Below are 47140 nucleotides of genomic sequence, written 5' to 3' on the forward strand. Positions count from 1 at the left end.
GTAATTAATCGGTAAAAAATTATCTCTTAATCAGATTAAAAATGAATATTATGATGATAAGTGTTACTTTATTGTAAACAGGAAGATAGTACTAAGAAATAAGTGGTAAAACGCTTTAGTTATCTACCTCTAAGTCTAATTTTTAAATAAGATTGACTTGTTATCAATTAGTAACCCGATATTATATTTGGTTATGGTATGAGTTTGAGGAAGGTTATTTCAATAATTTTTATAAAAGTGCTCTTTGCAAAAATACCAACATTGGGAGTTTACCTCATTATTTTGAGTCTCCCTATAAAAACAAAAAACCCCAAAAACATCTCCAATAGATATTTCCAGGGTTTTTAAAACTTAAATTTTCTCTGCGTCTCAGCGTGCAAAAAACTTCCTCGCACTTTGCACCTCAGCCTTACTTCGCGAGAGCCAGACTTATATCATCCCAACAGACCGCTTCACAAACTCAGTCAAGTCCTTACCTGTCAGCAAGCCTTGCGCAAGGAGTGCCAAGTCGAAAGATTGCTTTGCAAGCTTGGTTTGTTCTTCTTCGCTTTCTGCTTTGAGGATTTTGTCGATGACGCTGTGGTTTCCATTGATGGCTACTTTGTAGTTGTCAGGAAGTGAACCGTAGAAGCCCATTCCGCCGCCTGTTGCAGCCATGTCTTTCATTCTGCGCATAAACTCATCCATCGTTACAGTTACTGGAAGTTCCTCAGGATTCAGGCCTTCGATTTCCACACTGTAGGATTTATTGTCAATCGCTTTTTCGAATATTTCCTTCACTTTAGTCGATTGCTCTTCTGAAAGCAAGTTTGCAAAAGCATCGTCTTTTTGAATCAACTTTTCTGCTACATCAGCATCTACACGCTTCAGTTGTGTTTTCTCTTCCTTGCCTTCCAAATGTTGGATAAAATGGCTATCAATCGGAGAATCCATCACCAAGACATCATAATCTTTTTTGTTGGCGGATTGGATAAAAGCATCCTGCTTGTTGAGGTCTGTGGCGTAGAGGTAGATCGTCTGCTCGTTTTTGTCAGTTTGGATGCTCTTCACTTTCTCCTTGTATTCAGGGAGCGTGTAGAATTCACCTTTTGTATTTTTCAGCAGGACGAAATCTTTTCCTTTTTCAGCAAATTTCTCTTCCGAGATCATTCCGTATTTCACAAAAAGACCTATGTCATTCCATTTGTCTTCGTAGACTTTTCTATCCTTTTTGTAAAGCTCAGCCAACTTATCAGCCACTTTTTTGGTGATGTAGTTGTTGATCTTTTTCACATTCCCATCAGCCTGCAAGAAACTTCTTGAGACATTCAATGGGATATCCGGAGAATCGATCACACCGTGTAGGAGCATCAAGAATTCAGGGACAATGTCTTTCACTTCGTCTGTGATAAACACCTGTCTGCTATAAAGCTTGATCTTGTTTTTTTGGAAATCGAAGTCATTTTTCACTTTCGGGAAATACAAGACTCCAGTCAAGTTGAATGGATAATCTACATTCAAGTGGATCCAGAAAAGTGGATCTTCACTCATTGGATAGAGTTCCTTGTAGAAAGCAAGGTAATCCTCGTCAGTCAAATCACCTGGCGACTTGGTCCAGATTGGCGAAGTCGTATTGATGATGTTGTCAACTTCGATAGATTTCCACTTTTTCTTTCCTTCTTCATCTTCACCATCTTCTACACTTTCGGTTTTTGTTCCGAACTTGATCGTGACAGGGAGGAATTTGCAGTATTTGTCTAGAATACCTTGAAGCTTCCATTTGTCTAGGAATTCTTCGGATTCTTCATTGATATGAAGGATGATTTCTGTTCCTCTTTCGGTTCTGCTTCCTTCGGAAATCTCAAATGAAGTACTGCCATCACAAGTCCATTTTGCAGCCTCAGCACCTTCTTGATAAGAAAGGGAATTGATTTCCACAGTGTGCGCCACCATAAATGCCGAGTAAAAACCCAAACCAAATTTACCGATGATTTCATTGGCATCTTTGGCGTCTTTGAATTTCTCTACGAACTCAGTAGCACCGGAAAAAGCGATTTGATTGATGTACTTCTTGATTTCTTCGGCAGTCATTCCAAGACCTCTATCGGAGATGGTGATGGTCTTTTTGTCTTTGTCGAAAGCCACTTCCACAGTGGTATCTCCTAGATCACCTGTATATTGACCCAATGTGGCCAATCTTTTGATTTTTTGGGTGGCATCTACCGCATTGGATACCAATTCACGGAGAAAAATCTCATTGTCTGAGTATAAGAACTTTTTGATGATCGGGAAAATATTCTCGGTATGTATCGAGATGGTTCCTTTTTCCTGCATAGCTATATAGATTTTTATTTATTGATAAACATTTTTGACAATACAGCCTTATCAATGCTTGTTCCAAAGGATGAAAAGTGTCATTTTGGCAGAATTTTAAAACTGAGTAAAAGAAATGACTCTTTAAATAAAATATTAATCCAAAGGGACCAAGGTTTATTCATGATACAATCCATATAGTTTTAAATTAAGTTTTATTTTTCCCAATTTTCAATAATAGCAGCAACTATTCCCAATGGGGACATAAGTGCATTAAGATCAAATTAATTAATAAATGATTAATGCAGTATAATTGATGATTAATCGAATCATACGCATCTTTGGTCATTTTTGAATAACCCACTGAAAAAGAATAAGGTAAATATAATTCCGCAAAACAAATCGTGGTTGAATTATTGCAATACGTTATTTAAGCATCTTCAAAAATGGTAGTTTTTTACCTGTAAAAAACTACTTAAAATCAAAGTGTTAGGGCTAGTTGCTTGCATTTTTTCATCTGTCTTTTTGGGCAGGTCCATTTTAAATTTTGTATAACTTAAATACTTGATATTATGATTCAGAAAACCCAGCAAACTGAAACTAGTCCATTTATTATTGCAATCGGTGCTTCAGCAGGCGGTATGGAAGCCATTCATTTATTATTTGATCATACCCCAGAAGATGGTGTAGCGTATATTATCATACAGCATCTTTCTCCCGATCATAAGAGTTTTATGGCTGAACTCCTTGCGCATCACAGCAAGTTGGAAATTTTTGTGGTGGAGGATGGAATGCCTGTTAAACCAAACCGTGTCTATTTGATGCCGAAAGGAAAGAATATGACCATCAGAAATCGTACCTTATATCTTTCAGAAGTGCAGACAAGGCAGCCCAATACGGCTATTGATATATTTTTCGATTCTTTAGCTAAGGATGTTGGGGAGAAAAGCATCGCTATAATCTTGTCAGGAACAGGAACGGACGGAACAAAAGGAATCACTTCGATCAAGAAAAATGGTGGGTTTGTGATCGTGCAAGATCCAGAAAGTGCCAAATTCAATGGAATGCCCAATAGCGCCATTGAATCCGGAAATGTTGATCTAGTTCGACCACCTGAATTGATACCTGAAGAAATCATCGCTCATTTGAGTCAAGGTCTGTTGGAAAATAATTTCAATACCCAAATCACAGAAAAAGATGATGCTGAATTGTTGAGAATTTTACAAATGATTCAAGAGCATACACCATTTGATTTTTCGGAATACAAGCGGCCCACGATTATCAGAAGGATTGTGAAGCGGATGACCAAAAGTAACATCACCACCCTCAAAGAGTATGGACAATTTTTGGAAGCAAATCCTGAAGAAATTAATATTTTAGCAAAAGAATTTTTGATTAGCGTCACCAAATTTTTCAGGGATAAAGAAGCTTTTGATCTTATTAAAGGAACCGCACTTAAAGAAATCATTGACAATAAGCTTCAAGTGGATACACTCAAAGCTTGGGTAGTGGGTTGCGCCACAGGTGAAGAAGCGTACTCCCTTGCCATTCTTATATTGGAAGAACTTACTGAGCTTAAGAAAAACTTAGAAGTGAAGATTTTTGCCAGTGATATAGATAAAGCTGCTTTGCAACATGCTTCTAAAGGCATTTACTCCGAATTTATCGAAAGAGAAGTGTCACAAGAGCGATTGGAAAAATATTTCATCAAAGAAGGTAATAATTATAAAATCAGGGATAATGTCAGGAAAATGATCATTTTCGCTGAGCACGATATCGTGAAGCAGCCTCCCTACGGTAAAATTGATTTAATAAGTTGTAGGAATCTTTTGATCTATATCAACCCTATTTTACAGCGCAAAATCCTCGCTTCCCTACATTTTTGTCTCAACCTGGGTGGGTATTTGTTCTTGGGTCCAAGTGAAAGCTTGGGCGATTTGAAAAAATCCTTTGTTGAGGTAGATAAGAAATGGAAATTGTACAAAAGTATCGAGGTGGTGAGGAATCTCCGAAACACAACATACAGCACGCCGGGCTTGGGTAGGCAGATGATCAATCTAAATTTGAGTTCAACTCCTCCCAAAAGCCTTATAAAAAGCAACTTGACAGAACTTATAAACAGCACCTTACTCGAAGAGTCTGGGTATCAGGCGGGAATTTGGGTGGATACAAATTTTGAAATTATCCAAACATCAGGAGACTTTGAGAAATTTCTTCTGCCAAAGATATTTAATTTCAATCTACTTGAAATGCTCCCAAGAGAGCTTGCAATTGCGACATCCACTACGTTGAAAAAAGCCGTCAGCTCCAATCAAAAAATAATTATCGAACAGGTCAAGTTCAAGAAAGAGGATGTCATACGGTCAGTAAACGTATTGATCAAACCTTTTCTCTCAGAAAAAAAGACGATCGAAGATGTCGTCTTGGTTTTGTTTAGTGAAAACGAAAAAAAGGAAATAAGTGAGGACGGTGTTGAAGTATTTGAGGTAGCGAAGCATACAGAGCGTTATTTTGAAGATATGAAAGCGGAGTTGGTAGAAACCAAAAGCAAGCTAAAAGATGCTTTTGACGCCTTGGAAGTTTCTAATGATAATATTTCCTCTTACAACGAAGAGTTGATCTCTGGTAATGAGGAGATGCAGAGTACCAACGAAGAACTGCAGTCTGTCAATGAAGAATTGCAAACGGTAAATATTGAGTACCAGACCAAAATCAAAGAACTCGCAGAGTTAAATGATGATTTGAACAATTATTTTAAATCTACGATCAACGCGCAGCTTTATGTAGACAAGAATCTAATACTTCGAAAATTTACCCCTTCAGCGATTTTACAAATCAATCTTAAAGAGAGTGACTTGGGAAGATTAATCAGTGATATTTCAACCAATATAAGATTTTCGACTTTGATGGATGACATTGCGAAAGTAGTGTCAACCTCAGAAACTATCGAAAAAGAAGTTCAAACTCTTGATGGTAAATGGTATCAGATGGCTGGGATACCATATATCAAACAGCAAGACAATCAAAAAGATGGGGCGATCATTACTTTTAATGATATCACAGAATTGAAAAAGGTCCAAGAAAAACTATCCAGAATCAATCAAGATCATGATACTTTCATTTATTCTGTTTCCCATGACTTGAAAGGCCCTCTCAATAATCTACGGTCCTTGATTACCATTCTTGAAGATTCTATTGAAATTACTTGTGAAGAAGATCAAGAAGTAATGGATATGATTATGCTTTCTACGACTAATCTTGCTTCTATTATCAATGAATTGACAGACATCGTCAAGATCGAAAATGAAATAGATATCCTTGAAAACATCAACGTCGAGGATATGCTTAACGAGATTGAAGCCAGCATGAAAGACAAGCTTGTGCTTTCTAATGCAAAAATTAATTTAGATCTAAAGATTTCAGAAATACCATTTTCTAAGAAAAATATGAGAAGTATTCTGACAAATATTCTGAGTAATGCAATAAAGTATTGCTCGCCAGATCGGGCGCCGGAGGTCAGTTTCAGCACAGATAAAGTAGGAAACCAAATAATTCTGTCTGTTAAGGATAATGGACTAGGTATTCCGGAAAATAAAAAGCAAGAAATTTTCGCAAGATTCAAAAGAGCTCACAACCATGTTGAGGGGAGCGGAGTAGGTCTATTTTTGATTAAGAAAATAATCAACTTGGCCGGTGGCGATATTGAAGTAGAAAGCGAATTGGGTAAAGGATCGACGTTTAAGGTTTATTTCAAATGCGATGATGCCGCCTAAACTTTTTGCAAAAACACATTAAAGGTATCTTTTAATAATCCTGATCATTGAATTGATCAGGATTATTTTTTTGAAAGTACTTTTATTCTGCGTGTTCAGGCTCCTCTTCATCAGGTAAAATTCTTATTAGGATAAATGGTATTACAATACAGATGATGCCTATGATTGATTTTATTTCGAAATCGGGAAGAAAGTTCATGATAATCACGTAAACTCCACAACTAAGAAAGGTGAGTTTCAGCGCAGGTTTGTCAAAAGCCCAAGCAAAAGTCAAATAGTCGACCCCAATCAAGCAAAACATGATGGTTCTGATCAATGCATCTATTTGATCTCCAAAATCAATGAAATAGCCAATAACAATTGTTGTTAAAACTAAAAATGCGGCTATTCCATAACCAAATTTGGCATGTTTTTTAAAGAAATCCATAAATATATTTTTAATCTCAAAACTAAATTATCCCTGAAATATAATTTATTTTAGATAAAAAAGTTACGATTAGTATTCTCACAATATTCCAAGGGTGTTTCCACCTTATTTCAACTATATCTCCCCTTATTTCAATTGTATTTCTACAATATTTCCCTCTTATTTCTATCAGTTTTCTTTTCAAAAAAAACATCAATCAAAATCATCTAAGTATCTTTTCCATCTTTTTGCCTTTGGCAAGTTCGTCGACCAATTTATCCAAGTAGCGGGTTTGTTTTGTAAGTGGGTTTTCCAATTCCTCAATCCGATAACCACAAATCACTCCTTTGATCAAATGCGCATTTGAGTTGAGATCAGCTTGCTCAAAAAAAGCTTCAAAAGTCACTTTTTTTTCAATCAGTTCCTGAATTTTCGTATCATCAAAGCCGGTCAACCAAGTGATGACTTGGTGCAGCTCCGCTTTCGTTCTGCCTTTCTTTTCGACTTTAGTGATGTAATGTGGATATACAGATGCAAAAGTCATTTTTGCAATTCGTTCGTTATGTTCTGGGGTGGGGATCATTAGGTTATACTAGATTTACAATTCTTAGTTTTTGATTTGGTGCGAATTTCATTAAGAATTAGAATGCAAACCAATGGTATTACCCTCCGTATCCATGATAATGCTGCAAAAACCATGTTCTCCAATTGGCATTTTTTCTTGCAAAACCTGACCTCCAGCTTGCTGAACCCTTGATTCTTCCACTGAGCAATCCTCACAAGTGAAGTACACGAGTGTTCCGCCTGTACCAGGCTTGAAGTCTTCAGTCTTACAAAGTGCTCCGCTGATATTAGCCCCTCCGTCTTCCCAAGGAAAACTCCACATTTCCAGATCCCCAAAATCTCCCGGAGTCTGCATGGGTACCATTTTAAACTGAAATACGCTTTCATAAAATTCTCTAGCGCGGTCCATGTCTTCAACATAGATTTCTAACCAGGTAAAGGGGTTTTTTGATGAAGAGTTCATAGTTTTAGTGCTTGGTTTATGGTGAAATGGTTGATATAAGAAGTGTTTTTGATTTATGATATCCCGACAAATTATTAAAGAAATATAAAAGAATTTTATTCAAGTTCAAAAATTGATTGACTTGCAAACAAAACTTGGTGCGTGTTAATTGAAATAACTTCTCCTATTATCTCTTATCTTTGAATTTAAATTATCTGTCATGCTCCAACAAATCCGTACACTTATCCTCAAAGAACTCACGCTAGAGTGGAGGCAAAAGTATGCCCTCAATGGGATTTTGTTGTATGTGGTCTCGGCGGTATTTATTACTTACCTCAGTGTAGGTGCAAAGCAAGGTAATATTGGGGTGCCCACTTGGAATGCTTTGTACTGGATTATTATTCTTTTTTCGGCTGTCAATGCAGTGGCCAAGAGTTTTGTGCAAGAGCATCAAGGAAGACAGTTGTATTATTATATGATTGCTTCTCCTGAGTCTATTATCGTTTCGAAGATTGTTTATAACGCTGTTTTGACTTTGGTCTTGGCGTTATTGGGTTATTTGGTTTTTAGTGTGATTCTTGGGAATCCTGTGCAAGATCAAGGGTTATTCTTGTTAAATCTAGTCTTGGGAAGTTTAGGTTTTTCGGCTTGCCTGACGATGGTATCAGGTATCGCTTCCAAAGCAAGTAACAATGCTACTTTGATGGCTATCTTGAGTTTTCCTGTGATAATTCCAATTTTGCTAATGACCATCCGAGTTTCCAAAAATGCGATTGATGGCTTAGATTGGAGTGTAAGTGTAGATAAGTTACTGACACTTTTGGCGATCAATGCAATCATTTCTGCCACAGCTTATATCTTATTTCCTTATTTGTGGAGGAGTTGATATCGGAAATATATCAATTCATCGACATTCCTTTGGAACTGCTCAAATAAGTAACAAAAAGCACAGGAATCAGGAACTTATGCCTTATTTTTGCGCTTGAAAAAGCAATAAACGATTAGATGAAAAAAAGCTGGTGGAAAATTCTGACAATAGCATTACTCACTTATACTATTGTGGCAGGACTCTTACTCGATGTTCCCCGACTTCCTATTCTCAACGAAACTATCAGAGCCTTATATTTCCATGTTACCATGTGGTTTGGAATGATCATCATGCTGGTAGTGGCTGTGATTTATAGCATCAAATTCCTCAGGACAAACGACCTGAGAAATGATGATATCGCCATAGAATTCACCAATGCAGCGATTTTATTCGGTGTGTTAGGAATCATAACAGGTATGCTTTGGGCCAAATTCACTTGGGGGGATTACTGGAGTGGAGATCCAAAGCAGAATGCATCTGCGATTGGTTTACTGATGTATTTTGCCTATTTGGTGTTAAGAAATTCTCTTACTGATGTCAATCAGAGAGGTAGGATTGGAGCTGTGTATAATATTTTCGCTTTTGCTGCCTTTATCCCTCTTATTTTCGTACTACCTAGACTGACGGACAGTCTTCATCCTGGGAATGGTGGTAATCCTGGCTTCAATGCTTATGATATGGATAGCAACCTGCGTTTGGTGTTTTATCCAGCCGTTATTGGATGGACATTATTAGGCACATGGCTTAGTGTAATCAGAGTAAGGCTCAAGAGAGCTGAAAGAAAAATAGAAGACAAACTGATCAATCAATTATAATGAAGAACTGGTTTATAATATTATTTCTCCTAATCAGCCTCCAAGGTATGGCGCAGGAGAAAATTGCTATTACAGAAGAAGATTACAACAATTCAAAAATCGAAATGGCTGACGTCATGAGATCTGAAGGAAAAATCTACGTTTTAGTGGGTGTGATCGGGATTGTTTTTGCAGGAATCTTGGTTTATATCATCAATACTGACAGAAAAGTTAGCAGCTTAGAAAAGTTACTCAAAGAGGAAAATTAAAGCAACGCTTTTTATCTAAAATTGAAGAGATAAAGAGTTCAATATATAAATTCACTGAATTATGAAAAAGGGCCACATTTTAGGACTGGGAATTATTGCTATTGCTATAGTGATAATCGTTTCGATGTTAGGAGATGCAAGTACTTATGAGAGTTTTGCAACTGCCAAAGAGATGAAAATAAAGGGAGAGGAGAAGGCAATCCACGTAGTGGGCCAACTGAAGAAGAGTGAAATGGGTGAAGTAGAAGGAATTGAAGTGAATGAAAATAAAACCTCCTTCTATTTTATGATGGTGGACAATGATGGCACAGAGCAGCGTGTATTTTACAACGAACCGATTCCAGCGGATTTTCACAGATCTGAGCAGGTCGTCGTGATCGGAGCTTACAAATCCGACGAGATTTTTTTGGCAGACAAGATTTTGATGAAATGCCCATCCAAATACCAAGAAACGGAAGTGAGTACTGCCGGAATGTAAATTTGATTAAGATTAGATATGATAAATACCTTTGTGGGTAATTTAGGCCATTTTGCTACTATTCTTGCTTTTGTCAGCGCAGTAGTGACGGCCTTTTCCTATTATAAATATAGTGTAGCCTCTGAGCTTGAAAAGGCAAATTGGAGAAATTTCAGTAGAATACTTTTCTACATACATTCAGCAGCAAGTGTGGTAATTGCAATCTCGCTTTTCGAGATTATTTACAGCCATCGATTTGAGTATTTCTATGCATACTCGCATTCATCTATGGCTTTGCCTGTGCATTATATGATTTCGAGTTTCTGGGAAGGTCAAGAGGGTGCCTTTATCCTTTGGATTTTCTGGAATGTTGTCTTGGGCTTGGTGATTATCCATACCAACAAAACTTGGGAAGCACCTGTTATGGTTGTATTTGCTTTGGTACAGGCATTCTTGGTTTCGATGATTATGGGAGTGGTGATAGGTGATTTGAAGATCGGTAGTTCACCGTTTATTCTACTCCGCGATGCGCTTTCATCTCCTATTTTCCAGATGAATCCAGATTTCATTCCAGCAGATGGTACAGGCTTGAATCCTTTACTTCAAAACATCTGGATGGTGATCCATCCCCCAACATTATTCTTGGGATACGCGAGTACATTGGTGCCTTTTGCATTCTTGATGGCTGGTCTAGCCACCAAAAAATATTCAGAATGGATTCGTCCAGCCTTACCTTGGGCAATATTCTCAGCAATGATTTTGGGAATGGGGATAATCATGGGCGCTTACTGGGCTTATGTAACTTTGAATTTTGGTGGTTATTGGAATTGGGATCCAGTAGAAAATGCGGTTTATGTGCCTTGGCTAATCATGGTAGCTGGTATCCACACCATGATCACCTTTAAGAAAAGCAGCACGGCCTTAAAAACATCTATTGTTTTGGTGATTGCTTCTTTTATCTTGGTTCTTTATGCGACTTTCCTTGTCCGCAGTGGTGTTTTGGGAGACTCTTCTGTTCACTCCTTTACTGATTTGGGACTTTCAGGTCAGCTGTTGATATATATGTTATTTTTCTTGGCAGCTGCTATCTTTTTATCATTCAGAGCATGGAAGCATATTCCAACTTCAGAGAAAGAAGCTTCAGTTTATTCAAGAGAATTTTGGATTTTCATTGGCGCGACTACTTTGGGTCTGATGGCATTTCAAGTAATATTGCCAACATCGATTCCTGTATGGAATGCCTTGGTAGAAAGCTTCGGTGGGATTTCAAATATGGCACCACCTGCAGATCAAGTTGGTTTTTATACAAAATTTCAATTGTGGTTTGCAGTTGTTTTGGCCCTACTAACAGCCGTTGGGCAGTTTTTCTGGTGGAATAAGATAGATGGCAAAACGCTCAAAGAAACCTTGGTGACGCCTTACATTATCTCTGTTTTGATCTCCGCTGTAATAATTGTCTGGGGGAAAGTGTATGATGTCAGTTATATTATTGTTGTTCTTGCTGGTTCCTTTACCATAGTAGCAAACGCGACGATTTTAGCCAAACTACTTAAGAAGTCCACTTTCAAACTTGCTGGTGGTTCCTTGGCACATATCGGCTTAGGGATGATTCTGATTGGTGTGATGTTTTCATCCGGTTATTCTGAAGTGATTTCTTACAACCTATCTGGATTGACTTACAGCAATAGCTTTGAGGATGAAATCAATAAAGAGCATGTCTTACTTTGGATCAATAAACCAACACAAATCAAAGATTATACAGCCATCTACCGAGGAAGACAGAAAAAAGTAGTCGGTGTGCCAGGTCTAGTGGATGCGAAGTTGTTGAAAAAAGCCGAGGGTGTCAATCAGGCTATAGTTTTGGAGGATATTGTTATTGATGGGAAAACTTACCATAGAGAAGGTGAATTTGTACAAATCGTCTTAGAAGAAAATGATTATTACAAAATTGATTACTATAAAGAGGATCAATTTGCATTTTCCTTGAGTCCGATGGCGCAGTATAATACCACTATGGGCTTGATTTCCTCACCAGATTCTAGAAGATTCCTGAATAAGGATTTATATACATTTGTTTCTGTAGTGAATGATTTTGATGATCCAGAATGGAGAGAAGATGAGGTGTTTGAAGTAGCGCCAGGTGAAACCTTCTACGTCTCTGATATGGTAACTAAATTCGAAAGTGCGGATGTTGTCAAAGAACTTGATGGCATGCAACTTATGGATGGAGATGTAGCAGTGAAAGCGAAGCTTATTGTGCAGGATTATGATGTAGAAAAAGTTCTTGAGCCAATCTTTATCATCAGAAATAATCAGGTAGGTAGAGTGCCTGTAATCGAAAATGAGTTGGGTGTAAAAGTTGAATTGACCAATATTGTCCCAGAAGAGAATAAATTTATCTTCACGGTCAATAGAAATCAAAAAGACTATGTGGTCTTGAAGGCGATCGTGAAACCGCAGATCAATATTTTGTGGGCAGGAACAATCATCATGTTGATTGGATTCTGTGTAGCCATCTACAGGAGATACGATGAATTTTCGAAAATGAGAGATAAAGGTCTGGAGTAATCTGGTAAATAGAATATTTCTACAGTACTTCAATTATCAAACATGAAAAAAACCTTCCAGTGTATTGACGCCCATACTTGTGGTAATCCAGTCAGAGTCGTAGCTGGCGGAGTTCCTTTTCTAAAAGGGAATAATATGCTTGAAAAGCGTCAATATTTTTTAGATCACTTGGACTGGATAAGAACTGGGCTAATGTTTGAACCAAGGGGTCATGATATGATGTCTGGTTCTATGCTTTTTCCTCCCCATGACCCTGAAAATGATTTTGCGGTACTTTTTATAGAAACCTCAGGTTGTCTTCCTATGTGTGGGCACGGAACTATCGGGACGATTACTATAGCGATTGAGGAAGGATTGATTCAGCCTAAAAACCCTGGTTTTCTAAGAATGGAAGCTCCAGCAGGGTTGGTTTTGGTGGAGTACAAGCAAGAAGGAAAGAAAGTCACTTCTGTCAAGTTGACGAATGTCAAGAGTTTTTTGGCAGCTGAAGGCTTGGAGATTGAAAGTGATGATCTGGGAAAACTTATCGTGGATGTAGCTTATGGAGGCAATTTTTATTGTATTGTAGATCCACAGGAAAACTTCCTAGGTTTGGAACATTACAAAGCCGAGCAGTTGATCTCTATGGCTCGAAATCTTCGCCAAAAGATGAATGAAAAATATAAATTCATCCACCCTGAGCATCCACAGATAAAAGGACTCTCTCATGTGCTTTGGACTGGAAAAACCTTAGAAGAATCTAGTACAGCTAGAAATGCTGTTTTTTATGGAGAAAAAGCCATCGATAGATCACCTTGTGGCACCGGAACCTCCGCACGAATGGCTCAATGGTATGCAAAAGGATGGCTGAAGCCTGGTGATGAATTTATCCACGAGAGTTTTATTGGGTCAAAGTTTACGGGAAGGATAGAAGAAGTCACGGAGATCGCAGGAAAGCCGGCGATCATTCCAAGCATCGAAGGCTGGGCAAAAGTCTATGGCTACAACACGATTATTCTTGATGACGATGATCCTTATGTGCATGGATTTCAAGTGATATAGAGAATGGAACGCGGAAGACGCTGATTTGGCGGATGAACACGGATTTTTGATCTGCGACTATCTGCTCAATCCGTGTCATCAGTGTTCCATCTTAAGAAAGGATTATTTTTCTAACAGGTAAATTATCCGATATTTTTACCATTAGTAAGAATACCCACCTGAAAATCATCAAGAGTTTATGATCAATTCTTAAACTTTATCAAACCAAATATCACCCTTCAATAATTTTTACCGACTCTATTTTTCCAAAAAGCATTATCTTTCTTGATGAAAAGAATTTTAGAACAAAGAGCCAAAATCCTTAACTTTCTTTAAATGAAATCCATGTCTTGGTACATGGTACATTATACATTGTACAAAAAATATGAAACCAACCATCATCATCGGCGGAGGCATTATTGGGCTTTTTACAGCTTACTTTTTGGTAGAAGAAGGAGTGGAGGTAGTCATTGTGGACAAAGGTGACATGCAGGTAACTACTTCTACGGGAAATGCCGGGATGATCGTGCCGAGTCATATTATTCCTTTGGCTGCTCCAGGCATGATTTCTAAGGGAATCAGCTGGATGTTTTCTTCCAAAAGTCCTTTTTACATTCATCCACGATTGGATAGAAAACTGTTGGAGTGGTCTTGGTTGTTCTATCGTGCTGCCAATCCGCAACATGTGGAGAAAAGTATTCCTTTTTTGAAAAATATCAGCTTGCTGAGCAAATCACTTTATCAAGAATTCAAAACAAAACATACCGATGCAGAGCTGGGTTTAGTCGAAAAGGGATTGATGATGCTTTATCAAACTCCTGAAGTGGAAAAAGAGGAAATTGAATTTGCGCACTTGGCTAGAAAGCATGGCTTGGAAGCTGAAATTCTTACCCCAAATGACATTGCAAACCTAGAACCCAATCTGGAAGTAAAAGCGCGTGGAGCAGTATTGTTTCCGGGTGATGCGCATTTGTCTCCTTCTGCTTTGTACAATTATCTAAAGACTTATCTCAAATCGAAGGGTGTTACTTTCAAATCTAGCTTGTCGGTTTTGGGTTTTGAGAAAAAAGGAGCAAAAGTAAACACAGTCATTACTCATGAAGGGGCAATAGAGGGTGATCAATTTATCCTTTGTGGAGGAGCTTGGTCAGGTGAGTTGGCCAAAATGTTGGGATTCAAACTGCCCATGATGGGAGGAAAAGGTTATAGTTTTGTTCAGGAAAATCAACCTGAAATCCATCAAGCTTCTATCTTAACTGAGATGAAAGTTGCTGTAAGTCCATATGGAAATCAAGTCCGCTTCGGTGGAACGATGGAAATCGCCGGTACGAATGAAAATATCAATATCAACAGAGTAAAAGGAATCTTTGAATCGATCAACCGATTTTATCCTGATTTTCAAGCCAAATTCCCAAGTCAAGAAGAGATCTGGAAAGGTTTGAGACCTTGTTCCCCTGATGGCTTACCTTATATCGGACAGGCTCCTGGATTGGAAAATGTATTAGTAGGTTCAGGTCATGGAATGATGGGAATCAGCATGGCTCCCGGTACTGGCAAGCTCCTATGCCAAATCCACCAAAAAGAAGTCACAGGGATTCTGATTGATGGATTTGGAGTGGGGAGGTATTAGTCAGATAATTAAATAAATCTTGCCCAATTCCTCAAAGATGCTTCTCTGAGCTTGATGCTTTCCTTTTTTTGCTTGTTTGACGAGTTCGAAGTGGATCAAAATTTACAATCTTATTTGCTTAGAATAGAATAAATGTAATGAAACAGAGAATGGTTGTCTGAAGAAAACTAAAAATTGTATAAAAGAGTAAAAATTAACTATAAAATAGTGAGCAATTCAAAAAAAGCCTCAAGGAATCTCCCTGAGGCTTTTATCAATCAACATTCTAATCAATCTGGATTATTTAAGATTTCAATCTTTATCTAATCCATTAAACCACCACACTATCTATATTTTTGAAATACACTTGTTTTTCAGCATCCAAGTCAACTAAGACTGCTGAGTCATTTTTGATATATCCCGATAAAATCTGTTTGGAAAGCTCGTTTAGAATCAAGCGCTGCATGGTTCGCTTCAACGGTCTTGCACCAAATTGAGGATCGAAACCGACTTCTCCCAAATAATCCAAAACCTCTGGCGTGGCATCGATTTCAATATTTGCCTCTTCTAGTCTTTTTTGGATTTCTCTCCATTGAATATCGACAATTTTTCTAATGACACCTCGATTCAGTGGTTCAAACATAATCGTTTCATCAATTCTATTCAGGAATTCCGGTCTTACAGATTTCTTCAAAAGGTCATAAACTTCATCCTTGGTTTTCTCTAAAATTTCTTCCTTGTTCCATTCTTCTATTTCAGCAAATCTTTCTTGAATTAGCGTAGAGCCAATATTCGTTGTCAAGATTATAATCGTATTCTTGAAATTAGCGATTCTACCTTTGTTATCTGTCAAGCGACCATCATCCAATACTTGAAGTAAGATGTTGAAAACATCTGGATGAGCTTTTTCAATCTCGTCAAGTAAGACAACAGAATATGGTTTTCTTCTCACTGCTTCTGTGAGTTGTCCGCCTTCATCATATCCAACGTATCCTGGAGGTGCTCCTACCAGTCTGGAAACTGCATGTCTCTCCTGATATTCTGACATGTCAATTCTTACCATGGCATTGTCGTCATTGAAGAGATATTCAGCGAGAGCTTTTGCCAATTCTGTTTTTCCAACCCCTGTTGTTCCCATGAAAATAAAGGAGCCAATAGGCCGCTTTGGATCTTGAAGACCAGCTCGACTTCTCCTCACAGCATCTGAAAGTGCTACGATTGCTTCTCGCTGTCCTGCTACTCTCCTTCCTAATTCATCTTCGAGATGAAGGAGTTTTTCTCTTTCACTTTGAATCATTTTGCTCAGAGGAATTCCAGTCCATTTGGAAACAACTGCGGCAATATCTTCATGATCGACTTCTTCCTTGAGTAGTGGAGAACCTTGTTGCATTTCTTCCAATTGATCTTTGAAAGATTCCAGTTTCTTTTCCGAATCTACGATCTTGCCGTACCTGATTTCTGCCACTTTCCCAAAATCTCCTGCCCGTTCGGCTTGTTCAGCTTCTAGTTTGAGCTTATCGATATTTTCTTTCTCTCTTCTGATACCGGTGATGACAGCTTTTTCGCTTTCCCATTTGGCTTTGACACTTTGTCTTTTTTCAGAAAGATCAGCTATTTCCTTGCTAAGGACTGTTTCTTTGTCTTTGTTATTTTCTCTTCTGATCGCTTCTCGCTCGATCTCTAGCTGCATGATTCTCCTGTTGAGTTCATCCAACTCCTGCGGAAGCGAATCGATTTCCATTCTCAATTTCGCTGCTGCTTCATCCATCAAATCAATGGCTTTGTCAGGTAGAAATCGATCCGAAATATATCTTTGAGAAAGTTCTACGGCTGAAATTACCGCATCATCTTTGATGCGCACACCATGGTGAAGCTCGTATTTGTCTTTGATTCCTCTTAGAATGGAAATCGCATCAGCTGCATCGGGTTCGTCTACGATTACGGATTGGAATCGTCTTTCGAGCGCTTTGTCTTTTTCGATGTATTTCTGATACTCTTTCAGCGTAGTCGCTCCGATAGCATGCAGTTCACCACGAGCCAAAGCCGGCTTGAGTAAATTGGCTGCATCCATGGCACCTTCTCCACCTCCTCCAGCACCAATTAGCGTGTGGATTTCATCGATGAAAAGAATGATTTGTCCATCTGAATCAGTAACCTCTTTGATGACTGCTTTGAGTCTTTCTTCAAATTCCCCTTTGTATTTGGCTCCAGCTACGAGTAAACCCATATCCAAAGAAATCAAAGTTTTGGTTTTGAGATTTTCTGGAACATCTCCGCTGACGATTCGCTGAGCAAGTCCTTCCACGATAGCTGTTTTTCCCACACCAGGCTCTCCGAGTAAGATCGGGTTGTTCTTGGTCCTTCTTGCCAAAATCTGCAATACCCTTCTGATCTCTTCATCACGGCCAATGACAGGGTCTATTTTTCCCTTTTTGGCCAGTTCGTTCAAGTTTTTGGAGTATTTCTCCAATGCCCTGTATTTAGATTCTGCGTTTTGATCTGTCACTTTGTTTCCTTGTCTAAGTTCTTTGATTGCTTCGATCAGGGTTTTTTCAGTCAGACCTTGATCTTTTAATAGTTGTGCTGTTTTATCATTTCCATTTAAGATAGCGAGTAGCAAATGCTCAATTGCTACAAATTCGTCACCGAAGGTTTTCAGATAGTCTTTTGCTTTGGTAAGCACTTGATTGGCTGAATTGGATAGATAAGGCTGTTGACCGCTTACTTTAGCGAAGCTTTTGATGATTTCCTCTATTTTTTGGGCGATCAAGGCTTTATTGACTGACAATTTTTTGAAGATAAAGTCAGTCACATTTTCATCTTCTGAAAAGATCCCCTTCAAAATATGTGCAGGCTCGATGACTTGCTGTTGCTCAGCCATTGTCAATTCCGCTGCCTTTTGAATAGCTTCTTGAGATTTGATAGTGAATTGTTTGAAATCCATTTTATTGATAGTTTTTCTGTTGCTATGGTTATTTGAAATCATCTCATCAAATGATCAACCAGAGCAATTTTTCGGAAAAAATGTCCGAAAACCACCTTTAATAAGCTATAAATCAAGACGTTTTGACAGAAAACGAAATATTGTCTATGACTTAACTACTTGAAAAAAACTAAATCACTGACCTTATGTACAGTTCAAATAAAAAGATTAAAATCAGACTTTTTAAAAATAAAAAAGCCCACTTTCGTGAGCTTTTGAAAATTTAATTTTCCTTTGCTTTATACCTTTCTAAATCCCTTTCAAATCTTGAAATTTCAGAATTGGCCTTTTCTACATTGATTTCAAGTTGTTTTAGCTTGAGCTCCATTTTGGCAATTTTTTCATTTGTTGTTCCCTTTTGGATAGCTTTTTCAATTTTGAGGTTTTGCTCTGCAAATTTGATTTCAGCTTTCTGTCTTTTTGTTAAGGCTTTATCGTAGCTTTTCTGTGCTTTTTCTAAGCTTTTAATTCTTTTTGCCTCTGCTTTTTCAGCAGCCTGAATTCTTTTCAGTTCTGCTTGTTGGGCTTTCATCTCTCTTTTTTCATCTTTTTCAGCCTGTTTAGCTTCTTTCATTTCTTGCTTGGCTTGTTGCTTTTCAGCTTTTTCGCTTTGTGCTAAGCCTTGAAAATTGATTAGAATGCCGAATAAAAATATTCCGATTATTATTTTTAAGTTTTTCATATTGTTAAGATTTATTTGAATAAGATCGATTTTGCAAAATTGATGCCTCAAAGTAATGAAAAGTAAACAATTTGGGTGAATTATATTACTAATTTGAGACTATTTTTTACTTCTAAGTTAGAATTTTTGTATTTTACCGCAAGATTTTTAAAATAAGGAAATGTTAGATCAGCTTCAATTTAATTTTATTTCAATTCCAGTTTTTATAACAAGCATTTTGTTTTTGTTTCTTGTCCTTTTAAGTATAAAGAGAGGAAATCAATCTGGTGAAAAATACTTTACTATTCTTTTAATCAGTTGTTTTGTTTATGCTATTTTATATAGTTTCGAGATAATTTCTACGACCGAGAAATACATTGTCACTTTTTATAAGCTAGAGTTTATTGGTGGTGTTTTTATTACTCCCATGCTTTTGGCTTTTATGATAAAATTTACGGGGAATGATCGGTTCTTGACAAAACGAAATTTAATTTTATTGTTTGGGTCAGCTTTCTTTTTTCTTACTCTTTTGTTTACCAATACATATCATCATCTTTTTTATAAGTCATTTGATATTATTGAGAATAGTTACTTTACGGCAATTCAATTCGAAGCAGGACCGTTCCACTGGATATATGGAGGTTACAATATTACGCTTGTGATTTTTACCAATATACTCTTATTGCGTATGCTTCTTTTTATACCAAAGACTTATTCCAAACAAGTTTTTGTTTTTCTTTTAGCAACGCTTATTCCTTGGCTAACGCACATTATTGATTTAATTGGATTTCATACTTATCAATTAGATTTAGTCCCATTTTCTTTAGCTGTAAGTGCACTGATTATGTATTGGGGTCTGTTTAAATTGAATATGCTCAAATCTATGCCAATAGCATTTGAAAAGATTTTTAATGAGTTAAATGATGGCGTGATTATTTTAGATCCGGTTGGACATGTTGTCGCCCAAAATAAAACAGCCATAAAACAGCTAAAGCTCCAAGCTCCGTTGGACAAATATACGATCATCGAAAAATGGCCAAGTCTAAAAGCTTATTTTGACCTTCTTCAAGATCCAAAACCAAGCGAGTTCCAGGTAAATCCTACCCAGACAATTTTGGTAAAAAGAGACTCTATGCTAGATCAGAGTAATCAAGATGAAGCAATTCATTATATTATTCTTCGTGATATTACAATTGAAAAGCTATCTGAAGAAAGGATAAGGCAAAATGAAAATATGCTGCAGTTAGCTAATGAAAATTTGGTAAAAAACGAGAAGATGTTGAAGTCTATAGCGATGGCGACAAAGGAACTCCTCTCAAACCCAAATTTTGCGCTAGCAACCCAAAGAGCGATTACAATACTTGGGGAGGGTGCGTCGGTGGATCGAGCTTATCTCTTTGAAAATAGTAGGAATGAAAAAGGAGACCTTTTCAGTTCTCAGCGCTTCGAGTGGAGCGCGATGGGCGTACCTCCTGAAATCGACAATCCAGATCTACAAGGTATTCCGATGGCTATGTATGGTGAGGCGGTAGACTTTTTAATGGAAAATAAAGTTTACCAAACCATTGTTTCGGAATTAGCTGACGTTGAATTGAAAGGACTTCTTGAAGGTCAAGAGATCAAGTCTATTTTGTTGATTCCTATTTTTGTTGGAAAGGAGTTTTGGGGCTATGTAGGATTTGATGACTGTACGCATGAAAAAGTTTGGAGTGAAGCAGAGACAGCTTTGTTACTTAGTTTTGCGGATAGTATTTCCAATGCATTGGAAAGGAAAAATTTGGAGCATAGTCTATTTGAATCTATGCAGCAAGCTAAAGATGCAAATATTGCTAAATCCGAATTTTTGGCTAATATGAGTCATGAAATCCGAACGCCGTTGAATGGAGTAATTGGGTTTTCGGATTTATTGAAGAGAACGAGCTTGGATGAAACCCAGCGAAATTACCTTAAATCTATTACGCAGTCAGGTAATTTACTTTTGGAATTGATCAATGATATTTTAGATTTCTCTAAAATAGAAGCGGGAAAGTTAGAATTGAGTCCTGTTAAGCTAAGTTTAAAGGAAATAGCTGAGGAATCCTTATCTATTTTTAAACCAAAGGCTGAAGAAAAAAATATCAAATTGATTCTTTCTTTAGATCTGAATCTACCCGAAGTGGTCTTGATGGACATCACAAGACTGAAACAGATTATCATTAATTTGTTAAGCAATGCGGTGAAGTTCACAAAGGAAGGAGAGATTGAACTCGCTGTGCAAGTCAATGAGATTGATCATAAGAAGCATATAGCTGGAATTACTTTTAGCGTCAGAGATACGGGTGTCGGTATATCGAAAGAGAAAGAAAAAGTCATATTCGAAGCTTTTGCGCAAGAAGATAATTCTACAACAAGGAAATACGGGGGGACAGGTTTAGGACTCTCCATCAGCAACAAATTACTTGAGCTAATGCAAAGTAAATTGGAACTGGAAACAGAGCTTGGAAAGGGAAGTAAATTTAGCTTTACTTTAGATGTACTGTTTGAAGAAGGGGCTTATGTAGTGGAAATAGAAGAAGAATCCCTACGGAAAAAAGCTATCAATAGAACTGCATTTGTTACAAAATCACAGCGAATTTTATTAGTTGATGATAATCCTGTGAATATGCTTTTAGCAAAAACAATAGTAAGAAGCTTAATTCCTGAGGCGGAAATCTTTGAAGCACAAAATGGGTTGAAAGCGCTCGAATCATTCAAAATGCATAGGCAAGATATAATTTTTATGGATATTCAAATGCCAGAAATGAGTGGTTATGAAGCAACAAAAGAGATTAGGAAAGTAGAGCAAGGGAGCGGTCAAAGAGTACCAATCATTGCTCTTACTGCGGGGACAGTAAAGGGTGAACACGATAGGTGTATCGAAGCAGGGATGGATGATTATCTGAGTAAGCCAATTTTGGTCTCCGATATTTCAGAAATGCTTTATAAATACCTCAAAGAAGATAGAAAAGAGATAAAAAGTCAATATGAATCTAAATTTGAGGAGTACAAGCATACCGATCCTGAGTTTTTTCTTGAATTGATTGATGTGAGTAGAACAAACATCTCAAAACTTCGCAAAACATTAAAATCATATATTCAAGATGAAAATCTCAATAAAGTAAAGCAGACCGGTCACGCTTTGAAAGGAATAGCCTTGAACCTTGAATTGGGTAACCTTATTGAGCTATCCGCAGAATTAGAAAGATTGAAAGAATTTCCAACTGCGGCTGAGTATGATATATTTGACAAAGTAGACAGTGAAATTCAAATCATCCTCGATAAATTGGATGTAGAAATAGCGATGTCAAAAAAGAAATAAAAAGAGGAGTCAATCGACTCCTCTTTTTACTTTTTCAATTTCAGAAAGATGGATCATTAAACTTTCTTATTTAGCTACTGATTCCACAGCTTTCCACACTCTAAAGAAATTTTTGTAGCACACCTTTTCTATATCTTCCTTAGAGTAGCCTAGTTTCATTAACTCTGCAATCAAATTCGGATACATGGAAGCATCTTTTAGACCTTCGGGCAAACTGTCTCCGACGCCGTCAAAATCAGACCCTAATCCAACATGATCTATTCCTACAAGTTTCACCACGTGGTCGATATGCTCAGCTACTTTTGACACATGAACAGTTGGTTTATTTGCTGTGGTATAAGAAGAGATGTATTCTTGGGCTGCCGAATCTCGTCTATTCAAGTTATTTTCCTCTAGCCACTCTTGAATATGGGTTCTATTTGCAGTATTTTTTTCGGAATAAGCTTGATCTAAAAAGCTGCCACCGAAAGTAATCATGACCATACCGTCTTTTTCTGCAATTTTTTGAATGATCTCATCTGATACATTTCTTTCAAATCCAGGTGTGAAGTTTCTTACCGAACTGTGTGTTGCCACGATAGGAGCTGTGCTCAATTCAGCCACGTCAAAAAATGTCTTGTCAGTAATATGAGATACGTCGATGATCATTCCAAGACGATTCATCTCTTTCACTACTTCTTTCCCAAATTCGCTTAGCCCTCCGTGTGTTTCAGCGTCATCATAGGAAGAGTCACCCACTAAGTTGTCTTTTCCATGAGTCAAAGTCATGTAACGAATTCCTTTGTCATAAAAGTAAGCTACATTACTTAGGTCATCTTCTATCGCTGCGGCATTTTCTATACCCATGGGAAGTGAAAGAAGTCCTCTCTTGAAGTTTGCTTCGATTTCTTCTGGAGATTTTGCTAAAGCAATTTGATCAGGCCAAGTGCTTGCAAGCCTTTCTACCATCATGATGAGCGTATCCGCAAGATCTTTTGCGCCACCTCTATCCTGATATCCCGCTGGAATATAGATTGCCATAAATGGCGCATCCATGCCACCTTCTTTAGCCCTAACATAATCAATATTCCCACCTTCTTGACGATTAATGAAGTCATACACTTCGCCTGTCATGGTATTGCCTTGATTATACATTCTGTAAGGTAAATCCATATGACCATCTACGATAATGGTGTTTTTGGCAAACTCTTTAGCTATTTCGAGCCTTTCATCGTCTGTAAGTTGGGTGTAATCAACTTCTACGGCTTTTTCATTACATGCAAAAGCTAGCGCTGCACCAAGTGCTAGTGATAATATTTTTTTCATAATGTACAGGTTTAGATTTCAATTTAAGAAAACCAATGAATTCCTTATTCAGAAGATTTATAAGCGGTCAAAATTTTGGCTAAAACAGATTTTCAATTTTGTTGTTAACAGTCATGTTGGAATTAAATAGATGAATAATTTTGTTATTCATAAATATCAAGCTTTTCAAAAGTGGAAAAATCAAAAAATCTTAACCTTTACCAAATCAAATGATGAAAATTATTCAAAAACTAAGTTTCGCTTTAATGCTTCCATTCATGGTATGGAGTTGCGGACCGAGCACGACAAATGATACTAACACTACCGAAGAAGTTGTAGAAGAATCAATTCAGCCTTCCCTCACGCTTCTATGGGAAACGTCCGAAGAATTGATCACAAACGAATCCGTATTGGTTGATGAAAACTCAGGAACTATTTACGTGGCCAATATCGAAGGTAATCCTACCGAGAAAGATGGGAAAGGATCGATTTCCATTATAAGCAAATCAGGAGAAATCCTTGTTCAAGAATGGGTATCTGGTATAGATGCGCCAAAAGGGATGGGTATCAGCAATGGTAAATTATATGTGACCAATATTGATGAATTGGTAGAGATTGACATCGAAAGTGCAGCAATAAGTAATAGGATTTCAGTGGAAGGGTCACAATTTCTTAATGACATAGATACAGATGGAGGAAAAGTTTATTTTTCTGATATGAATACCGGAAAAATCCATCTTTATGAAAATGGAAAGCTTAGTTTATTCGCGGAAGGACAAGAAGGTATCAATGGATTGAGAATCGGAAATGACGGCACGGTATATGGACTAGATGCAGCAGGATTGAAGAAGTATAGTTCTGACGGAAGCTTTGAAATCATCAATTCAGTAGTAACAGGTGGAGATGGTTTGATTATTTTAGATGACAACACATTTCTAGCAAGCAGATGGCAAGGTGAAATTTACATTATCCAAAATGGCCAAGAGACAAAACTCCTTGATACGAAAGCAGCGGAGTCAAATACTGCTGACATTGGATATATGGCTGCTGATAAGATTGTTTTTGTACCTACCTTTTTCAAAAATAAAGTGGCAGCTTACAAATTAAATTACTGAAAGGTAAACTCAATTTAGAAATCGAGTTTACAGCATCGAATTTCCCCATTTTGTGCTTATCTTTATCCTAGAATTACCCAAAATTGACCTTCGGAAATTAGCGCTTACGAAGTTAACTAATTGGTATTGAACTATTACATTATGAACAAGTCAGAGAATATTAATTACGAATTAGAAAAAAACATGGAAGTCATCAGTCAACTTGATGGTTTCGTGGGTCATGCCGTGGATACCGTTCTCGTTGATCCCGAGGATTGCTGGCAGCCTACTTATTTTCTTCCTGACATGGGGAAATTAGATGCTTTTGACCAAGTGAAATTACTTCAAGAAAGAGCTGCTGGAATTCCTGACACAGTGATTACTTCCTTAATTGGAAATATGATTACAGAAGAAGCTCTTCCAAGTTATCAGACGTATTTCAATCTTTTAGAAGGAATTAATGAGGAAGGAAACTTACTTAGTCCTTCAGGATGGGTAAGATGGTCCAAAGCTTGGACGGCTGAAGAAAATAGACACGGAGATCTTTTGAATAAATATCTTTACCTCTCAGGTAGAGCAGATATGAAAAAGGTTGAGCAAACAATCCATAGATTGATTTACAATGGTTTTGATCCAAAATCGGAGAAAGATCCATATCAAGCCATTATCTATACTTCTTTCCAAGAAAGAGCTACAAAGGTATCTCACGTAAACACGGGGAAACTTGCTGACAAAGCTGGTGATGATGTGTTGTCAAGGATTTGTAAGACTATTGCAGGAGATGAAGCGAGGCACGAAAAAGCATATAAAAGCTTCATGTCAGAGATCTTCAAAATAGATCCCAATGGAGCAATTTTAGCATTTGAGAAAATGATGCGTAAGCAGATTGTCATGCCAGCAGTTTTGATGGGAAAAGGCAGTTCCAATCCTTCACTTTTTGATCAATTCTCAGCAATAACTCAGAAAATTGGTGTTTATACTGGTTGGGATTATGCAAGAATCATAGATCACTTGGTGAAACTATGGGACATCGAAAAATTAACAGGCTTGAATGATGTCGCTTCAAAAGCTCAAGATTATCTTGCCAATTTAGGTGAAAGATATATGAAAGTTGCTGATAGAATGAAAGCGCCTGATGAAGTTCAACTAGCATGGTTGAAGTAACATAAACAAGCAGCTAAAAAAAGCATTGGATGTTTCATTCAATGCTTTTTTTATGTCTAAATGGAACATTTTTAGTCAAATATCAATTACATGTATATACACACAAAAATGACTATGAAAACAATAAATGCAATACATGCAGCAGATTATCATCCGATTGCAGATTTGATTACATATAATCCACTGCCTTCGCACAAACTGAAACAGATTGATCCATTTATTTTTCTCAATCATCATGGACACCAAACATATCCAAAAAACAACAATGGCTTGCCCTTTGGACCCCATCCACATAGAGGAATGGAGACGGTGACTTTTATCTTGGAAGGAGATATTATGCACAAGGATTCTGGAGGTCACGAGTCAGTAATAGAAGCAGGAGGGATTCAATGGATGACGGCTGGTAGCGGTTTGATCCATGCTGAAGTCAGCTCTGAGAAGTTCAAAAAAGAAGGTGGTGACTTAGAAATCCTCCAACTTTGGGTAAATCTGCCTGCCAAACATAAGATGACAAAACCCAAATATATCGGCTTACAAAAAAATGAAATCAATCAATTCAAACTGGATGAAGATAAAGTGAATGTACAATTGATCTCAGGTGAGTGGGAAAGTCAGAAAGGTTCCTTTGAAACCATTTCACCTATTATGCTAAGTACGATTCATATGAAAGCAGGGGGAAAGTTTACCAAGTCGATTCCTCAAGAGGAGAACGTATTCTTTTATATCGTCAAAGGTTCTGTAGAACTCCAAGGAGAAAAGATTCCATTCAGAAATCTTGTTGAATTCAACAATGATGGAGAAAGTGTATCTGTCAAAGCTTCAGAAGATGCTATCATTATCTTGGGCCATGCCAAGCCTTTCAACGAACCGATGGTCGCTCAGGGACCATTCGTCATGAATACGCAACAAGAAATCATGCAAGCTTATCAAGATTACCAAGCAGGTAAATTTGGATCTTGGGATCATGAGTAAAAATTATATTCTTGAAGAAAAACACACAAATCTAATAGTTGTAAGATTGTGTGTTTTTCTTTTTAATACCAAGCAAATCCCCTTCACTAAGAAATTAATTTTTCAATCTTAAAATTTTATAATTTTAATTCACATCAATGATGTCTTGAGAGATTAGACGGTATATTTCAGCTACTTGCTCGTTGTAATTCAGAAATTGAAAATGATGGTCTAAAGTACCATAATCGCCTCTAATGGCTGGACCTGTTTGGGCTCTTTTTGCACCTAACTCTAAGCTCTTGCTTACTGACTCGATAATCAGAGGCTTAAGCATTTCAAAATCTAAACCTTGTCTTCCCATGATTTCTTCTGATAAGCGAATCATGTGATTGGTGAAATTACTGGCGAAAACAGCAGCAACATGTAAGGCTAATCTGTCCTTTGATTTTACTACAAAAACACTTGGGGAAAGGCTTTTTGCTAGTTTTTTTAATTTTTGTAAAGTTTCCTGATCCTCAGATTCTATCAAAAAAGGCACATCAACAAAGTCAATCTCTCTCCCTTTGGAAAAAGTCTGCAAAGGGTAAAAAATCCCAGTGTACGAGGCAGAACTATAACCTAGTATACTCGAGGGAACGGTGCCTGAGGTGTGCACAAGGATACTCTCTTCAGGAAGGATGATTTCATCGGCAAGATCTGAGATGGCGGCATCACTTACAGCCAAAATAAAAATTTCTGCTTTACTATCAGAAAAATCTAAGTCGCTTTTGGCATCAGCTACATAAACTTTTTCCGTTAGTTTTTCCGCATCTTCAATGTTTCGCCCATAAATCTCGGTAATGGTGTGACCAGCATTTTCTAAAGCAGGTACTAAGTGGTTGGCGACATTTCCAGTACCCAAAATAGCTATTTTGAACTTCATGATTGAAATATAAAAAAATATTATGAACCCAGTACAGTAGGAAAGCTCTTACTTAGGAAAGAAAAGCGATTCATGATTTTTTGAGAGGATAATTATGGAATTTAACTAAGAAATTATCCCTGCAAATCTAAAATATAATTTTAGATTTGCAGGGATAAAGACTAGAATTGAATCAATAATATTTTCTTTTAATTTCTCCAATTTTCATTACTGAATTGATTAAAAGTGCTAGTCCTGTACTTCCTAAAATTGATATATATATCCAATATTGGTAGCCATTAATACTTGCCGAAATACTTTTTGTTGCTGCTATTTTGTGATAATAAATAACAAGAGCAATTATAATTAAACCTATTAACCCACTTAAAAATGCCTGTTTAATTTCTGATTTCTTTTTTTTTCTATGTTCAGTATTTATCCATTCTTTATCAGAGATTATTTTTCTTTTCATATTTTTGATATAAATTATCTTATAATTTCGTTCAGAAAATCTCTCAATCCAATCACCTCAATATTTGATTCGTAGGTATACTTTTCTACACCTGGCGTGATGATATAGAGTTTTTCTATCCCTAAATCTTCCATTGCCAAATAACTCCCTTTGGTCAATTTGGGAGAAAGACTGAGTTTGATTTCCGCGGCAGCGAGCCATCGGCTATAGACCCATCTATCATATTTCAACTTTATATCTATTTTTATTTCTATTATATTTCAATTTAAGATTCACCAATGTCATTCGAATATGAAAAACCTAATTCTACTCTTCTTCAGTTTTTTGATTATCCAAACCTCCTTTGCGACCGAATTGTATCATGCCATCAGCAGCTATCAAGCAGATGCGAGTGCTCTCGGCAGAAAATATAACAATCCCAATTCTGAGGAGTATTTTCAAAGATTTGATAAGCTTTATTCTGACTGGTTAAGTGCATTACAAGCGATGCCTTATGATAGTTATTCCATGGATGGGAAATTGGATTACCAGATATTTAAGAATTACTTGCAGAAGCAGCAGTACTTTCATCAAGCAGCTTATGAGGAATTCAAAGCTGTTAAAAATGTGGTGGATTTCGGAAAGCCTTTAGAGGATTTTTATCAAAAAAGAAGAGCAGCTATCAAGCCTAATGCACAAGAGCTAGCGGCTACTTTTGATCAAGTAGAAAGGCTTGCCAAAACTAAATGGGAGCAGATGAAGAAGGCTAAGCAATACACATCTTGGCAACAAGCAGAACTTGCTGCAGCTGTGGTGGAATCGCTGAGGAGAAATACAGATGAGGCTTATAGATTTTATTTTGATTATGATCCAGAGTTTACTTGGTGGATGAAAAAGCCCATGGAAAGTCTGAATCAGACTTTGAAAGCCTATTCTAGTTTTCTTCAAAGTCACTTTGAAAATACCGTTGTCAAAGATGACGGCTCAGGAATCATCGGAAAGCCAATTGGTAAAACAAATATTGAAAAAGAATTGCAGTATAATATGATTCCCTACTCAGCTGAGGAGCTGATCAAGGAGGGTGAAAAACAATATGCGTGGTGTGAAGCTGAGATGATCAAAGCGTCAGAGGAATTGGGTTTTGGTAAAGATTGGAGAAAAGCCTTGGAGCATGTCAAAAACCAATATGTTCCAGCTGGAGTATGGCCGGGAATGGTAGTAGAGATGGCTGATGAAGCCATCGATTTCGTGGAAAAGCGAGATTTACTGACTATTCCTGACATGGCAAAAGAAACTTGGAGGACAACCATGATGTCGGCGGAAAGGCAAAAAGTCAGCCCTTTCTTTTTGGGTGGAGAGTCGATACTGATTTCTTATCCAACTTCTGAAATGTCCCACGAAGATAAAATGATGAGTATGCGTGGCAATAACCCACACTTCTCTAGAGCGGTGGTGCATCATGAATTGATTCCAGGCCATCATTTGCAACAGTTTATGAATCAGCGTCATTTTCCTCACAGAAGGATGTTCAACACGCCATTTTGGGTAGAAGGTTGGACTTTGTATTGGGAGTTCAATCTTTGGGACAAGGATTTCCCTAGAAATGTAGAAGATAAAGTTGGGATGCTTTTTTGGAGAATGCACAGAGCAGCAAGAATTATTTTTTCACTGAAATATCACCTTGGAGAATGGACACCACAGCAATGCATAGATTTCTTGGTAGACAATGTTGGACACGAAAGAGCCAATGCAGAAGCAGAAGTTCGCCGGTCCTTTGAAGGCAGCTATGGACCGCTTTATCAATTGGCTTATATGATTGGAGGTATCCAGGTTTACCAATTGAGACAAGAGATGGTAGAAGGTGGGAAACTGACAGAGAAAGAATTTCACGACTATTTCATTACACAAAATTACATGCCGATAGAACTCCTCAGGGCAAGGATGAAAGAGGATTTGCCGAGAGATTTTAAGAGTTCTTGGAAGTTTTTGAAGTAATTCTTTGCTTTTTAGTTGGGGGGGGTATATTTGAATTAACCAAAGTTTTAATTAATGAAGAATTTCATTTTACTATTTCTTCTGTTCAGTGTAGCTTGTGAAAGTAAGTCTGATTATCAGAACTCGATGAATTTGGATATTGAATCGACCAAATTACTGGAAAACATTAGCTTGACTGCTGAATCGACTTCAACTGCCTTAATATCTAATGGTGAGATGGTTTCAGTAACTGAAAAAGGTCAAATTGTAATTTATTCCATTGATGGGAATCAAATAAAAGTCTTAGATAAAAAAGGTGAAGGAGAGCTGGAATTAAAAAATCCAACTTTGGTAAGCACTTTCGAAGATGGTTTCTTAGTTTGGTGTAGAGATCTTTTGAAAATGGTTGCATTTGATTCAGAGGGAAATCCAATTGAAGAATATTTTGGTTTCAATCACTCCATTAAAAAATTTGTAGTAAAAGAAAACCTGATTTTTACTTACATAAATACTTTAGTTGATAAGCCCTTCATTCAAATTTATGATATGGAAGAGGGGAGAATAATTAAAGAAATAGGAAACACTGTAAATGAACAATTGATCAGCAATTTAAATAGCTGTGGTGGAGGAATAACTTTATATAATGATCAGATCGTATTCGCTTCTTCAAATAGTTTAAATCTCTATGTTGTAGAAGGTGATGAATACCAAATCAAGGAGATTGAAATTTCGGATTTGGATTTTATTGAATTAAAAATAAGTGAAGATGCAGAAAATCTAATTAACAGTAGTCAAAGAAAAGCTATTGAAATGTCTTTAGGCAGAGCAGTAATTACTGGTTTATTTCAGGTTGGGCAAGATTTGATTTTATTAGGCGAGGTAGGAGAAATGACTATTTCAGGTGGTGCTTTAAATTCCAAGAATAGAAAATCATTCATCTGGAAAATAGATAAGGAGTTTAATATTATTGGAAAATATTTTTATGACTTAGACCCTTCAATTTCTTGTAAGCTTGTTAGTTCACATGGTGATTTTCTAGCTAGAATCGTTCAAAGGCAAGGAGAAGAAGAAATGGACTATTATTTAGAGCAACTACAATTATCTACAGTTTTAGAAAATCAAACCTTAGTGAAGGGATAGCGTTTTCATGATAGTATACGTCTCGGAAAAAAAGCATTATGAAAATACTACCCCTTATTTTATTTGTTCTTCTGGCATTTCAGGTAAATGCCCAAGAAATAAAGCAAAAATCGCAGACTTCTTTGTTGCTCTATCCTGAGATCTATCAGATTGCGAAGATTGAATTGTCAGAAGCGGGACTGTTAAGTGATTTGGTTAATTTTTGTGATGCGGCAACATTCAGTTTGATTGAGGTGGAAAAAGGATACGAAATAATGCGGATTTATCCTCAAAGTGTGGGTGCAGAACTAGCCGCTATGAATTTTGAAGATCAGTTGAATAAAGAATTGGAAGGAAAAGCAAAAGTTGTAAGTGTCAAGTCCTATGGTAGAGAATACTTGCCGCAAGTTTATGTAAATCAAATATCAAAGGGAAGTGTGAGAATAAGGGTGGATTGAATTCATCAATATTGATATTTTAGATACTTTGGTTGCCTTGAGATTTGCTTCCTTTTCAAATCAGATAAAAAGGTTATTTTTGTAGCTATGCTATCCAAAAAAACAAAATATGCTTTTCATGCCCTAACTTATTTGGGTAAAAACAGAGATCAAAAGACCGTCTTGATTCAAGATATCGCCGCTGCGTATGGTATCTCTCATAAATTTTTAGAAAACATCCTATTAGAGTTAAAGAAAGCAGGGATTCTTGGCTCTAAGAAAGGAAAAGGTGGAGGTTATTATTTGATCAAAGAACCTAAAGATGTGGCTTTATCAAAAGTGATTAGACTATTGGATGGTCCAATAGCCTTGCTGCCCTGTGTGAGTTTAAACTATTACGAACCCTGTGCAGAGTGTCAAAGTGAAGCTGAATGTGGACTCAATAAGGTTATGATTCAAGTAAGAGACGAAATGCTTAATGTATTGGAAAACAAATCATTAGCAGATATTTTAGATAAAGAGTAAAATTTTTTCTCCATAAACCCTATAAAAATTGTAGAGTTTATATACTTTTGTAATTCAACTTTTAATAAAAGTATTATGATTCTGGATCAACCGATCAAAAAATGGTTTGTGGACAACACAGGAAAGGATAGCAATATCAAGAGTTTCCTGAAATCTATTTCCTGGAGGATTGTCGGGACATTCGACACCATTGTCATATCATATTTCATTACTGGCCAATTGAAAATGGCTCTATCGATAGGTTCAATTGAGGTAATCAGCAAGATTGTACTCTACTATTTTCATGAAAGAGTTTGGGAAAAATTCACAAAAGAGAAAAAAGATGAACATACAAAAGAGTTTGCCTGAGTTAAGGCTTAAGATAGATGAGTTGGGTCCTGTGAACGGCTTACAATTCCTAGCTGATCTTTTTCGGGAAAAGGTTGTTTTTTCTACTTCTCTGGGTCAAGAAGATCAAGTGATTACCCATATGATTGCAGACAATTATATCCCCATACAAATTTTCTCTTTGGATACAGGGAGGTTATTTCCAGAAACTTTAGACTTGATCGCCCGCACAGAAAGTAAATATAAAAAAAGAATTGAAGTGCTTTATCCAGAGCGATCTTCTGCGGAGTCTTTGGTCAGAGAAATAGGCATTAATGGCTTATATGACTCAGTAGAAAACCGGAAATCCTGCTGCTATGTACGTAAAGTTGAACCACTTAAGAGAGCTTTGGCAGGAAAAAGCATATGGGTAACAGGGTTAAGGGCGGAGCAAAGTCCAAATAGAAGTGATATGCAAAAGTTGGAATGGGATGAAGCCAATCAAATTATCAAATACAACCCTTTACTTGATTGGTCTTATCATGAAATGATCGCTTACATCAATCAAGAAAACATACCCTACAATCCGCTGCATAATAAAGGATTTATTAGCATAGGCTGTGCTCCATGCACGCGAGCAATCTCAGATGGCGAAGATGCCAGAGCAGGAAGATGGTGGTGGGAAGAATCGAAGAAAGAGTGTGGTTTGCATGCTAAATAGATACAAGACATAAGACGCAAGATTCAAGACAGGTTTAACCAAACTTCAAGATTCATCATTCGGAATTCATTATTAAAAATTTAGAATGTCGAATAAAGAATAATGAAGTGGGTAACAAATGGTTAAAGACTTTAGTCTTGGACCAAAAACTAGCAGTCTTTAGACTGCTAATAAAATTACAGAGATAAAACATGAAAATGATGGCTGTCGCAATTTTCGACAAAAATCAGAAATCAAAAATCAAAAATCTAAAATAAATATGTCAAACCTATTTATACCAAATCCAAAAGAAGCGGAATCGATCCATATTTTGCGGGAAGTAGCGGCTCAGTTTGAGAAGCCTGTATTGCTTTTTTCTGGAGGGAAAGACTCCATCACTTTGGTAAGATTGGCACAGAAAGCATTTTATCCTGCGAGAATTCCTTTTCCTCTTTTGCATATTGATACGGGACATAATTTTCCAGAGACTATAGCATTCCGTGATCAGCTAGTCGAAGAACTTGGCTTGGAATTGATTGTCAGAAATGTACAAGATTCAATCGATCAAGGAAAAGTTACTGAGGAACGAGGAAGGTACGCAAGTAGAAACACACTGCAGACTACCACTTTATTGGATGCAATAGAAGAGTTCAAGTTTGATGCTTGTATTGGTGGAGCGCGAAGAGATGAAGAAAAGGCGAGAGCAAAGGAGCGTGTATTTTCAGTAAGGGACGATTTTGGTCAGTGGGATGAAAAGAATCAAAGACCAGAACTTTTTGACATGCTTAATGGGAAAATCCATCAAGGTCAAAATGTAAGAGTTTTCCCTATTTCAAACTGGACAGAACTGGATGTTTGGGAATATATCAAAAATGAAGACATGAAAATTCCTTCTATCTATTTCGCTCACAAAAGGGAAGTGTTCTTTAGAGACGGGATGGTTTGGACAGCAAATCAGCATGTTTACAGAGATAATTCTGAGGAAGTAGTGGAAAGAATGGTACGATTTAGAACAGTTGGTGACATGACTTGTACAGCTGCTGTACTTTCAGATGCGGATACCTTGGAAGCAGTTGTTGATGAAATTCGTCTTTCAACCATTTCAGAACGAGGTGCGAGAATTGACGACAAACGCTCCGAAGCAGCGATGGAGAAAAGAAAGAAGGTTGGGTATTTTTAAGAGAGACTCAAGATTCAAGACTTTGCACTCTATTTATAATAAAATAAATGATGGGAAAATTAGGCAAGAAAAACCCCAAAGGGGTTAAACTTTCAATAGCCCCGTATGCAATGCGGGGAATAGAGATAGGGTTTTCATGCTGGTTTGAACAACCCTGAAAGGGTTGAACTTCTTTAATCGAAGTAGAGAAATTCTATAAAAAATCAAGTTTTGAAAATGACTTTACCAGAAAAAATTTAAAAGAGAAACCCGTGGAATCTGCGAAATCCGCGAGAGTAAATAAAAGTAAGATGGCTGAAAATAGAAAATTAATAAAAATAGCTACTGCCGGTTCGGTGGATGATGGGAAGAGTACTTTAATTGGAAGATTATTGTATGACACCGGATCATTGACTTCTGATAAATTGGAAGCAATCGAAAGAAATAGCAAGCAACGAGGATATGACTACTTGGATTTTTCTTTGGCGACAGATGGATTGGTAGCCGAGCGGGAACAAGGAATAACTATCGATGTAGCGCATATTTATTTTAATACCGACAAGACCAATTTCATCGTCGCTGACACACCGGGTCATGTGGAGTATACAAGAAACATGGTTACAGGAGCTTCGACTTCTCAAGTTGCCATTATCTTAATCGATGCAAGAAAAGGCGTGATAGAGCAGACTTATCGCCATTTTTTTATCAGCAATTTGCTAAGATTGAGTCATGTGGTTGTTGCTGTCAACAAGATGGATTTGGTTGACTATGATGAAGAGGTTTATTTGAAGATCAAATCTGATTTTGAGGAATTGGTGGCGAAAAGTGACTTCTCTACTGATCAAATTACCTTTATTCCTATTTCAGCTTTGAAAGGAGAGAATGTTTCCCAAAAATCTGATTTGATGAATTGGTATATCGGAAATACACTTTTAGATCATCTTGAAGTTTTGGAACCGGCAGATTTGCAAGAAAGTAGTGCTGCAAGATTCCCTGTTCAATTTGTCATTAGACCAAAAACAGAAGCTTACCATGATTTCAGAGGTTTTGCAGGGAAAGTTTACGGTGGAAATCTGAAAAAAGGAGATAGCATCACGGTTTTGCCTTCATTGACCACCTCCAAAATCAAAGCCATTCACTTTTTTGAAAAAGAAGTAGAAGAAGCAGCAATTGGTTCATCTATCACGATTACTTTGGAAGATGAGGTGAATGTGAGTAGAGGTGATACCATCGTGAAGAATTCCGATTTGCCAAAATCAGAAAAATTAATTTCCGCAACCATCTGTCAAGTCAATGCTAAACCATTGAAGGTTGGAGATAAATATACGCTTCAACATGGAGTCAACAGAGTCCTAGCTAAAGTTGAGAGTATTCAAGGAAGAATCCACACCGATTTTTCAGGAGAAGAGGCAACAGATCAGCTAAAACTGAATGACATCGGTCAGGTGACATTCAAATTGAGTAAAGCGATTCACTTTGATTCTTACAAACAAAATAAATCCACGGGTAGCTTTATCCTAATTGACGAAGGTTCCTATGATACAGTTAGTGTTGGGTTTATAAATTGAAGATTTTAGAATCTACTAAAAATCAAATCATATAAGCTACATGAAACACATTGTACATCGTACTTGGTACTTCGTACAACAAAATAACCTATAAAACCGATAGAGAATAAATATTATGCAAAGCTTTAGAACAGAAATAGAAAACCCGGTTGTAGAAAAAGACATTATCGAATTGGAAAGAAAAATCGCGCTTTTCAAGGAAGGTAAAATTGATGATGAAAAATTCAGAAGCTTAAGACTTGCCCGTGGAATCTATGGTCAGCGGCAGCAAGGTGTACAGATGATCAGAATTAAGCTTCCTTATGGAAGAGTTACTTCCGAGCAGCTTCACAGAATCTCTCAAGTTTCGGATAAATACTCCACAGGAAGACTTCATATCACCACCCGTCAAGATATTCAGATCCATTATGTCAAAATCGATCAGACACCAGAATTGTGGGCTGAGTTGGAGAAGGATGATGTGACAATCCGTGAAGCTTGTGGGAATACCGTTAGAAATGTGACGGCCTCTGAAATGGCAGGAATTGATCCTAATGAGCCATTTGATGTAACCCCTTTTGCAGAGGCGTCATTCCAGTATTTTCTTAGAAACCCAATTTCTCAGGAAATGGGAAGGAAATTCAAAATCGCTTTTTCATCCAGTGATGAAGATACTGCTTTGGCTTACCTGCATGATATTGGCGTGATTCCAAAAGTGAAAGAGGAGAATGGTGAGCAAATAAGAGGATTCAAGATTTTGCTAGGAGGTGGACTTGGTTCTCAGCCGAGACATGCTGATGCAGTGTATGAGTTTTTACCTACGGATAAACTGATTCCTTTCATCGAAAGTGTCATCAGAATATTCGACCGATATGGAGAAAGAGCCAAAAGAATGAAAGCCAGAATGAAATTTTTGGTCAAAGATTTAGGCTTAGAAACATTTCTAGATTTGGTCAAAGTGGAAGAATTGTCGCTTCCTTTTAAAACCTATCCCATCGAGTATAAAGCCTATGAAGCATCGCAAATTCAACCTTCTCCAGAAATAGTTAAAGTTGAAGAACCAAAAGAATTAGCATATGAGCAATGGAAATTGACCAATATCATACCGCAAAAGCAAATTGGATTTGTTGCTATTGGCATCAAAGTTAAGCTTGGCGATTTTTATACAGATAAGGCAAGATTACTGGCTGATTTGGTAAAAAAATATGCAAATAATGAATTGAGATTTACACTCAGACAAAATATACTGATTAGAGATGTGAAAGAAGAATTGATTCCTTTTTTCTACCAAGAACTCAAAAAACTCGGTTTTGTAGATAGAGGATACAACACTTTTGGAGATATCACGGCATGTCCGGGTACGGATACTTGTAATCTTGGGATTGCATCTAGCACAGGAGCGGCAGGTGTACTCGAAGATGTGATTTTCAACGAATATCCTCAATATCTCAGCAACAAAGACCTGACAATAAAAATCTCAGGCTGTATGAATGCTTGTGGGCAACACAATATGGCATCTATTGGCTTCCAAGGCATGTCCATCAAAGCTGGGAAACATGTGCTTCCTGCGCTTCAAGTATTGCTTGGTGGAGGAACTTTAGGAAATGGAGAAGGAAGGTTTGCAGATAAAGTCATCAAAATCCCAAGTAAGAGAGGACCACAGGCTTTGAGAATTTTGCTGGACGATTTTGAAGCAAATGCATTTGAAGCAGAAAATTTCCTTGCCTACTACGACCGTCAGGGACAGATGTATTTCTACGAATTATTGAAAGAAACTGCCAATATCGAAGATGTAGTAGAAAGTGATTTCGTCGATTGGGGAAATAATGATCCTTACGTCAAAGAGATCGGTGTAGGAGAATGTGCCGGAGTAATTATCGACTTGGTGTCTACTCTACTCTTAGAGGCGAGGGAAAAAATAGCCAATGCAGAAGAAAGTTTAGAAACAGGAGCTTGGTCTGATGCAATTTACCACACTTATGCAGGATTGGTGAATACAGCCAAGGCAATTTTACTCGCAGAGGGAATCAACACAAATTCACATGCCAGTATCCTAAAGCAATACGATGAGCAATTTACAGAAACTGGTAAAATCGACCTGAAGGATTCTATCGAGAATATTACATATCAGATAAAAAGCAACGAACCAACTGAGGCATTTGCGAGGGAATACTTTGCAACTGCACAGCAGGTTTTTGAAACAATCAGTAATTACAGAGCAAAAGAGGTAAGTGCATGATACGAGACAGTAAACCTAAAGTAACCCTTCTAGGGGCTGGTCCAGGTGATCCAGAGTTGATCACACTAAAAGGAATTCTTGCACTCAACAAAGCAGATGTTGTGCTTTATGATGCCTTGATAGACCCTGTTTTACTCAAGCATGCACCTGCACAAGCGATTAAAATCTTTGTTGGGAAAAGGGTAGGTAAGCATTCTTTGCCACAGGAGGATACCAATAAGCTTTGTGTGGAGAATGCACTTAAGCATGGTCATGTAGTGAGATTAAAGGGGGGTGATCCTTTTGTCTTTGGAAGGGGATCGGAAGAGATTGATTACATCGAAGCTTTTGGAATTCCAACCGAGGTTATTTCTGGAATCAGTTCATCGGTGGCTGTTCCAGCTCAAGTGGGAATACCTGTTACCAAACGGGGTGTTTCTGAAAGTTTTTGGGTGATCACGGGTACGACGAGCAGCGGAGAAATTTCCAGGGATATCGCACTAGCAGCCCAATCCACGGCAACGGTTGTGATTCTTATGGGAACAAAGAAACTTCCAGAAATAGTCAGCCTTTATCAGCAATATGACCGAAATGATCTTCCTATAGCGATCATTCAAAATGGAACCACCAAGGAAGAAAAATTAGTAGCAGGTTACATAGATGACATTCTTATCAAAGCAGAAAATGCAAAAATAGCCGCCCCAGCCATCATCATCATTGGTGAAGTGGTCAAGGAAAGTTACAGGTTGAAAGAAATTTATCAGGAAGTGGTTAGTGTTGAAATCAATCGGGTTTGATATATTTTAGAATTATGCTTCGCGAAATAAAGTTGAAATATACGTTGTGAAATAAGATAGAAATATAGCTTCGCCGAAATTTGCTTTGCGAAATATTTATCCCCCTATTTCAATACATTTCAAATGTATTTCCACCATATTTCTATTCTATATCTAAATTGCTCCGAATCCTTTCGCTATATGGATTTCTGCAAAAGTTCCTGTTTCAATCACATATCAATCGTATTTCCACTTTATTTCCACCCTATTTCCACTTTATTTCAATTGTATTTCCACTTTATTACAATCCAATTTCCTTCAAAAAAATCAGAATAAATGAATCGATTATATCCCATCTTCCTCAAAGCCCATGAATTAAACTTTCTGCTCGTTGGTGGAGGGTTTGTGGGGACGGAAAAGTTGAGTTTCCTACTCAAAAGTAGTCCCGAAGCTCAGGTGACGGCAGTTTCAAAAGAATTCAATGCTGAATTTTTGGAACTAGCAGAGGTAGCAACCAATGTTACTCTGATTCAAGATGTGTATCACGAGAAGTATCTTGGGGGGAAGCATATCGTCATTGCAGCGACGAACTTTCCTGAGATCAACAGACAGATTCATGATGAGGCCAAAGAAAGATATATTCTTGTCAATGTAGCAGATACACCAGAGCTTTGTGATTTTTATTTGGGTGGAATCGTCACGAAAGGAAATCTAAAAATTGCGATCAGCACCAATGGAAAATCTCCTACTACAGCCAAAAGGCTTCGACAGCTACTGGAAGAAGTACTCCCCGAAGAAATTGATGACCTGCTACAAAACCTCAACGCATATCGCGATACGCTCAAAGGTGATTTTGAGTACAAGGTCAAAGCCATGAACGACATCACAGAGTTATTGGTGGAGAAGAAGGGTTAAGAATTAAAACAAGTAGTTAAAAGTTATCGTTTTGGTAACTTTTTTCTTTATATTTGTTTTAAACAAGTAATTTGGTGTGAAAATATTTTCTAGAGGAACTTTAAGAGATTTTTGGGAAAAGCATGCTAATTGTGAACAACAATTGAAAATTTGGTATCGTGAAACTGAAAAATCTAATTGGTCATCCATTCAAGATCTTAAAAGAGAGTATCCTAGTGCAAGTATTCTAAAAAATAATCGAATTGTTTTCAACATTAAAGGAAATGATTATCGATTAATTGCCAAGTTCAACTTTGAATATCAGCTTTGTTGGATACGGTTTATTGGGACGCATGCTGAGTACGATAAAATCAATGCAAACGAAATTTAAGATGAAAATTAAACCAATAAAAAACGAGAAAGATTATCAAAATGCACTTGCTAGATTAGAGGTGATTTTTGATGCTAAGAAAGGTACTGAGGAAGGTGATGAATTGGAAATCTTATCCATTATCATTGATAACTACGAAAAAGAGAATTTCCCAATTGAAATGCCTGACCCCATTGCTGCAATTAATTTTAGAATGGAACAGATGGGATTAAAGCAAAAGGACTTGGTTGAGATGATTGGTTTTAAAAGTCGCGTTAGTGAAGTCATGAATAAAAAACGTAAACTAACTTTAGAAATGATCAGAAAACTAAGTGTCAACTTAAAAATCCCAACTGATGTATTGATTCAAGATTATTAAGAGTTTTAGATAGAAGTAATTTTTTTGAAAAAATCAGGATATACTTCTAGATCTAGAAACCTGAGTATAGCCTGATTTTTAGAATTTTAGATTAAAACAACCTAACACCCACTGTCGGTATAATTGTTTTTATATTGTCTGTGAAAATAAAACCTCCGTTAAGTTGAAGGTTTCCCTTGATATTATATCTATAAGATGCTTTTAAAGTTGTTCCTTGGAAGACTGGACCAGAATCATTCAAAAGGTAACCAATCTGAATTGTACTCCATGGAGCTTTAGTAGGATTGATTAAAATCTCGGCATTTATAAATGGATTATGGAATACATTAACACCACCATCTGGTTTGTCAGAGAAAAAAACTGAATTCGTAATTGAGGCTCCTAAGCCTATTTTTTTTAAGTTGACTACAGTTCTAAATCCCATTTCAGGAGCAAACTTTCCACCAATAAAGTCTAAGCCAAAAGGAATACCTAGAGTATAACTCTTTCTATGTGGAATATATTGGGTAATTATATCTTTAATAGCTCCAATAAAAGTGTTTTCAGCCCAATTCGGGTGTAAATAATATGTTCTGACTCCATCTTCATTGAAGTCTCTGATAGATTTGACTGCCCGCAATAATTTTTCTTCTATATCATCCTTTGGATAATCATTTGAGTTGAAGATAGCTTCGAGCTGACCTTTATTTGGCATTACGAAAACCAAAGTATCGGTAAAATAATCTGGATTTTTTTCAGCAAAGTTTTTGAAAGAGGAAGTGTAATTTGGCGTATTACTTTTCAATTGTGCCTGTGCAAGGTAGCTGAAGCTACATAAGAAGATTAAAATGATAAGTTTTTTCATTGGTTTGTGTGTTTTGGTTGAATAATCCCTGTGCACAGGATTTTAGGTATTCAGCTGTTTTATTGTTCATAAAGTCGGGCTGTCAGCGCATTGATTTGTAGCCTGAGCCTACCTTTCTTTCTGTTGTTTAATTCGTTTATTGCTTCCAATTCCTTTTCAGAAAGTTCTACATTGAATCCATCAATTTTGATTCTTCGCCTAGGTTCTTCCCAATTGACTGCGATGACTTTTTTACTCCCCTTGATGTCCTTTGCAGTGTCAAGCTCAGCTTCTATTTCATCTGTATAAATTTCCGCTACGAATATTTCTGGGAGAGGAATAGCAACTTCTATTGCCTTAACTATCTCTTTCTTTTCAATAGTTGGGATCAATTCAGGAGAATTTGGAATTTCGTTTTTTGAAGGTGAAGTACTTTTGATTTCCCTTACATCTTGTGGTGGAGCATGGATCAAAGTTGGTTGGATGATGATTGTATTTGTAATGTCAGTCATCAAGAACTCTTCTTTAAAATCGTTTTGTTGCTTCGCTAACCAAATCATCCCCCAAATTCCAAAAAGGAATACTGCTGCTGCAGAAAATCTATAAAATGCTATTATTCGCTTTTTGCGTTCTATGCCTTTCTGTATCCCAAACCATAAATTTTCTTTTGGAGTATGAATAGGTAGCTGATTTTTCAGATTCGACACCTGCTGATCTAAGGATTTTTTGTCCAAGATTCTATCCCAGACAATTTCATCTGGAAGATGCTCTGGCAAGCGGTTTTTCCAAGAATTATGTTCAGGATCTTTCATTTTGAATAGTAGGTTTTGCTTAGGGCTTTCTTTAATAGTTTTTTAGCGTAATGAAGCTGCGATTTGGAAGTTCCAATAGTCACTTTGAGCATGTTGGAGATTTCTTGATTGGAATAGCCCTCGATTTCATAAAGGACAAAGACCGCTCGGCTTGATTCGGGTAAATTTCTGATTGCCTGATCGAGCATTTCTGCATCTATCCATTGATCTAGCAGCAAATCATTTGATTTGATATCCTCATTCAATTCTTCAAATGCAATCTCGGACCGAATTCCTTTGAGTGCTTTTCGGATCATAATTGTTTTGACCCAGGCTCCAAGAGTTGATTCTTCTCGGAAGTTTTTGATGTTTCTAAAAACATCGATAAAGCCTTCTTGCAAGTAGTCATTCGCTTGGTCATAGTCATTGCAGATTCTATAGATCAAGTTGAACATGGCTACTTTGTACTTCTCAAAAAGCGCAAACTGAGCCTGAGCATTTTGCTCTTTGCAGGCTTGGATCAGTTCATCTTCATTGGAGTAGTTTTTTACCATATTCAACATAAAGAGTATTCTTATCTAAAAAAGGTTGGAAGGAAGTGGAAAAAAACCTAATATTCTTCAAAAAACAAAGAATGAAGACTGTAGATGATATTGTGAAGCTTGGAGATCCAAGATTATATGAAGTTTGTAAACCTGTACAGAAAGAAGAACTTCACTTAGTAGATGATTGGGCAAAAGATCTCCATGATGCCATGGAAGATATTCGGAGAGTTTATGGCTTCGGAAGAGGGATTGCCGCGCCGCAACTTGGGATTATGAAGCGACTTTTTTATTTGAATCTTGATCGCCCTTATATCATTATCAATCCTGTATTGCAAAATCAAAGTGAAGAAATGTTTGAGCTTTGGGATGATTGTATGAGTTTTCCAAATCTGCTGGTCAAAGTCAAAAGGCATCAATCACTTACTTTAGAATACTTGGATGAAAACTGGGAAAAGCAATTTTGGGACGTTTCAAATGATATTTCAGAACTTGTCCAACATGAATATGATCATTTGAATGGTGTTTTATGTACCATGCGCGCTATTGACGACAAGAGTTTTCAGTGGAAAGGTTGAGTTTTTGTATATTCACGTTTGATAGAAAAGGAAAATATGTCATTTTCAAAAGAATTTAAAGAGGCAATTAGTAATCTTCCTGACAAGGAAAAAGACAAATTATTATTTCGTTTGCTCCGAAAAGATATGAAGTTGGCTAATCGCCTTTATTTTGAGCTAATTAGCGATTATTCTGTAGAAGAAGAAAGAGAAAAGGTTCGTGAAGCCTTGGGAAAACAAATTCAATCTATTAGTAATGACCATTATTCAATTGGATACCTCAGCATGGATGTTCGATCTCTGAGTGGGATAATTAATGAGCATGTCTCAACAACAAAAGACAAAATTGGTGAAATCGAATTGAATATATTTTTATTAATCGAAGTTCTGTCTAAGAATAAAGATAGGATATTTAGATCTCACCCATCTAAGGCTCAGAAGTTTTCAACGGCAGTAGTAGCAAGAGTTTTTAAAATACTTTTATTGATTAATAAACTTCATCCAGATTTTAGACTAGAGTTTAAAGATGAACTTGCAGAACTTGGAAATATCATAGGAGATAACCCATATATCATGAAAATGGCTATTTTTAATGGTTTAGATGTAAATTGGTTGACTTCAAGAGATATCCCTGAAGATATTGAAGAAATATATAAAGACTTGAGATCAAGGGGATATTTGAGATGAATTTGAAAGTTTATTGATCCTTTTAGGCGAACTATTCCTATTCTGTCAGGCTACTTTAAAAATTTTGTCTAAATTTGCACCAATTTAGCCATAAGTATTTACACCTCTTAAACCCTCACTCATAATGCCTAAGGATAGCAGTATCAAACACGTACTCATCATCGGTTCAGGTCCCATCGTCATCGGTCAAGCTTGTGAATTTGACTACGCAGGCTCTCAAGCCGCTAGGTCACTCAGAGAAGAAGGCATCACTGTCACGCTTATCAATTCCAATCCAGCGACCATCATGACTGATCCAGTCACTGCTGACAACGTGTATTTGCTCCCATTAGAAAAGAAATCCATCATTCAAATTCTAAAGGATCACCCTACCATCGATTGTGTTTTGCCTACGATGGGTGGACAGACAGCGCTCAATCTTGCTATCGACTGTGATGTAGCTGGAATTTGGAAAAAATTCGGAGTAAGAATGATCGGCGTGGATATCGACGCCATCGATACAGCCGAAAATAGAGAGAAATTTAAAGTATTATTAGAAAAAATTGGAGTAGGCGTCTGCAAAGGTGCTACCGCTACTTCATTTCTTCAAGGAAAAGAGATCGCTCAAGAAATCGGTTTTCCACTTATCATCAGGGCATCCTATACTCTGGGAGGTGCAGGTGGAGCTTTTGTCGAGAAAGCCGAGGACTTCGAAAAGCTTTTGATGTCTGGACTTGAGGCCTCGCCGGTTCACGAAGTCCTGATTGAGCAAAGTATCATGGGTTGGAAGGAATATGAACTTGAGGTGATGCGTGATAATATCGGGAACATGATTGTAATCTGTTCTATCGAAAACTTTGACCCAATGGGTGTTCATACGGGAGATTCGATCACAGTAGCACCTGCCCAAACACTTCCTGATACAGTGTATCAAAGAATGCGAAACTATGCCATCACCATGATGAATAGCATAGGTACTTTTGCAGGTGGTTGTAATGTGCAGTTTGCGGTAAGTCCTGACAACAAAGATATTATTGGGATTGAAATCAACCCAAGAGTTTCTCGTTCATCTGCTTTGGCTTCGAAAGCTACAGGCTATCCAATTGCAAAGGTAGCTGCAAAATTAGCAGTTGGCTATAATCTTGATGAATTGAAAAATTCTATCACAGGAACAACCTCCGCATTTTTTGAGCCTTCGATTGATTATGTGATTGTAAAAATCCCAAGATGGAACTTTGACAAATTCAAAGGATCTGACAGAAGACTTGGACTTTCTATGAAAGCAGTAGGAGAGGTAATGGGAATTGGAAGAAATTTCCAAGAAGCACTTCAAAAAGCTTGTCAGTCATTAGAAATTAAGAGAAATGGTTTAGGAGCAGATGGTAAAGAACTCAAAAACCAAAACGAGATCCTTTACAGTCTTGCTAATCCTAGTTGGAATAGATTATTCCATATTTACGATGCCTTCAAATTGGGGATCTCCTTTAGAACTATACAGGACCTCACAAAGATCGATAAGTGGTTTTTGAAGCAGATTGAGGAGCTGATCCTATTAGAAAAGGAAATTGAGAAGCATGGTCTTGAAAGTATCCCAAGGGATTTGATGGAAATGGCAAAGATGAAAGGCTATGCTGATCGTCAGTTGGCTCATTTACTTGGTTGTCTTGAAAGTGAGGTTTTTGATAAGCGTTACAAGGAAATGGGCATCAAGCGAGTTTATAAACTTGTGGATACTTGTTCAGCTGAATTTGAAGCACAGACTCCGTATTATTATTCCACCTTCGGAGAAGAGAATGAATCAATAGCTAGCAATAAGAAAAAAGTCGTTGTGCTTGGATCAGGTCCAAACCGAGTAGGTCAAGGAATTGAGTTTGATTATTCATGTGTTCATGGTGTGTTGGCAGCTAAAGAATGTGGCTACGAGACCATCATGATCAATTGTAATCCTGAGACTGTTTCTACAGACTTTGATATTTCTGATAAGCTTTATTTTGAACCAGTATTCTGGGAGCATATCTATGAAATCATCCTTCAGGAAAATCCTTTAGGTGTAATTGTTCAATTAGGTGGTCAGACTGCTTTGAAATTAGCTGAGAAGCTTGATAAATATGGTATCAAAATCATTGGAACCAGCTACGAAGCGCTTGATTTGGCAGAAGATAGAGGAAGATTTTCTCAGCTCTTGAAAGAAAATGATGTGCCTTATCCTGAGTTTGGGACCATCCACAGTACAGATGAAGCTTTAGAGCTGTGCAAGAGACTTGGTTTCCCTCTTTTGGTCAGACCTTCTTATGTACTTGGCGGGCAAGGGATGAAAATCGTCATCAACGAAAAAGAACTTGAAGAGCACGTTGTTAATGTGTTGAGAGATATCCCTAACAATGAAATCTTGCTTGACCACTTCTTAGAAGGTGCAATTGAAGCAGAAGCAGATGCGATCTGTGATGGTGAAAATGTTTATATCATCGGAATCATGCAGCATATCGAGCCTGCGGGAGTTCATTCTGGAGATTCTTACGCGGTATTGCCTCCATACAACTTGGGAGATCTAGTAATCAGACAGATAGAAACTTATACGCATAAGATTGCTTTGGCGCTTAAAACAAAAGGACTGATCAATATTCAGTTCGCAATCAAAAATGATAAAGTTTATATCATTGAGGCAAACCCAAGAGCGTCTAGAACCGTTCCATTTATCTGTAAAGCATATCAGGAGCCTTATGTGAATTATGCGACCAAGGTGATGTTAGGAGAAAATAAAGTAACAGACTTTGAATTCAAACCTGTCAAAAAGGGTTATGCAATCAAAGAACCTGTTTTCTCTTTCCACAAATTCCCTAATGTCAATAAAGAGTTAGGTCCTGAAATGAAATCCACAGGAGAAGCAATTTATTTTATTGAGGATTTAATGGATGATTTCTTCTTGAAGATTTATAGTGAAAGAAACTTATATTTAAGTAGATAATTTGATTTGGGAATTGGAAAATCTCCAATTCCCAAATGAATAAAAATTTAAAAAAATTGGTAAAAGCATTAGTAATTATTCTAGGAGTTGGATGGCTGCTTGGACAACTGATCAGGTATTTTCTGAGAAGTAAATTGGCCAAATTTGCGCAGCAGGTAAATGAGGCGGCTAGAGAACATCAGCAATCTCAAAACAGGAATACTACTCCTAAAAACGGAAATGTAAATGTCGATCACATTCCTGAAAACTTTAAAGCAAAACGCTCTAAGGAAATCAAAGGTGGCGACTATGTAGATTATGAAGAAGTGAAGGATTAATTATTTTTGTCACCAAATGTAAAAAGCCTGCAAATCTTGATGATTGACAGGCTTTTTACATTTAATATAAGAGCAAATTATTTTTGAGATCTAATGGTCAAAAATAGTTGGTAAAAACCCTGTAACGTATTGATTTAAAATTATTTACAAAAACCTTATTGAAATCAGTTTCAATAAGGTTTTTTTG

The 47140-nt window shown here is 37.1% G+C and carries 42 protein-coding genes; 29 read left to right on the forward strand and 13 right to left on the reverse strand.

All coding sequences use genetic code 11. The features are described 5' to 3' along the window. Positions 1–429: 429 nt before the first annotated feature. Positions 430–2313: a molecular chaperone HtpG gene (gene htpG, locus IEV57_RS15640; RefSeq protein WP_188443984.1), complete on the reverse strand. Its 1884-nt coding sequence runs from the start codon at positions 2311–2313 to the stop codon at positions 430–432. A 551-nt stretch (positions 2314–2864) separates the two neighbouring features. On the opposite strand from htpG, the gene IEV57_RS15645 reads away from it, so the two are divergent. Further along, positions 2865–6065, forward strand: coding sequence for a chemotaxis protein CheB (locus IEV57_RS15645; RefSeq protein WP_188443985.1), 3201 nt, complete (start codon positions 2865–2867; stop codon positions 6063–6065). An 82-nt stretch (positions 6066–6147) separates the two neighbouring features. On the opposite strand, the gene IEV57_RS15650 is transcribed toward IEV57_RS15645, so the two are convergent. The 3 genes from IEV57_RS15650 to IEV57_RS15660 all read right to left on the reverse strand — a co-directional run bounded on the left by IEV57_RS15650 (position 6148) and on the right by IEV57_RS15660 (position 7498). Then, positions 6148–6492, reverse strand: coding sequence for a hypothetical protein (locus IEV57_RS15650; RefSeq protein ID WP_188443986.1), 345 nt, complete (start codon positions 6490–6492; stop codon positions 6148–6150). A gap of 202 nt (positions 6493–6694) precedes the next feature. Continuing rightward, the gene (locus tag IEV57_RS15655; RefSeq protein ID WP_188443987.1) at positions 6695–7054 is read right to left on the reverse strand and encodes a DUF2200 domain-containing protein; all 360 of its coding nucleotides are present in this window, start codon (positions 7052–7054) and stop codon (positions 6695–6697) included. 51 nt (positions 7055–7105) lie between these two features. Then, entirely contained in the window at positions 7106–7498 is a 393-nt protein-coding gene (locus IEV57_RS15660) for a VOC family protein (RefSeq protein WP_188443988.1), read from the reverse strand. A 199-nt stretch (positions 7499–7697) separates the two neighbouring features. Between IEV57_RS15660 and IEV57_RS15665 the strand changes: the two genes are divergently transcribed. The 7 genes from IEV57_RS15665 to IEV57_RS15695 all read left to right on the forward strand — a co-directional run bounded on the left by IEV57_RS15665 (position 7698) and on the right by IEV57_RS15695 (position 15083). Further along, complete coding sequence (locus IEV57_RS15665; protein WP_188443989.1) at positions 7698–8363, forward strand: heme exporter protein CcmB; 666 nt, start codon at positions 7698–7700, stop codon at positions 8361–8363. 119 nt (positions 8364–8482) lie between these two features. Beyond that, on the forward strand, positions 8483–9160 hold the full coding sequence (gene ccsA, locus IEV57_RS15670) for a cytochrome c biogenesis protein CcsA (protein ID WP_188443990.1): 678 nt from the start codon (positions 8483–8485) through the stop codon (positions 9158–9160). Then, a complete protein-coding gene (locus IEV57_RS15675) occupies positions 9160–9408 on the forward strand; it encodes a CcmD family protein (protein ID WP_188443991.1) in 249 nt (82 codons plus the stop codon). Before ccsA (IEV57_RS15670) ends, IEV57_RS15675 begins: the two co-directional genes overlap by 1 nt. A gap of 61 nt (positions 9409–9469) precedes the next feature. Then, complete coding sequence (locus tag IEV57_RS15680; protein ID WP_188443992.1) at positions 9470–9886, forward strand: cytochrome c maturation protein CcmE domain-containing protein; 417 nt, start codon at positions 9470–9472, stop codon at positions 9884–9886. 18 nt (positions 9887–9904) lie between these two features. Then, complete coding sequence (gene ccsA, locus IEV57_RS15685; RefSeq protein ID WP_188443993.1) at positions 9905–12433, forward strand: cytochrome c biogenesis protein CcsA; 2529 nt, start codon at positions 9905–9907, stop codon at positions 12431–12433. Between the two features lie 42 nt (positions 12434–12475). Beyond that, complete coding sequence (locus tag IEV57_RS15690; RefSeq protein WP_188443994.1) at positions 12476–13474, forward strand: 4-hydroxyproline epimerase; 999 nt, start codon at positions 12476–12478, stop codon at positions 13472–13474. 364 nt (positions 13475–13838) lie between these two features. Beyond that, positions 13839–15083 carry an NAD(P)/FAD-dependent oxidoreductase gene (locus IEV57_RS15695; protein ID WP_188443995.1) on the forward strand — a complete coding sequence of 415 codons (1245 nt, stop codon included), beginning with the start codon at positions 13839–13841 and terminating at the stop codon, positions 15081–15083. A gap of 310 nt (positions 15084–15393) precedes the next feature. On the opposite strand, the gene clpB is transcribed toward IEV57_RS15695, so the two are convergent. After that, the gene (clpB, locus tag IEV57_RS15700; protein ID WP_188443996.1) at positions 15394–18006 is read right to left on the reverse strand and encodes an ATP-dependent chaperone ClpB; all 2613 of its coding nucleotides are present in this window, start codon (positions 18004–18006) and stop codon (positions 15394–15396) included. A 262-nt stretch (positions 18007–18268) separates the two neighbouring features. Next, positions 18269–18727: an HlyD family secretion protein gene (locus tag IEV57_RS15705; RefSeq protein ID WP_188443997.1), complete on the reverse strand. Its 459-nt coding sequence runs from the start codon at positions 18725–18727 to the stop codon at positions 18269–18271. Positions 18728–18887: 160 nt separating this feature from the next. On the opposite strand from IEV57_RS15705, the gene IEV57_RS15710 reads away from it, so the two are divergent. Then, positions 18888–22043, forward strand: coding sequence for a histidine kinase N-terminal 7TM domain-containing protein (locus tag IEV57_RS15710; protein ID WP_188443998.1), 3156 nt, complete (start codon positions 18888–18890; stop codon positions 22041–22043). Between the two features lie 66 nt (positions 22044–22109). On the opposite strand, the gene IEV57_RS15715 is transcribed toward IEV57_RS15710, so the two are convergent. Next, on the reverse strand, positions 22110–23348 hold the full coding sequence (locus IEV57_RS15715) for a dipeptidase (RefSeq protein ID WP_188443999.1): 1239 nt from the start codon (positions 23346–23348) through the stop codon (positions 22110–22112). 209 nt (positions 23349–23557) lie between these two features. Between IEV57_RS15715 and IEV57_RS15720 the strand changes: the two genes are divergently transcribed. The 3 genes from IEV57_RS15720 (at position 23558) to IEV57_RS15730 (ending at position 26557) form a co-directional block, all read left to right on the forward strand. Further along, the gene (locus IEV57_RS15720; protein WP_373282264.1) at positions 23558–24442 is read left to right on the forward strand and encodes an SMP-30/gluconolactonase/LRE family protein; all 885 of its coding nucleotides are present in this window, start codon (positions 23558–23560) and stop codon (positions 24440–24442) included. A gap of 141 nt (positions 24443–24583) precedes the next feature. Further along, positions 24584–25585, forward strand: a complete 1002-nt coding sequence (locus IEV57_RS15725; RefSeq protein ID WP_188444000.1) for an acyl-ACP desaturase — start codon at positions 24584–24586, stop codon at positions 25583–25585. A gap of 114 nt (positions 25586–25699) precedes the next feature. After that, positions 25700–26557 (forward strand): pirin family protein, encoded by an 858-nt coding sequence (locus IEV57_RS15730; protein ID WP_188444001.1) that lies wholly within the window; start codon positions 25700–25702, stop codon positions 26555–26557. A 124-nt stretch (positions 26558–26681) separates the two neighbouring features. Here the strand turns inward: IEV57_RS15730 and IEV57_RS15735 are convergent, their stop codons facing one another. From IEV57_RS15735 to IEV57_RS15745, 3 genes are all read right to left on the reverse strand, one after another. Next, positions 26682–27458, reverse strand: coding sequence for a Rossmann-like and DUF2520 domain-containing protein (locus IEV57_RS15735; protein ID WP_188444002.1), 777 nt, complete (start codon positions 27456–27458; stop codon positions 26682–26684). 172 nt (positions 27459–27630) lie between these two features. Next, positions 27631–27909 carry a hypothetical protein gene (locus tag IEV57_RS15740; protein ID WP_188444003.1) on the reverse strand — a complete coding sequence of 93 codons (279 nt, stop codon included), beginning with the start codon at positions 27907–27909 and terminating at the stop codon, positions 27631–27633. Positions 27910–27923: 14 nt separating this feature from the next. Beyond that, positions 27924–28139 carry a hypothetical protein gene (locus IEV57_RS15745; protein WP_188444004.1) on the reverse strand — a complete coding sequence of 72 codons (216 nt, stop codon included), beginning with the start codon at positions 28137–28139 and terminating at the stop codon, positions 27924–27926. A gap of 61 nt (positions 28140–28200) precedes the next feature. On the opposite strand from IEV57_RS15745, the gene IEV57_RS15750 reads away from it, so the two are divergent. The 13 genes from IEV57_RS15750 (at position 28201) to IEV57_RS15810 (ending at position 40292) form a co-directional block, all read left to right on the forward strand. Beyond that, positions 28201–29883, forward strand: coding sequence for a DUF885 family protein (locus IEV57_RS15750; protein WP_188444005.1), 1683 nt, complete (start codon positions 28201–28203; stop codon positions 29881–29883). Positions 29884–29937: 54 nt separating this feature from the next. Then, on the forward strand, positions 29938–31002 hold the full coding sequence (locus IEV57_RS15755; RefSeq protein ID WP_188444006.1) for a hypothetical protein: 1065 nt from the start codon (positions 29938–29940) through the stop codon (positions 31000–31002). Between the two features lie 38 nt (positions 31003–31040). After that, positions 31041–31439 carry a hypothetical protein gene (locus IEV57_RS15760; protein WP_188444007.1) on the forward strand — a complete coding sequence of 133 codons (399 nt, stop codon included), beginning with the start codon at positions 31041–31043 and terminating at the stop codon, positions 31437–31439. A gap of 87 nt (positions 31440–31526) precedes the next feature. Further along, on the forward strand, positions 31527–31943 hold the full coding sequence (locus tag IEV57_RS15765) for an RrF2 family transcriptional regulator (protein WP_014771362.1): 417 nt from the start codon (positions 31527–31529) through the stop codon (positions 31941–31943). A 75-nt stretch (positions 31944–32018) separates the two neighbouring features. Beyond that, a complete protein-coding gene (locus IEV57_RS15770; RefSeq protein WP_014771361.1) occupies positions 32019–32291 on the forward strand; it encodes a DUF2061 domain-containing protein in 273 nt (90 codons plus the stop codon). Next, the gene (locus tag IEV57_RS15775) at positions 32266–32970 is read left to right on the forward strand and encodes a phosphoadenylyl-sulfate reductase (protein WP_229744537.1); all 705 of its coding nucleotides are present in this window, start codon (positions 32266–32268) and stop codon (positions 32968–32970) included. Before IEV57_RS15770 ends, IEV57_RS15775 begins: the two co-directional genes overlap by 26 nt. A 259-nt stretch (positions 32971–33229) precedes the next feature. Beyond that, positions 33230–34129, forward strand: coding sequence for a sulfate adenylyltransferase subunit CysD (gene cysD, locus IEV57_RS15780; protein WP_188444009.1), 900 nt, complete (start codon positions 33230–33232; stop codon positions 34127–34129). 290 nt (positions 34130–34419) lie between these two features. Next, the gene (locus tag IEV57_RS15785) at positions 34420–35676 is read left to right on the forward strand and encodes a sulfate adenylyltransferase subunit 1 (RefSeq protein ID WP_188444010.1); all 1257 of its coding nucleotides are present in this window, start codon (positions 34420–34422) and stop codon (positions 35674–35676) included. 115 nt (positions 35677–35791) lie between these two features. Further along, positions 35792–37894, forward strand: coding sequence for a ferredoxin-like domain-containing protein (locus tag IEV57_RS15790; RefSeq protein WP_188444011.1), 2103 nt, complete (start codon positions 35792–35794; stop codon positions 37892–37894). Beyond that, positions 37891–38670: a uroporphyrinogen-III C-methyltransferase gene (gene cobA, locus IEV57_RS15795; protein ID WP_188444012.1), complete on the forward strand. Its 780-nt coding sequence runs from the start codon at positions 37891–37893 to the stop codon at positions 38668–38670. The genes IEV57_RS15790 and cobA overlap by 4 nt, the downstream gene beginning before the upstream one ends. 315 nt (positions 38671–38985) lie before the next feature. Further along, positions 38986–39564 (forward strand): precorrin-2 dehydrogenase/sirohydrochlorin ferrochelatase family protein, encoded by a 579-nt coding sequence (locus IEV57_RS15800; RefSeq protein WP_188444013.1) that lies wholly within the window; start codon positions 38986–38988, stop codon positions 39562–39564. A gap of 76 nt (positions 39565–39640) precedes the next feature. Then, the gene (locus IEV57_RS15805) at positions 39641–39934 is read left to right on the forward strand and encodes a type II toxin-antitoxin system HigB family toxin (RefSeq protein WP_188444014.1); all 294 of its coding nucleotides are present in this window, start codon (positions 39641–39643) and stop codon (positions 39932–39934) included. 1 nt (position 39935) lies between these two features. Then, positions 39936–40292: a helix-turn-helix domain-containing protein gene (locus IEV57_RS15810; RefSeq protein WP_188444015.1), complete on the forward strand. Its 357-nt coding sequence runs from the start codon at positions 39936–39938 to the stop codon at positions 40290–40292. A gap of 91 nt (positions 40293–40383) precedes the next feature. Here the strand turns inward: IEV57_RS15810 and IEV57_RS15815 are convergent, their stop codons facing one another. The 3 genes from IEV57_RS15815 to IEV57_RS15825 are packed head-to-tail and all read right to left on the reverse strand — an operon-like array spanning position 40384 to position 42469. After that, a complete protein-coding gene (locus IEV57_RS15815) occupies positions 40384–41136 on the reverse strand; it encodes a hypothetical protein (RefSeq protein WP_188444016.1) in 753 nt (250 codons plus the stop codon). A 59-nt stretch (positions 41137–41195) separates the two neighbouring features. Continuing rightward, complete coding sequence (locus tag IEV57_RS15820) at positions 41196–41927, reverse strand: hypothetical protein (protein ID WP_188444017.1); 732 nt, start codon at positions 41925–41927, stop codon at positions 41196–41198. Continuing rightward, positions 41924–42469, reverse strand: a complete 546-nt coding sequence (locus IEV57_RS15825) for an RNA polymerase sigma factor (protein ID WP_188444018.1) — start codon at positions 42467–42469, stop codon at positions 41924–41926. Before IEV57_RS15825 ends, IEV57_RS15820 begins: the two co-directional genes overlap by 4 nt. A gap of 71 nt (positions 42470–42540) precedes the next feature. On the opposite strand from IEV57_RS15825, the gene IEV57_RS15830 reads away from it, so the two are divergent. From IEV57_RS15830 to IEV57_RS15845, 4 genes are all read left to right on the forward strand, one after another. After that, positions 42541–43026 carry a peptide deformylase gene (locus tag IEV57_RS15830; protein WP_188444019.1) on the forward strand — a complete coding sequence of 162 codons (486 nt, stop codon included), beginning with the start codon at positions 42541–42543 and terminating at the stop codon, positions 43024–43026. Positions 43027–43062: 36 nt separating this feature from the next. After that, positions 43063–43692 carry a hypothetical protein gene (locus IEV57_RS15835; RefSeq protein WP_014771348.1) on the forward strand — a complete coding sequence of 210 codons (630 nt, stop codon included), beginning with the start codon at positions 43063–43065 and terminating at the stop codon, positions 43690–43692. A 124-nt stretch (positions 43693–43816) separates the two neighbouring features. Beyond that, positions 43817–46636 (forward strand): carbamoyl-phosphate synthase large subunit, encoded by a 2820-nt coding sequence (gene carB / locus IEV57_RS15840; RefSeq protein WP_188444020.1) that lies wholly within the window; start codon positions 43817–43819, stop codon positions 46634–46636. A 35-nt stretch (positions 46637–46671) separates the two neighbouring features. After that, entirely contained in the window at positions 46672–46953 is a 282-nt protein-coding gene (locus tag IEV57_RS15845) for a DUF4834 family protein (RefSeq protein WP_188444021.1), read from the forward strand. The last annotated feature ends 187 nt before the right edge of the window (positions 46954–47140 follow it).

Origin of the sequence: Belliella aquatica (assembly GCF_014637795.1) — a bacterium.
In the GTDB taxonomy this organism is placed as follows: domain Bacteria; phylum Bacteroidota; class Bacteroidia; order Cytophagales; family Cyclobacteriaceae; genus Belliella; species Belliella aquatica.

Excerpts from the sequence above, each read along its gene's own strand:
- htpG (WP_188443984.1), bottom strand. The coding sequence starts at position 2,313 with ATGCAGGAAAAAGGAACCATCTCGATACATACCGAGAATATTTTCCCG.
- IEV57_RS15645 (WP_188443985.1), top strand. The coding sequence starts at position 2,865 with ATGATTCAGAAAACCCAGCAAACTGAAACTAGTCCATTTATTATTGCA.
- IEV57_RS15650 (WP_188443986.1), bottom strand. The coding sequence starts at position 6,492 with ATGGATTTCTTTAAAAAACATGCCAAATTTGGTTATGGAATAGCCGCA.
- IEV57_RS15655 (WP_188443987.1), bottom strand. The coding sequence starts at position 7,054 with ATGATCCCCACCCCAGAACATAACGAACGAATTGCAAAAATGACTTTT.
- IEV57_RS15660 (WP_188443988.1), bottom strand. The coding sequence starts at position 7,498 with ATGAACTCTTCATCAAAAAACCCCTTTACCTGGTTAGAAATCTATGTT.
- IEV57_RS15665 (WP_188443989.1), top strand. The coding sequence starts at position 7,698 with ATGCTCCAACAAATCCGTACACTTATCCTCAAAGAACTCACGCTAGAG.
- ccsA (WP_188443990.1), top strand. The coding sequence starts at position 8,483 with ATGAAAAAAAGCTGGTGGAAAATTCTGACAATAGCATTACTCACTTAT.
- IEV57_RS15675 (WP_188443991.1), top strand. The coding sequence starts at position 9,160 with ATGAAGAACTGGTTTATAATATTATTTCTCCTAATCAGCCTCCAAGGT.
- IEV57_RS15680 (WP_188443992.1), top strand. The coding sequence starts at position 9,470 with ATGAAAAAGGGCCACATTTTAGGACTGGGAATTATTGCTATTGCTATA.
- ccsA (WP_188443993.1), top strand. The coding sequence starts at position 9,905 with ATGATAAATACCTTTGTGGGTAATTTAGGCCATTTTGCTACTATTCTT.
- IEV57_RS15690 (WP_188443994.1), top strand. The coding sequence starts at position 12,476 with ATGAAAAAAACCTTCCAGTGTATTGACGCCCATACTTGTGGTAATCCA.
- IEV57_RS15695 (WP_188443995.1), top strand. The coding sequence starts at position 13,839 with ATGAAACCAACCATCATCATCGGCGGAGGCATTATTGGGCTTTTTACA.
- clpB (WP_188443996.1), bottom strand. The coding sequence starts at position 18,006 with ATGGATTTCAAACAATTCACTATCAAATCTCAAGAAGCTATTCAAAAG.
- IEV57_RS15705 (WP_188443997.1), bottom strand. The coding sequence starts at position 18,727 with ATGAAAAACTTAAAAATAATAATCGGAATATTTTTATTCGGCATTCTA.
- IEV57_RS15710 (WP_188443998.1), top strand. The coding sequence starts at position 18,888 with ATGTTAGATCAGCTTCAATTTAATTTTATTTCAATTCCAGTTTTTATA.
- IEV57_RS15715 (WP_188443999.1), bottom strand. The coding sequence starts at position 23,348 with ATGAAAAAAATATTATCACTAGCACTTGGTGCAGCGCTAGCTTTTGCA.
- IEV57_RS15720 (WP_373282264.1), top strand. The coding sequence starts at position 23,558 with ATGATGAAAATTATTCAAAAACTAAGTTTCGCTTTAATGCTTCCATTC.
- IEV57_RS15725 (WP_188444000.1), top strand. The coding sequence starts at position 24,584 with ATGAACAAGTCAGAGAATATTAATTACGAATTAGAAAAAAACATGGAA.
- IEV57_RS15730 (WP_188444001.1), top strand. The coding sequence starts at position 25,700 with ATGAAAACAATAAATGCAATACATGCAGCAGATTATCATCCGATTGCA.
- IEV57_RS15735 (WP_188444002.1), bottom strand. The coding sequence starts at position 27,458 with ATGAAGTTCAAAATAGCTATTTTGGGTACTGGAAATGTCGCCAACCAC.
- IEV57_RS15740 (WP_188444003.1), bottom strand. The coding sequence starts at position 27,909 with ATGAAAAGAAAAATAATCTCTGATAAAGAATGGATAAATACTGAACAT.
- IEV57_RS15750 (WP_188444005.1), top strand. The coding sequence starts at position 28,201 with ATGAAAAACCTAATTCTACTCTTCTTCAGTTTTTTGATTATCCAAACC.
- IEV57_RS15755 (WP_188444006.1), top strand. The coding sequence starts at position 29,938 with ATGAAGAATTTCATTTTACTATTTCTTCTGTTCAGTGTAGCTTGTGAA.
- IEV57_RS15760 (WP_188444007.1), top strand. The coding sequence starts at position 31,041 with ATGAAAATACTACCCCTTATTTTATTTGTTCTTCTGGCATTTCAGGTA.
- IEV57_RS15765 (WP_014771362.1), top strand. The coding sequence starts at position 31,527 with ATGCTATCCAAAAAAACAAAATATGCTTTTCATGCCCTAACTTATTTG.
- IEV57_RS15770 (WP_014771361.1), top strand. The coding sequence starts at position 32,019 with ATGATTCTGGATCAACCGATCAAAAAATGGTTTGTGGACAACACAGGA.
- IEV57_RS15775 (WP_229744537.1), top strand. The coding sequence starts at position 32,266 with ATGAACATACAAAAGAGTTTGCCTGAGTTAAGGCTTAAGATAGATGAG.
- cysD (WP_188444009.1), top strand. The coding sequence starts at position 33,230 with ATGTCAAACCTATTTATACCAAATCCAAAAGAAGCGGAATCGATCCAT.
- IEV57_RS15785 (WP_188444010.1), top strand. The coding sequence starts at position 34,420 with ATGGCTGAAAATAGAAAATTAATAAAAATAGCTACTGCCGGTTCGGTG.
- IEV57_RS15790 (WP_188444011.1), top strand. The coding sequence starts at position 35,792 with ATGCAAAGCTTTAGAACAGAAATAGAAAACCCGGTTGTAGAAAAAGAC.
- cobA (WP_188444012.1), top strand. The coding sequence starts at position 37,891 with ATGATACGAGACAGTAAACCTAAAGTAACCCTTCTAGGGGCTGGTCCA.
- IEV57_RS15800 (WP_188444013.1), top strand. The coding sequence starts at position 38,986 with ATGAATCGATTATATCCCATCTTCCTCAAAGCCCATGAATTAAACTTT.
- IEV57_RS15810 (WP_188444015.1), top strand. The coding sequence starts at position 39,936 with ATGAAAATTAAACCAATAAAAAACGAGAAAGATTATCAAAATGCACTT.
- IEV57_RS15815 (WP_188444016.1), bottom strand. The coding sequence starts at position 41,136 with ATGAAAAAACTTATCATTTTAATCTTCTTATGTAGCTTCAGCTACCTT.
- IEV57_RS15820 (WP_188444017.1), bottom strand. The coding sequence starts at position 41,927 with ATGAAAGATCCTGAACATAATTCTTGGAAAAACCGCTTGCCAGAGCAT.
- IEV57_RS15825 (WP_188444018.1), bottom strand. The coding sequence starts at position 42,469 with ATGTTGAATATGGTAAAAAACTACTCCAATGAAGATGAACTGATCCAA.
- IEV57_RS15830 (WP_188444019.1), top strand. The coding sequence starts at position 42,541 with ATGAAGACTGTAGATGATATTGTGAAGCTTGGAGATCCAAGATTATAT.
- IEV57_RS15835 (WP_014771348.1), top strand. The coding sequence starts at position 43,063 with ATGTCATTTTCAAAAGAATTTAAAGAGGCAATTAGTAATCTTCCTGAC.
- carB (WP_188444020.1), top strand. The coding sequence starts at position 43,817 with ATGCCTAAGGATAGCAGTATCAAACACGTACTCATCATCGGTTCAGGT.
- IEV57_RS15845 (WP_188444021.1), top strand. The coding sequence starts at position 46,672 with ATGAATAAAAATTTAAAAAAATTGGTAAAAGCATTAGTAATTATTCTA.